The 56,240-nt window shown below is 56.2% G+C and carries 54 protein-coding genes, 1 tRNA gene and 2 pseudogenes (2 of these 57 only partly in view); 28 read left to right on the top strand and 29 right to left on the bottom strand.

All coding sequences use genetic code 11. The features are described 5' to 3' along the window. Together mfd and ACUTSW_RS05945 are read right to left on the bottom strand one after the other, a co-directional pair. Window positions 1-2,001: the 5' portion of a transcription-repair coupling factor gene (gene mfd, locus ACUTSW_RS05950; RefSeq protein ID WP_063197793.1), read on the bottom strand. 1,479 nt of this gene lie to the left of the window's left edge; only the first 2,001 of its 3,480 coding nucleotides appear in the window; its start codon is at window positions 1,999-2,001; its stop codon lies off the left edge, out of view. A gap of 238 nt (window positions 2,002-2,239) precedes the next feature. Beyond that, on the bottom strand, window positions 2,240-3,223 hold the full coding sequence (locus ACUTSW_RS05945; protein WP_445583931.1) for a threo-3-hydroxy-L-aspartate ammonia-lyase: 984 nt from the start codon (window positions 3,221-3,223) through the stop codon (window positions 2,240-2,242). Between the two features lie 86 nt (window positions 3,224-3,309). Between ACUTSW_RS05945 and ACUTSW_RS05940 the strand changes: the two genes are divergently transcribed. The 7 genes from ACUTSW_RS05940 to ACUTSW_RS05910 all read left to right on the top strand — a co-directional run bounded on the left by ACUTSW_RS05940 (window position 3,310) and on the right by ACUTSW_RS05910 (window position 10,083). Next, on the top strand, window positions 3,310-3,951 hold the full coding sequence (locus ACUTSW_RS05940) for a helix-turn-helix transcriptional regulator (RefSeq protein WP_434462899.1): 642 nt from the start codon (window positions 3,310-3,312) through the stop codon (window positions 3,949-3,951). Between the two features lie 246 nt (window positions 3,952-4,197). Then, a complete protein-coding gene (gene lolC, locus ACUTSW_RS05935) occupies window positions 4,198-5,400 on the top strand; it encodes a lipoprotein-releasing ABC transporter permease subunit LolC (RefSeq protein ID WP_004943249.1) in 1,203 nt (400 codons plus the stop codon). Beyond that, window positions 5,393-6,097 (top strand): lipoprotein-releasing ABC transporter ATP-binding protein LolD, encoded by a 705-nt coding sequence (gene lolD / locus ACUTSW_RS05930; protein ID WP_445583930.1) that lies wholly within the window; start codon window positions 5,393-5,395, stop codon window positions 6,095-6,097. Before lolC ends, lolD begins: the two co-directional genes overlap by 8 nt. Then, window positions 6,097-7,344, top strand: coding sequence for a lipoprotein-releasing ABC transporter permease subunit LolE (gene lolE / locus ACUTSW_RS05925; protein ID WP_004943254.1), 1,248 nt, complete (start codon window positions 6,097-6,099; stop codon window positions 7,342-7,344). The genes lolD and lolE overlap by 1 nt, the downstream gene beginning before the upstream one ends. Window positions 7,345-7,399: 55 nt before the next feature. Continuing rightward, window positions 7,400-8,314 (top strand): N-acetylglucosamine kinase, encoded by a 915-nt coding sequence (gene nagK / locus ACUTSW_RS05920; RefSeq protein ID WP_445583929.1) that lies wholly within the window; start codon window positions 7,400-7,402, stop codon window positions 8,312-8,314. 136 nt (window positions 8,315-8,450) lie between these two features. Next, complete coding sequence (cobB, locus tag ACUTSW_RS05915) at window positions 8,451-9,287, top strand: Sir2 family NAD+-dependent deacetylase (protein ID WP_062870548.1); 837 nt, start codon at window positions 8,451-8,453, stop codon at window positions 9,285-9,287. Between the two features lie 82 nt (window positions 9,288-9,369). After that, window positions 9,370-10,083, top strand: a complete 714-nt coding sequence (locus ACUTSW_RS05910) for a MurR/RpiR family transcriptional regulator (protein WP_445583928.1) — start codon at window positions 9,370-9,372, stop codon at window positions 10,081-10,083. Between the two features lie 18 nt (window positions 10,084-10,101). Here ACUTSW_RS05910 and ACUTSW_RS05905 read toward each other — a convergent pair whose 3' ends face one another. Together ACUTSW_RS05905 and ACUTSW_RS05900 are read right to left on the bottom strand one after the other, a co-directional pair. Continuing rightward, entirely contained in the window at window positions 10,102-11,487 is a 1,386-nt protein-coding gene (locus ACUTSW_RS05905; RefSeq protein ID WP_445583927.1) for a family 4 glycosyl hydrolase, read from the bottom strand. 24 nt (window positions 11,488-11,511) lie between these two features. Then, on the bottom strand, window positions 11,512-13,071 hold the full coding sequence (locus ACUTSW_RS05900) for a PTS transporter subunit EIIC (RefSeq protein ID WP_062870551.1): 1,560 nt from the start codon (window positions 13,069-13,071) through the stop codon (window positions 11,512-11,514). A 361-nt stretch (window positions 13,072-13,432) separates the two neighbouring features. Between ACUTSW_RS05900 and pepT the strand changes: the two genes are divergently transcribed. After that, entirely contained in the window at window positions 13,433-14,668 is a 1,236-nt protein-coding gene (gene pepT, locus ACUTSW_RS05895; RefSeq protein WP_445583926.1) for a peptidase T, read from the top strand. 82 nt (window positions 14,669-14,750) lie between these two features. After that, on the top strand, window positions 14,751-15,839 hold the full coding sequence (locus tag ACUTSW_RS05890; protein WP_445583925.1) for a malate/lactate/ureidoglycolate dehydrogenase: 1,089 nt from the start codon (window positions 14,751-14,753) through the stop codon (window positions 15,837-15,839). A 46-nt stretch (window positions 15,840-15,885) separates the two neighbouring features. On the opposite strand, the gene ACUTSW_RS05885 is transcribed toward ACUTSW_RS05890, so the two are convergent. Beyond that, on the bottom strand, window positions 15,886-16,731 hold the full coding sequence (locus tag ACUTSW_RS05885; protein ID WP_445583924.1) for an MBL fold metallo-hydrolase: 846 nt from the start codon (window positions 16,729-16,731) through the stop codon (window positions 15,886-15,888). Then, window positions 16,724-17,269: a sugar ABC transporter gene (locus tag ACUTSW_RS05880; protein WP_445583923.1), complete on the bottom strand. Its 546-nt coding sequence runs from the start codon at window positions 17,267-17,269 to the stop codon at window positions 16,724-16,726. The genes ACUTSW_RS05885 and ACUTSW_RS05880 overlap by 8 nt, the downstream gene beginning before the upstream one ends. A gap of 141 nt (window positions 17,270-17,410) precedes the next feature. Here ACUTSW_RS05880 and ACUTSW_RS05875 point away from each other — a divergent pair, with 141 nt between their 5' ends. Further along, window positions 17,411-18,313, top strand: a complete 903-nt coding sequence (locus ACUTSW_RS05875; protein WP_445583922.1) for a LysR substrate-binding domain-containing protein — start codon at window positions 17,411-17,413, stop codon at window positions 18,311-18,313. 134 nt (window positions 18,314-18,447) lie between these two features. On the opposite strand, the gene ACUTSW_RS05870 is transcribed toward ACUTSW_RS05875, so the two are convergent. The 3 genes from ACUTSW_RS05870 to phoP form a co-directional block, all read right to left on the bottom strand. Then, window positions 18,448-19,569, bottom strand: coding sequence for a ribosomal protein uL16 3-hydroxylase (locus ACUTSW_RS05870; RefSeq protein WP_197927475.1), 1,122 nt, complete (start codon window positions 19,567-19,569; stop codon window positions 18,448-18,450). An 84-nt stretch (window positions 19,570-19,653) separates the two neighbouring features. Beyond that, complete coding sequence (phoQ, locus tag ACUTSW_RS05865) at window positions 19,654-21,111, bottom strand: two-component system sensor histidine kinase PhoQ (RefSeq protein ID WP_445584450.1); 1,458 nt, start codon at window positions 21,109-21,111, stop codon at window positions 19,654-19,656. A 5-nt stretch (window positions 21,112-21,116) separates the two neighbouring features. Continuing rightward, window positions 21,117-21,788: a two-component system response regulator PhoP gene (gene phoP, locus ACUTSW_RS05860; RefSeq protein WP_004943295.1), complete on the bottom strand. Its 672-nt coding sequence runs from the start codon at window positions 21,786-21,788 to the stop codon at window positions 21,117-21,119. Between the two features lie 511 nt (window positions 21,789-22,299). Between phoP and pdxR the strand changes: the two genes are divergently transcribed. The 3 genes from pdxR to ACUTSW_RS05845 all read left to right on the top strand — a co-directional run bounded on the left by pdxR (window position 22,300) and on the right by ACUTSW_RS05845 (window position 25,118). Beyond that, the gene (gene pdxR, locus ACUTSW_RS05855; protein ID WP_445583921.1) at window positions 22,300-23,808 is read left to right on the top strand and encodes a MocR-like pyridoxine biosynthesis transcription factor PdxR; all 1,509 of its coding nucleotides are present in this window, start codon (window positions 22,300-22,302) and stop codon (window positions 23,806-23,808) included. Window positions 23,809-23,943: 135 nt separating this feature from the next. Beyond that, window positions 23,944-24,396, top strand: coding sequence for a GNAT family N-acetyltransferase (locus ACUTSW_RS05850; protein ID WP_197912789.1), 453 nt, complete (start codon window positions 23,944-23,946; stop codon window positions 24,394-24,396). A gap of 20 nt (window positions 24,397-24,416) precedes the next feature. After that, window positions 24,417-25,118 (top strand): GNAT family N-acetyltransferase, encoded by a 702-nt coding sequence (locus ACUTSW_RS05845; protein ID WP_445583920.1) that lies wholly within the window; start codon window positions 24,417-24,419, stop codon window positions 25,116-25,118. Between the two features lie 58 nt (window positions 25,119-25,176). On the opposite strand, the gene purB is transcribed toward ACUTSW_RS05845, so the two are convergent. From purB to rluE, 5 genes are all read right to left on the bottom strand, one after another. After that, window positions 25,177-26,547: an adenylosuccinate lyase gene (gene purB, locus ACUTSW_RS05840; protein ID WP_004943305.1), complete on the bottom strand. Its 1,371-nt coding sequence runs from the start codon at window positions 26,545-26,547 to the stop codon at window positions 25,177-25,179. A 22-nt stretch (window positions 26,548-26,569) separates the two neighbouring features. Further along, window positions 26,570-27,196, bottom strand: coding sequence for a high frequency lysogenization protein HflD (gene hflD, locus ACUTSW_RS05835; protein ID WP_004943308.1), 627 nt, complete (start codon window positions 27,194-27,196; stop codon window positions 26,570-26,572). Between the two features lie 2 nt (window positions 27,197-27,198). Next, window positions 27,199-28,302 (bottom strand): tRNA 2-thiouridine(34) synthase MnmA, encoded by a 1,104-nt coding sequence (mnmA, locus tag ACUTSW_RS05830; RefSeq protein WP_445583919.1) that lies wholly within the window; start codon window positions 28,300-28,302, stop codon window positions 27,199-27,201. Between the two features lie 94 nt (window positions 28,303-28,396). After that, window positions 28,397-28,843 carry an NUDIX hydrolase gene (locus ACUTSW_RS05825; RefSeq protein WP_006324831.1) on the bottom strand — a complete coding sequence of 149 codons (447 nt, stop codon included), beginning with the start codon at window positions 28,841-28,843 and terminating at the stop codon, window positions 28,397-28,399. A 73-nt stretch (window positions 28,844-28,916) separates the two neighbouring features. Further along, a complete protein-coding gene (gene rluE, locus ACUTSW_RS05820; protein WP_445583918.1) occupies window positions 28,917-29,543 on the bottom strand; it encodes a 23S rRNA pseudouridine(2457) synthase RluE in 627 nt (208 codons plus the stop codon). Between the two features lie 132 nt (window positions 29,544-29,675). Between rluE and icd the strand changes: the two genes are divergently transcribed. After that, a complete protein-coding gene (gene icd / locus ACUTSW_RS05815) occupies window positions 29,676-30,929 on the top strand; it encodes an NADP-dependent isocitrate dehydrogenase (RefSeq protein ID WP_004943319.1) in 1,254 nt (417 codons plus the stop codon). 329 nt (window positions 30,930-31,258) lie between these two features. Here the strand turns inward: icd and ACUTSW_RS05810 are convergent, their stop codons facing one another. Continuing rightward, a complete protein-coding gene (locus tag ACUTSW_RS05810; protein WP_434462908.1) occupies window positions 31,259-31,933 on the bottom strand; it encodes a glutathione S-transferase family protein in 675 nt (224 codons plus the stop codon). A gap of 79 nt (window positions 31,934-32,012) precedes the next feature. Next, complete coding sequence (locus ACUTSW_RS05805) at window positions 32,013-32,759, bottom strand: SDR family oxidoreductase (protein WP_445583917.1); 747 nt, start codon at window positions 32,757-32,759, stop codon at window positions 32,013-32,015. Window positions 32,760-32,896: 137 nt separating this feature from the next. Between ACUTSW_RS05805 and ACUTSW_RS05800 the strand changes: the two genes are divergently transcribed. Next, window positions 32,897-33,799, top strand: a complete 903-nt coding sequence (locus ACUTSW_RS05800) for a LysR family transcriptional regulator (RefSeq protein WP_434462910.1) — start codon at window positions 32,897-32,899, stop codon at window positions 33,797-33,799. 68 nt (window positions 33,800-33,867) lie between these two features. Here the strand turns inward: ACUTSW_RS05800 and ACUTSW_RS05795 are convergent. Then, a pseudogene (locus ACUTSW_RS05795) lies at window positions 33,868-33,960 on the bottom strand (IS5 family transposase); the annotation flags it as partial. A gap of 520 nt (window positions 33,961-34,480) precedes the next feature. On the opposite strand from ACUTSW_RS05795, the gene tolA reads away from it, so the two are divergent. Next, the gene (tolA, locus tag ACUTSW_RS05790; RefSeq protein WP_445583916.1) at window positions 34,481-34,921 is read left to right on the top strand and encodes a cell envelope integrity protein TolA; all 441 of its coding nucleotides are present in this window, start codon (window positions 34,481-34,483) and stop codon (window positions 34,919-34,921) included. Between the two features lie 101 nt (window positions 34,922-35,022). On the opposite strand, the gene ACUTSW_RS05785 is transcribed toward tolA, so the two are convergent. From ACUTSW_RS05785 to ACUTSW_RS05765, 5 genes are all read right to left on the bottom strand, one after another. Further along, window positions 35,023-35,202, bottom strand: a complete 180-nt coding sequence (locus ACUTSW_RS05785) for a hypothetical protein (RefSeq protein WP_445583915.1) — start codon at window positions 35,200-35,202, stop codon at window positions 35,023-35,025. A 137-nt stretch (window positions 35,203-35,339) separates the two neighbouring features. Further along, window positions 35,340-35,552: a hypothetical protein gene (locus ACUTSW_RS05780; protein WP_013812545.1), complete on the bottom strand. Its 213-nt coding sequence runs from the start codon at window positions 35,550-35,552 to the stop codon at window positions 35,340-35,342. 136 nt (window positions 35,553-35,688) lie between these two features. Beyond that, window positions 35,689-36,801, bottom strand: coding sequence for an AI-2E family transporter (locus ACUTSW_RS05775; protein WP_062870564.1), 1,113 nt, complete (start codon window positions 36,799-36,801; stop codon window positions 35,689-35,691). Between the two features lie 572 nt (window positions 36,802-37,373). Further along, window positions 37,374-37,841 (bottom strand): GNAT family N-acetyltransferase, encoded by a 468-nt coding sequence (locus tag ACUTSW_RS05770; protein WP_445583914.1) that lies wholly within the window; start codon window positions 37,839-37,841, stop codon window positions 37,374-37,376. Between the two features lie 262 nt (window positions 37,842-38,103). Then, window positions 38,104-39,306, bottom strand: a complete 1,203-nt coding sequence (locus ACUTSW_RS05765) for an MFS transporter (RefSeq protein WP_445583913.1) — start codon at window positions 39,304-39,306, stop codon at window positions 38,104-38,106. 223 nt (window positions 39,307-39,529) lie between these two features. On the opposite strand from ACUTSW_RS05765, the gene ACUTSW_RS05760 reads away from it, so the two are divergent. The 6 genes from ACUTSW_RS05760 (at window position 39,530) to ACUTSW_RS05735 (ending at window position 44,954) form a co-directional block, all read left to right on the top strand. Further along, on the top strand, window positions 39,530-40,567 hold the full coding sequence (locus ACUTSW_RS05760) for a LacI family DNA-binding transcriptional regulator (protein ID WP_445583912.1): 1,038 nt from the start codon (window positions 39,530-39,532) through the stop codon (window positions 40,565-40,567). Between the two features lie 201 nt (window positions 40,568-40,768). Then, window positions 40,769-41,692 (top strand): TIM barrel protein, encoded by a 924-nt coding sequence (locus tag ACUTSW_RS05755; RefSeq protein WP_445583911.1) that lies wholly within the window; start codon window positions 40,769-40,771, stop codon window positions 41,690-41,692. Between the two features lie 14 nt (window positions 41,693-41,706). Beyond that, window positions 41,707-42,879, top strand: a complete 1,173-nt coding sequence (locus tag ACUTSW_RS05750) for a Gfo/Idh/MocA family protein (protein WP_445583910.1) — start codon at window positions 41,707-41,709, stop codon at window positions 42,877-42,879. Between the two features lie 201 nt (window positions 42,880-43,080). Further along, window positions 43,081-43,290, top strand: a complete 210-nt coding sequence (locus ACUTSW_RS05745; protein ID WP_004943339.1) for a hypothetical protein — start codon at window positions 43,081-43,083, stop codon at window positions 43,288-43,290. Between the two features lie 148 nt (window positions 43,291-43,438). After that, window positions 43,439-44,182: a DUF3658 domain-containing protein gene (locus tag ACUTSW_RS05740; protein WP_445583909.1), complete on the top strand. Its 744-nt coding sequence runs from the start codon at window positions 43,439-43,441 to the stop codon at window positions 44,180-44,182. A gap of 127 nt (window positions 44,183-44,309) precedes the next feature. Further along, window positions 44,310-44,954 carry a Qnr family pentapeptide repeat protein gene (locus tag ACUTSW_RS05735; RefSeq protein WP_062870570.1) on the top strand — a complete coding sequence of 215 codons (645 nt, stop codon included), beginning with the start codon at window positions 44,310-44,312 and terminating at the stop codon, window positions 44,952-44,954. A gap of 38 nt (window positions 44,955-44,992) precedes the next feature. On the opposite strand, the gene ACUTSW_RS05730 is transcribed toward ACUTSW_RS05735, so the two are convergent. Both ACUTSW_RS05730 and ACUTSW_RS05725 read right to left on the bottom strand, forming a co-directional pair. Beyond that, complete coding sequence (locus ACUTSW_RS05730) at window positions 44,993-45,322, bottom strand: DHCW motif cupin fold protein (protein WP_445583908.1); 330 nt, start codon at window positions 45,320-45,322, stop codon at window positions 44,993-44,995. 47 nt (window positions 45,323-45,369) lie between these two features. Next, window positions 45,370-45,990: a LysE family translocator gene (locus ACUTSW_RS05725; RefSeq protein ID WP_445584449.1), complete on the bottom strand. Its 621-nt coding sequence runs from the start codon at window positions 45,988-45,990 to the stop codon at window positions 45,370-45,372. A gap of 388 nt (window positions 45,991-46,378) precedes the next feature. On the opposite strand from ACUTSW_RS05725, the gene cspE reads away from it, so the two are divergent. Together cspE and ACUTSW_RS05715 are read left to right on the top strand one after the other, a co-directional pair. Then, the gene (cspE, locus tag ACUTSW_RS05720; protein WP_004943356.1) at window positions 46,379-46,591 is read left to right on the top strand and encodes a transcription antiterminator/RNA stability regulator CspE; all 213 of its coding nucleotides are present in this window, start codon (window positions 46,379-46,381) and stop codon (window positions 46,589-46,591) included. 113 nt (window positions 46,592-46,704) lie between these two features. After that, a tRNA-OTHER gene (locus tag ACUTSW_RS05715) sits at window positions 46,705-46,783 on the top strand. Window positions 46,784-47,037: 254 nt separating this feature from the next. On the opposite strand, the pseudogene ACUTSW_RS05710 reads toward ACUTSW_RS05715, so the two are convergent. Next, window positions 47,038-47,207 (bottom strand): annotated as a pseudogene (locus tag ACUTSW_RS05710) (hydrolase); the annotation flags it as partial. A gap of 276 nt (window positions 47,208-47,483) precedes the next feature. Between ACUTSW_RS05710 and ACUTSW_RS05705 the strand changes: the two are divergent. Beyond that, window positions 47,484-48,239, top strand: coding sequence for an SDR family NAD(P)-dependent oxidoreductase (locus ACUTSW_RS05705; RefSeq protein ID WP_013812558.1), 756 nt, complete (start codon window positions 47,484-47,486; stop codon window positions 48,237-48,239). A 39-nt stretch (window positions 48,240-48,278) separates the two neighbouring features. Here ACUTSW_RS05705 and ACUTSW_RS05700 read toward each other — a convergent pair whose 3' ends face one another. Genes ACUTSW_RS05700 through puuD form a run of 4 tightly spaced genes read right to left on the bottom strand, consistent with a single transcriptional unit; the run spans window position 48,279 to window position 52,398 of the window. Continuing rightward, window positions 48,279-49,559, bottom strand: a complete 1,281-nt coding sequence (locus tag ACUTSW_RS05700) for an NAD(P)/FAD-dependent oxidoreductase (RefSeq protein WP_445583907.1) — start codon at window positions 49,557-49,559, stop codon at window positions 48,279-48,281. An 11-nt stretch (window positions 49,560-49,570) separates the two neighbouring features. Next, window positions 49,571-51,067 (bottom strand): aldehyde dehydrogenase PuuC, encoded by a 1,497-nt coding sequence (gene puuC / locus ACUTSW_RS05695; protein WP_445583906.1) that lies wholly within the window; start codon window positions 51,065-51,067, stop codon window positions 49,571-49,573. A 15-nt stretch (window positions 51,068-51,082) separates the two neighbouring features. Continuing rightward, window positions 51,083-51,640 carry an HTH-type transcriptional regulator PuuR gene (gene puuR / locus ACUTSW_RS05690; protein WP_063197723.1) on the bottom strand — a complete coding sequence of 186 codons (558 nt, stop codon included), beginning with the start codon at window positions 51,638-51,640 and terminating at the stop codon, window positions 51,083-51,085. Next, complete coding sequence (gene puuD / locus ACUTSW_RS05685) at window positions 51,637-52,398, bottom strand: gamma-glutamyl-gamma-aminobutyrate hydrolase (protein WP_241920875.1); 762 nt, start codon at window positions 52,396-52,398, stop codon at window positions 51,637-51,639. Before puuD ends, puuR begins: the two co-directional genes overlap by 4 nt. A gap of 239 nt (window positions 52,399-52,637) precedes the next feature. On the opposite strand from puuD, the gene ACUTSW_RS05680 reads away from it, so the two are divergent. From ACUTSW_RS05680 to yddG, 3 genes are all read left to right on the top strand, one after another. Then, window positions 52,638-54,056 carry a glutamine synthetase family protein gene (locus ACUTSW_RS05680; protein WP_445583905.1) on the top strand — a complete coding sequence of 473 codons (1,419 nt, stop codon included), beginning with the start codon at window positions 52,638-52,640 and terminating at the stop codon, window positions 54,054-54,056. A 302-nt stretch (window positions 54,057-54,358) separates the two neighbouring features. Continuing rightward, window positions 54,359-55,729, top strand: a complete 1,371-nt coding sequence (locus ACUTSW_RS05675; RefSeq protein WP_004943379.1) for an APC family permease — start codon at window positions 54,359-54,361, stop codon at window positions 55,727-55,729. A gap of 91 nt (window positions 55,730-55,820) precedes the next feature. After that, on the top strand, window positions 55,821-56,240 hold the start of the coding sequence (yddG, locus tag ACUTSW_RS05670) for an aromatic amino acid DMT transporter YddG (protein ID WP_062870576.1). 474 nt of this gene lie beyond the right edge of the window; the window shows 420 of its 894 coding nt (coding positions 1-420); the start codon lies at window positions 55,821-55,823; its stop codon lies beyond the right edge, outside the window.

Here is a 56,240-nt window from a genome sequence, read left to right as displayed (position 1 = left end):
GGGCACCAGCACTGCCACCTGCTTGCCGTTTTCCACCGCCAGGAAGGCCGCGCGCATCGCCACTTCGGTTTTGCCGAAGCCGACGTCGCCGCACACCAGCCTGTCCATCGCCAGCGGCTGGCACATGTCGCTCAGCACGGCGTTGATTGCCTGTTCCTGGTCTGGGGTGGTTTCAAACGGGAAGCTTTGACAGAACAACTGATACTGTTCGCGGTTGTGTTTGAAGGCGAAGCCGGATTTGGCGGCGCGCTGGGCGTAAATATCCAGCAGCTCGGCCGCCACGTCCCGCACCCGTTCCGCAGCTTTCTGCCGCGCGCGTGTCCAGGCGTCACCGCCCAGCTTGTGCAGCGGCGCGTTTTCATCTGCGCCACCGGCATAGCGGCTGATCAGGTGCAGCGAAGAGACCGGCACATAGAGTTTGTCTTCACCGGAGTAGGACAGGATCAGGTATTCGGCCTTGATGCCGCCGGCTTCCAGCGTCGTCAGGCCAACGTAACGCCCGACGCCGTGCTCCAGATGCACCACCGGTTGGCCGGGGTGCAGCTCCGCCAGGTTGCGGATCAGGGTATCGGTATTGATGGTGCGGCGATTGTCCTGTCGGCGGCGGCTGACGCGTTCGCCGAGCAGATCGCTTTCGCAGATCAGCGCCCGGTTGCGCATGCCGTCGAGGAAACCGCGTTCCGAGGCGCCGACCATCATATAGCGACCGGCCGGTTCGGCCTGATCGAGATGTTGAATTAATGATGTGCCGAGTTTGATGCGGCCGAGCAGGTCTTGCAGCGTTTCGCGGCGGCCCTCACTTTCGACCGAGAAAATCACGCTGCCGTCGAAGCTTTCTATAAAGCGGCGCAGCTGGTCCAGCGGCGCTTTATTTTGGGCTTGCACCGCCAGGTCCGGCAGCGCGCGATAGTCCAGATTGGTGTTGCCGGCTTTGGCAGGCAGCGCTTCGGTTTTGAGTGCCATGCGCGGCCAGGCTTTCAATTCGCCAAACAGCGCGTCAACCCGCAGCCACAGGCTGTCCGGCGCCAGCAGCGGGCGCATCGGATCGACGCGGCGGCTTTCGTAACGCTGGTTAACGTCCAGCCAGAAGCGCTCGGCGGCGCTCTCCAGGTTGCCGGTATTGACGATCAGCGTGTTGGCCGGCAGGTAGCTGAACAGCGACGGCAGCGGCTGGCTGAAAAACAGCGGTTGCCAGTATTCGATGCCGGCCGGCCAGGTGCCTTTGCTCACCTGCTGGTAAATATGTTCGGCGTCGCGGCGCACCTCAAACTGCTCGCGCCACTGGCTGCGGAACAGTTCGATGGCGGTTTTGTCGGTCGGGAATTCATGGGCCGGCAGCAGGTTGATGGCCTCGACTTCGCTCAGCGTGCGCTGGGTGTCGACGTCGAAGATGCGCAGGCTGTCGATTTCATCGTCGAAGAAATCGATGCGGTAAGGTTCTTCGCTGCCCATCGGGTACAGATCGAGCAGCGCGCCGCGGGTGGCGAACTCGCCGTGCTCCATCACCTGATCGACGCTGCGGTAACCGGCTTGCTCCAGCTGGGCGCGAAGTTTTTCGCGCGACAGGCGCTGGCCCTTTTTCATCACCAGCGCGTGGCCGTGCAGGAATTCGTGCGGACAGACGCGCTGCATCAGGGTATTGACCGGCAGAATGATGACGCCGCGCACCATGGTCGGCAGGTGGTACAGGCTCGACAGACGGGCGGAGATAATCTCCTGGTGCGGCGAGAAGCTGTCGTAGGGCAGGGTTTCCCAGTCGGGCAGTGTGGTCACCATTTGATCGGTAAACTGCTGGATTTCGTCGCGCAGCCGCAGTGCGTTCTGCATGTCCGGGGCGATCAGCATCACCGGCCCGTTATGACGTTCGACGATCTCGGCGCACTCCACGGCGCAGGCCGCGCCGGTTAGTTGCCCCAACTGGCGCAAATCGCCTGCGCGATCGGGCAGGGAATAACGGGAGGATGACGATGCAGAACGGTTACGGTTATCGGAGGTGCTCATTAAGGTATCTTTAATCAATGTGTTAAATTTCGCCCTGGCACAAATAACAAAGCGCCTTTACCCGGTAATACTAGCCCACTGGCCAGCAAACTGACATAGGTAAAAGCGCCATATCCGTCGTCTTTCAAGTTGCAGCGCCGCCGGCGGCATTTATGGCCAATGCGGGCGCAGCATGGCGTGCGCCCTCTCGGGTTTGGGCGAACGGGGTGCCTGGGGGAGCATTAACCCACCGAAGGTATTATTCTTGCGCGCCCATCGCGAGGTATTGCGCGATTTTATCCACATCGACATTGCCGCCGCTGACAATCACCCCGACTTTTTTACCGCGCAAATCCAGCAGCGAATTCATTGCCGCCGCTGCGGCCAGGCACCCTGTGGGTTCGACCACCATTTTCATCCGTTCCATAAAGAAGCGCATTTGCCGGCACAACTGCGCGTCGGTGACCGTCAGAATATCCTCTACGTACTGCTGGATGATCGGGAAGGTGAGTGTACCCACCTGCTGGGTTTGCGCGCCATCGGCGATGGTTTTCGGCACCGGAATGCGCACCGGTTGCCCGCTGCGAAAAGCCTGCTGCACGTCGTTGCCTGCCTGCGGCTCCACGCCGTACACCCGGCAGCCCGGCGACCAGTGGCGGGCCGCTATCGCACTGCCGGAAAGCAGGCCGCCGCCGCCGGTAGACACCAGCAACACGTCCAGCGGGCCGACTTCTTCTATCAGCTCTTTGGTGGCGGTGCCTTGGCCGGCCATCACCTGCGGGTAATCATAGGGAGGGACGATCGCCAGGCCATGCTCTGCGGCCAGGCGCTGGGTAATCTCTTCGCGGTTCTCGCTGTGGCGTTGGTAAATCACCACGTTGGCCCCGTAGCCGCGTGTTGCCGCCAGCTTGGTTTCCGGCGCGTCGTTCGGCATGACTATGGTGACGTTGACGCCCAGCTCCCGCGCCGCCAGCGCCATTGCCTGCGCGTGGTTACCGGAGGAAAAGGCAATCACTCCGGCCTTGCGCTGCGCCTCGCTCAGTTGCGCGATCGCGTTGTACGCCCCGCGGAACTTAAAGGCTCCGACGCGCTGGAAGTTCTCGCATTTGAAGAACAGTTGTGCGCCTGTGAGGTTGTCGGCCTGATGCGACGTCATGACCGGCGTGCGGAGGGCATGTCCGGCCAGAATTTCTGCGGCGGCAGAGATATCGGCGGCGGTGATACAGTGGGGCGTTGAACTCATGGCGACCTCGCATGGATGAAGGGGGGATTGATTGCCCGGGATTTTTAATTTACTCTTTGTAAAGTTTTTGTCAAACGGTTAAGTTAATGAGCGATCTCAGGCAGGAAAATGCGCTATTGCTGCGCGAAGCGGAAAAAATTGTCCAGGCGCTGGGCATGATGTTTGCCCCCAGTTGCGAAGTGGTATTGCACGATCTGACACAGCCGGAGCATGCTATCGTCGCCATCGCCAATAATCTGTCGAACCGCAGCATTGGTGACGCCGCCAGTGAAATGGGGCTGGAGCGTATTGCCTCGCCGGACTTTCCGGACGTGGTACAAAATTACGCCAATGCCTTCCCGGACGGGCGCCCGGCCAAGAGCACGTCGATCGGTCTGCGCAACAGTGAAGGCGTCTATGTGGCGGCCATCTGCCTCAATCTGGACGTCTCAATCTTCAACAGTGTCAACGCCATTCTGCAACAACTGACCGCGGTAGTGCAGAGTGCGCCGCAGCCGGTGGCGGAGGGGGCCCGTTCGCTGTCGGATATCGCCGCCGTGATCAACAACTTTGCGGCGTCGCACGCTACCCAGCCGCGCGCGCTCTCTTCAGAGCAACGTTATCAAGTGATCCAGTTATTGAAGCAGCAGGGCTATCTGCAACTGCGCGGGGCCGCCACCATGGCGGCGGAGGCGTTGGGCATTTCACGGGTGTCGGTTTATAACCTGTTAAAGCGGGATGCCGGTTAACGACCAGCCGTCTTTCAGGCTGCAGCGTTCAACGCTGTTCCTGACAGAACCCGTGGGGGAGCGAATACATTCGCCCCGGTTGAAACGGGTGCAGCCTGCAGCACCCTTACTCAAAGCTCTGGGGCAGATGCTGCGGTGCAATGCGCAATAGGCGGAATAAAAGGCGTCTGGGTGGTTCCCTAAACGAGGTATAGCCTTTATTATCCTTGATCACTTTGCTTAAGCTACGGCAACAAAACGGATTTCATGTATCAACCTGTCGCGTTATTCATTGGCCTGCGCTACATGCGCGGGCGAGCCTCAGACCGCTTCGGGCGGTTTGTCTCCTGGCTGTCCACCATCGGCATTACGCTGGGGGTCATGGCGTTGGTCACCGTTTTGTCGGTGATGAACGGTTTTGAAAAAGATCTGGAAAACAACATCCTTGGCCTGATGCCGCAGGCGTTGATCACCAGCCCGCAGGGGTCGATCAATCCCCAGCAGATCCCGGCCTCGATGGCGCAGGGATTGCAGGGCGTCAGCCGCGTTGCGCCGCTGACTACCGGCGACGTGGTGCTGCAAAGCGCCCGCAGCGTGGCGGTCGGCGTGATGCTCGGGGTGAACCCGGACGAAGCCGATCCGCTGACGCAGTATCTGGTGAACGTCAAACAGCAGCAGCTGCAGCCGGGCCAGTACAATATCATCATCGGCGAACAACTTGCCGGGCAACTGGGCGTCAAACGCGGCGACCAGCTGCGGGTGATGGTGCCGAGCGCCAGCCAGTTCACGCCGATGGGCCGTATTCCCAGCCAGCGCCTGTTTACTATTATCGGCACCTTCCACGCCAACAGTGAAGTGGACGGCACCCAGATGCTGGTCAATCAGCAAGACGCTTCGCGCCTGATGCGCTACCCGGCCGGCAATATCACCGGCTGGCGTCTGTTCCTGCAACAGCCGCTGACGGTCGATACCCTCAGCCAGCAGAAACTGCCGCAAGGGGCGCAATGGAAAGACTGGCGTGAACGCAAGGGCGAGTTGTTCCAGGCGGTACGCATGGAGAAAAACATGATGGGGCTGCTGCTCAGCCTGATCGTGGCGGTGGCGGCGTTTAACATCATTACTTCGCTCGGCCTGCTGGTGATGGAGAAGCAGGGCGAAGTCGCCATTCTGCAAACCCAGGGCCTGACCCGCCGGCAGATCATGTCGGTGTTTATGGTGCAGGGCGCCAGCGCCGGCATTATCGGTTCGCTGCTCGGCACGCTGCTGGGCGTGCTGCTGGCCACCAACCTGAATAACCTGATGCCGATCCTCGGCGCGTTGATTGACGGCGCGTCGCTGCCGGTGGCGGTCGATCCGCTGCAGGTGACGATTATCGCCGTAGCGGCGATGGCGGTATCCCTGTTGTCCACGCTTTACCCTTCATGGCGCGCTGCCGCCGTACAACCCGCTGAGGCTTTACGTTATGAGTAACCATCTTTTGCTGCAGTGCGAAAACCTGTGCAAGACCTATCAGGAAGGCAATCTGCATACCGACGTATTGCGTAATGTCAGTTTTGCCATGCAGCCGGGTGAGATGATGGCGATTGTCGGTAGCTCGGGTTCCGGTAAAAGCACCCTGTTGCACCTGCTGGGCGGTCTGGATTCGCCAACCTCCGGCGAAGTGATCTACAAAGGCCAGTCGCTGAATACCCTGTCGTCGGCGGCCAAGGCTGAACTGCGCAACCGTCAGTTGGGCTTTATCTATCAGTTCCATCACCTGTTGCCGGACTTCACCGCGTCGGAAAACGCCGCCATGCCGCTGTTGATCGGCGGCATGAAACCGGCTCAGGCGCAGGACAAGGCGCTGGAAATGCTGACGGCGGTCGGGCTGGAAAAACGCAGCAAACACCGGCCTTCGGAGCTGTCCGGCGGCGAGCGTCAACGCGTGGCGATCGCCCGTGCGTTGGTGAATAACCCGTCGCTGGTACTGGCGGACGAACCGACCGGTAATCTCGACAAGCGCACCGCCGACAGCATCTTTGATCTGCTCGGTGAGCTGAACGTGCGTCAGGGCACCGCCTTCCTGGTGGTGACCCATGACTTGCAACTGGCCAAGCGCCTCAGCCGCCAGCTGGAAATGGCCGACGGCCACCTGCAGGCTCAACTGACCCTGATGGGAGCCGAGTAATGGCGGGTGCGTCACTTTCCTTTTTGACGGCGCTGCGCTTTAGCCGGGGCCGCAAGCGCGGCGGCATGGTGTCGCTGATTTCGGTGATCTCCACCATCGGCATTGCGCTGGGCGTGGCGGTGTTGATCGTCGGGCTGAGTGCGATGAACGGCTTCGAACGCGAGCTGAAAAACCGTATTTTGGCGGTAGTGCCTCACGGCGAGATTGAACCGGTGAAACAGCCGTTCAAAGACTGGTCGTCAATCTTGCAGCGGGTGGAAAAGGTGCCGGGTATCCTGGCTGCCGCCCCCTATATCAACTTTACCGGCCTGATGGAAAACGGTGCGCAGCTGCGGGCGGTGGGCGTTAAAGGGGTCGATCCGCAGCAGGAAAGCCAGCTCAGCGCACTGCCTAAATACGTGCAGGGCGATGCCTGGGCCAACTTCAAAAGCGGTGAGCAGCAGGTGATCCTCGGCAAGGGCGTGGCCGATGCATTGGGCGTGAAGCAAGGCTCTTACGTCACGGTAATGATCCCCAACAGCGATCCGCAAATGAAGCTGTTGCAGCCCAAACGCATCCGTCTGCATGTGACCGGCATTCTGCAACTGAGCGGCCAACTGGACCACAGCCTGGCGATGGTGCCGCTGGCCGATGCCCAGCAGTATCTGGATATGGGCGACAGCGTGACCGGTATCGCGATTAAAGTTAATGACGTGTTTGCCGCCAACAAACTGGTGCGCGACGCGGGCGAAGTCACCAATTCCTACGTCTACATCAAGAGCTGGATCGGCACCTACGGCTACATGTACCGCGATATCCAGATGATCCGCGCCATTATGTATCTGGCGATGGTGCTGGTGATTGGCGTTGCCTGTTTCAACATTGTCTCCACGCTGGTGATGGCAGTGAAGGACAAGAGCGGCGATATCGCCGTGCTGCGCACTTTGGGCGCCAAAGACGGTTTTATCCGCGCGATATTTATCTGGTACGGCCTGTTGGCCGGGCTGGTGGGCAGCGTCAGCGGCGTGGTGGTCGGGGTGATCGCTTCGCTGCAGTTGACCAACATCATCAAAGGATTGGAAAAACTGATGGGGCATTCGTTCCTGTCGGGAGATATCTACTTCATCGACTTCCTGCCTTCCGAGCTGCACTGGCTGGACGTGGTGATTGTATTGGCGACCGCATTGGTGCTCAGCCTGTTGGCCAGTTGGTATCCGGCCAGGCGCGCCAGCCGTATCGATCCGGCGCGCGTGTTGAGCGGACAATAACGAAAATCAGGGGTAGCGGAAACGCCACCCCCTTTTTTTAGCCTGAGGGTGGGTTATGTACTACGGTTTCGATATGGGCGGCACCAAAATTGAGCTGGGCGTGTTTGATGCGGATCTGAATCGCATCTGGCAAAAACGGGTGCCGACGCCGCGTGACGATTACCGGCAATTGCTGACCACGCTGCGTGACCTGACCCTTGAGGCGGATGAGTTCTGCGGCCAGCGGGGCAAAGTGGGTATCGGCATTCCGGGGTTGCCCAATGATGACGGGACGTTGTTCACCTCCAACGTCCCGGCGGCGATGGGGCAGCCGCTGCCGCGCGATTTGGCGGCGCTGATTGGTCGCGACGTGCGCGTCGACAACGACGCCAACTGTTTTGCGTTGTCGGAAGCCTGGGACGAAGAGTTCCGCAATTATCCGACCGTGCTGGGCATTATTCTGGGCACCGGGGTGGGTGGCGGGCTGATCGTGGAGGGCAAAGTGGTGTCCGGGCGCAATTACATCGCCGGTGAATTTGGCCACTTCCGCCTGCCGGTCGATGCGCTCGAGGTACTGGGGCGTGATATACCTCGCGTTGCCTGCGGTTGCGGTCATCAGGGTTGCATCGAAAATTACATATCGGGCCGCGGTTTTGAGTGGATGTACGCTCACTTTTATCAGCAGCACTTGCCTGCGCAGCAGATCATTGCGCATTATCAGGCAGGCGAGCCGCAGGCGGTGGCTCACGTTGAGCGTTTTATGGACGTCCTGGCAATATGCCTGGGGAATTTGCTGACCATTATCGATCCGCATCTGGTGGTGATCGGCGGCGGGTTATCGAATTTTGAAGCGATCTACCAGGCGTTGCCACAACTATTGCCGGTGCACTTGCTGCGCGTGGCCAAGCTGCCGCGGATCGAGAAAGCACGCTACGGCGATGCCGGCGGCGTGCGCGGGGCGGCGTTCCTCAATTTGGTACGCCCAAAGTAATTGGCGTTGCGGCTAGGCGGCAAATGCGTGAGTCCCCGGGAGCTTACTCCGGTAAGTGACCGGGGTGATGCATGCAGCCAACAACGCTGCAACGTCAAGTAAGAAGGGCAAACAGGGAAAGGTAAGGAGAGAGTTAATGCACACTCGCCATCGGTTGTGTCAGTTTCGTAAGAGCAAGCATGTGCTGCATCAGCGCTTTCGTTCTCGTATTTTCCATCGCGACACCATGGCGGCGGCCGAGCTGAAAAAGCCGTTTGTGGTGGTGTTGACCGGGGCCGGTATTTCGGCGGAATCGGGTATCCGCACCTTCCGCGCTGCGGATGGGCTGTGGGAAGAACACCAGGTGGAGGATGTCGCTACGCCGGAAGGCTATCAGCGCGATCCACAACTGGTGCAGGCGTTTTACAATGCGCGCCGCCAGCAACTGCAAATGCCGGAAATCGCGCCTAACGCCGCGCATCGCGCGCTGGCGGATTTGGAAGCCTGGCTGGGGGATAACTTCCTGCTGGTGACGCAGAATATCGATAACCTGCATGAACGCGCTGGCAGCAAACGGGTGCTGCATATGCACGGCGAATTGCTGAAAGTGCGTTGCACCAGTTCCGGGCAAGTATTTGATTGGCCGGAAGATCTCAGCGTGGACGATCGCTGCCATTGCTGCCAGTTCCCGGCACCGCTGCGCCCGCACGTGGTGTGGTTCGGCGAAATGCCGCTGGGCATGGACGAAATCTATCAGGCGCTGGCCAAGGCTGACTTTTTTGTCGCTATCGGCACTTCGGGCCATGTTTATCCGGCGGCCGGTTTTGTCCACGAGGCCCGGTTGGGCGGGGCACATACCATGGAACTGAATCTGGAACCCAGCCAGGTGGAAAGTCAGTTCGATGAAAAACACTATGGCCAGGCCAGTGAAGTGGTGCCGCGCTTTGTGCACAAATTCCTGGTAGGGAAAGTCGAACGGGCCGATCGGCCCTAATCTGCAGTTCAGAGCGCACCCGCTGCGCTCTGGTCTTGCCTGCCGAGCGGCCGCTATTTTTACTTAATGGGCAGGGGGCGCGGTGAATTTCAAACAGGTATTCAGCCAGGCGGATCTGAGCAAAACGGATCTCACCATCCTCAACGCTATTTTCGACAACCCGGATGCTTGCATCGATGACGGCATCCGGGCGGTTTCCGTCCGCTGCCACAGCTCGCCTTCAACGCTGGTGCGGCTGGCAAAGAAACTCGGTTTTCGCGGTTATCTGGAACTGGTGTATTTCATCAAGTTCAACCTGGTGATGGCGCCGGCGTTGCAGGGGGAACCGCAACAGGTCGTCCCGGCCGATGAAAAGCAGCAGGCGCAGTTTCTCGATATGCTCGACAGCGGCAAGATCCTGATCCACGGCAGCGGCTTCTCGCAACTGGTGGCGCAGTATATGTACAACAAATTTATGACGTTGGGCATCGATAGCTATCTGTCGCTGTGGCCGGATTTCGAGATCCTCGATCAGAAGATGCGTTTCCGCTTTGATATGGTGATTGTGATTTCAAAGTCAGGCAACAGCAATTCGGCACTGAGCTGGAGTGAGGCGGTGAAGCGCAACAACATCCGGCTGGCGGCGTTTTGCGGCGACGGCGACAGCCCGCTGGCGCGGCAGGCAGACATGACCTTTCTTTATGAAGACCGGCAGAAATACGACCACGATATTTACTACCCCAATCCGTTTTTCGGCCATTGTCTGCTGGGGTTTGAGAACCTGGTCAAGGCCTGGTTTGAACGGCGCATCCCCTGAAGGCATGCGCCGCGTCGCTTAACGCCAGTGCTCGGCATACTGGTGATGGGCCTGAAGATATTCCTCGACCAGGGTTTTCGCCAGCGAATAAGAATTCACCAGCGGGTGCACCATCAGCGCCTTGATGGCCTTCTGGCGATTGCCCTCCAGGATGGCCGCGACCGCCAGGCGTTCATACTCTTTGACCTGCGCGATCAGGTTCTTCTGGGTATCGGGGATATCGCGCATTTTCACCGGGTGAATGCCCGCGTTGCTCAGTTCGCAGCTGATTTCGATCACGTCCTCCGGGTGCAGGAAATCGAGCGTGTCATTGTTTTGCATCGACACCACCACGCGTTTTTGCTGACCGTTATTCACCGCTTCCAGAATGTCTATCGCCACCCCGGCGTAACCGCCGCTGTCTGGCTGTTCGATAAACTGTTGCAGCGTCAGCATCTCCCGCTCTTTCACTTTGCCCTTGCTTGATTCGCGCTGCATATAAGAGTTTTCACGCGTCAGATAGTGGCTGAAATACAGGCTGAAGGCCTGATCCAATTGGTGGGGGATGTCCAGTTCGGCAAGATCCGCCAGCATTTGCCGGTTAATCTGCGCAATCTGTTCGCCACGGGTTTCGCCGGCACCGACGATGGCGGCGATCGCCTGCTCGCGGTAGTAGTAGTAATACAGGTACTCGTTGAGCATCAGGTTGTCCGACAGCGCCACCAGCTCCGGCGAGAAGTATTTCATGCAGGTATCGCGGTAAAGACGCGGATCGGCCAGCAGTTGCCCGGTGACCTCCTGGCCGTTGACCCGTACGTTGCGAAACCACGACAGGTGGTTCAGCCCAAAACAGTCGACGCTCAACTCGGCCTCGCGGCAACCCAGCAGCTCCGCCAGTTCACGGATGAATTCGCTGGGCGCGTCGCAAATGCCGTACACCTTGCATTTGAAGCCGGATTTGATGATCGCTTCGGTCACCATGCCGGAAGGGTTGGTGAAGTTGAACAGTACCGCGTCCGGCGATGCCACTTGTTCGATCAGGCGGCAGTAATCGATGATGGCCGGAATGGAACGCATCGCCATGGCGAAACCGCCCGCGCCGGTGGTTTCCTGCCCCAACACCTGATGGTTGAGCGCGATGCGCTCGTCATGAATGCGGCCTTCTTCGCCGCCGATGCGCAACGTGGTGATGATGTAATCGGCGCCGCTCAGTGCCTGGCGGGCATCGCTGCTCAGGCTGAAGGCGATGTCGTTGCGGATGCGTTCGAACACTCCCTGTGCGATAGCGCCGTAAACGGCGAGTTTTTGCCGGTCGGTATCCATAAACACCACTTCGGTCACGCCGATGCGGTGCGCATTATAGGCGATGGATTTGGCCAGGAACGGCGAACGTACGCCGCCGCCGCCCAGAACGGTTAATTTCATGACAAGTCTCCCTAGGAATAAACGTTATAATGCCGCTAAATATTTTTCGACCTGATTCTTTACCTTGCCGACGGTGACGCCATAGATCACCTGGACTTCATTGCGATTTTTCACCACGCCTTTGGCGCCGGTGCTTTTTAATGTGGGTTCGTCAATAAGCTGCATATCCTTTAACTCTACCCGTAACCGAGTAAAACAGTTATCGACGGAAATAATATTGCTCTTGCCGCCGAGGGCGCGAATAATAATGCCGCTTAATTCGTTCGGCTGGTTTTTGCTATTTTGGTAGTCCTGTTTTGAATAGAGTTTGACCTCATCGTCATCCTCACGCCCCGGGGTTTTTAAGTTGAGTTTCAACACCAGGGTTTTGAACACCAGGTAATACACGGCGAACTGCACCAGACCAATCACCACATACAGTGGCCAGCGCGTGAGAGCGACCGGCAGCGGCAGGTTATACACCAAAAACTCGATCAGGCCGCTGGCGCCCCAGGGGCGTACTTCGAACAGATTGCACGCCACCTGCGACAGCGCGGTCAGCACCGCGTGGATCACCCACAGCAGCGGTGAAATGAACAGGAAGGTGAACTCTATCGGTTCGGTAATGCCCACCAGAATCGAGGTGGTGATGGCCGGGATCAGTATGGCTTTGGCCAGCATTTTCTTCTCGGGCCGGGCTGTGCGGTAGAAGGCCAGCGCCGCGCCGGACAGGCCGAAGATGGTCACCATGCCCTGTTGCGAAAAGCGCAGCGCTTCGTTCATCAGCGGAGAGATGCCGGGGTCGCGCATATAGGCGAGGAAAATCGCCTGTGAACCGGACACCGTGTGGCCGTCCTGAACTATCGACCCCCCGATGCTGGTGAGTTGAAACGGCGACCAGATAAAATGATGCAGCCCGGTGGGGATCAGGAATTTTTCGAAGAAACCGTAGACGAACACGCCGAGCGAACCGGAGCTTTTCATAAAGCCGGTCAGGGCGATCAGGCCGTGCGAAATGGCCGGCCACAGGTAGCTGAAGCCGACGGCGTAGAGCATAATCACCGGCGTCATGGCGATCAGCACCAGTTTGGAACCGCCGTAGACCGAGAACACACCGTTTAGCTCCACGTTGCACAGTTTGTTGTGCACCCAGGCGATGGTGATGCCGAGGATCAGGCCGAGGAAAATGCCCATATCCACCACGGTAAAGCCCAGCAGCTCGGTTTGCCCGGTGCCGTAATATTCCCCGTTAATTTTCTGCGCGACGTGGCCGCTCAACTGCAAATAGGAGGAGTTGGCACCGAGGAACATAATAAAGCACATCACGGCAACCAGCGCCGCTTCGCTTTTTTTATCCTTTGCCAGCCCGTAAGTGATGCCAATACAAAAAATGAGCCCGAGGTTGCCAAACAACGGCCAAAAGGTATCCCCGATCATTTTGCCGATATGAAATACGCCGGAGTTTTCATTCACCAGCGTGGCGTTGGTAAGAATAGAACTTAATGCCAGAATCAAGCCAATCACCGGCAGAAAAAATATCGGCCCCATCATGGCTTTTGAGAAAGTCTGCAGCTTGCTTAAGATATTATCAATAATACCTTTCATAGCAGTTCCTTTTTTATTTTTTAGTGGATAACGACGTTGCTGATAAAGCTCCCCGGTGTGGCGAAAATAAAAGCATAAGAACGCGGTAATCTTTGCCTTGAATTAGTTATAGGTGGAATGATTTGGCGTTGCAATCGGTTGCCCGAAAAAGGTACCTGTGGTCAGCGGCTGACAACAGGTACCAGGCGTGAAGGGGATCACATCAGTGCGCCCGCGGCCTCCGGGCTGGAGAGCGCCGGTGAGATTGCACGCATCTCAGGAATTAATGATTTCCGTTAATTCTGGTTAAAAATGACCTGTCTCAATATTTGATCCGGATCGGTTCCGCATAATGAAATGCGATATTCTGAGGACGGATACCATGAATAAACTACTTGATCGCTTTTTTAACTACGTCTCTTTCGACACGCAATCTAAAGCGAACGTCAAACATGTGCCGAGTACCGACGGGCAACTGAAGCTGGCGCGTGCGTTGCAACAGGAAATGATTGAACTGGGGTTTGAACGGGTGTCGCTCAGCGAGCACGGCTGCGTGATGGGGACTTTGCCAGGCAACGTTGCCTGGCCGGTGCCGGCCATTGGATTTATTTCTCATCTGGATACTTCACCGGACTTTACCGGCAAGCACGTTAATCCGCAGGTTGTCGAAAATTACCGCGGCGGCGATATCGCCCTGGGCATCGGCGATGAAGTGCTGTCGCCGGTGATGTTCCCGATCCTGCACCAAATGCTGGGGCAGACGCTGATCACCGCGGAGGGCAAAACGCTGCTCGGCGCCGATGACAAAGCGGGCATTGCCGAAATCCTGACCGCCATGGTGCGTTTGCAACAGGGCAACATACCGCACGGCGATATTCGCGTGGCCTTTACCCCGGACGAAGAAGTGGGCAAAGGGGCGCAGCTGTTCGACGTAGAAGAGTTCAACGCCGAGTGGGCTTATACCGTCGACGGTGGCGGCGTCGGTGAGCTGGAATGCGAAAATTTCAATGCGGCCTCGGTGACCATTAAAATTGTCGGCAACAACGTTCATCCCGGCAGCGCCAAAGGCGTGATGGTTAACGCGTTGTCGCTGGCGACCCGCATTCAGCAGGTGTTACCGGCGGATGAAACCCCGGAAACCACCGCCGGCTATCAGGGGTTCTACCACCTCAGCAGCATCAAGGGGAGCGTTGAACGTGCCGAAATGCACTATATCCTGCGTGATTTCGAGCGCGAAGGTTTTGAAGCGCGCAAACGCCGGATGATTGAAGTGGCGCGCCAGGTGGGCAAAGGCCTGCCGCGTGATTGCTACATCGAAGTGACAATCGAAGACAGTTATTACAACATGCGCGAGCACGTGGCTGAGCATCCGCATGTGATCGCGCTGGCGCAGCAGGCGATGCGTGATTGCGATATCGAACCGGTAATGAAGCCGATTCGCGGCGGCACCGACGGGGCGCAACTGTCGTTTCGCGGCCTGCCATGCCCGAATCTGTTTACCGGCGGCTATAACTTTCACGGCAAGCACGAGTTCATCTCGTTGGAGGGCATGGAGCAGGCGGTAGCGGTCATCATGCGTATCGCGGCGCTGACGGCCGAGCGCGCCAGAGAGCGTTGATTGCCGTTGTCATAATAGCTTGCCGCAACAACGATTTGCTCCTAGTGTTTGTGAACATCTTTTCAGCGCAAGGACTTGCATTATGAGCACCGAACACCGTATCGATAGCCAAAGCCTTGAACAATTTGTACAGGCCATTTGGCGCCACGCCGGCAGCACGGCTCGGGAGGCCGCGCTGGTGGCGGAGCATTTGGTGCAGGCCAATCTGGCCGGGCATGATTCGCATGGCGTCGGCATGATCCCAAGCTATATGGCGTCGTTGGCGGAAGGGCAGTTGCAGCTTAACCTTCATGCCCAGGTGGTGCGTGATGCCGGCGCGGTGCTGACGATTGACGGCGGCCAGGGATTCGGCCAGGTGGTGGCCAGTGAAGCGATGGACAAGGGGATCGAACGCGCCCGGCAGTTGGGGTTGGCGGCGGTGGCTTTGCATAACTCTCACCATATCGGCCGCATCGGCCACTGGGCCGAGCAGTGCGCGCGCGCCGGTTTTATCTCCATTCATTTCGTCAATGTGGTGGGTGATCCTATGGTGGCACCGTTCGGTGGCAGCGATCGCCGCTTTGGCACCAACCCGTTTTGCGTGATTTTCCCGCGTGAGGGTAAAAAACCGCTACTGCTGGACTTCGCCACCAGCGGCATCGCCTACGGCAAAACGCGCGTAGCCTACAACAAAGGCCTGAGCGTGGCGCCGGGCTACCTGATTGATCAACAAGGCCAGCCGACCACGGAACCCAGCGTGATGCACGAACAGCCGTTTGGTTCGCTGCTGCCGTTCGGTGCTCACAAGGGCTATGCGTTGGCTACCCTGTGCGAAATTCTCGGTGGCGCGCTCTCCGGTGGCCGCACTACCCATAACGCCACGTTGAAAACCGACAGCAGCGCCATTTTCAACTGTATGACTACCATCATCCTCAACCCGGAAGCCTTTGAAGCGCCCGAGATGCAGACCGAGGCCGAGGCCTTTATCGACTGGGTCAAGGCTTCGCCGCCAAGCGACGGCAAGCCGATTGAGGTACCGGGCGAATGGGAAGACGCTAACCGTGAGACGAGGTTGCAGCGGGGGATCCCGATAGACGACAACACCTGGCGGCAGATTTGCGCGGCAGCGAAACAGGTCGGCATGCCGGAAAACGAGCTGGACGGCTACCGGGCGCGGGCGTTGCCGGTATAAAAATGGCCCGCGCCCGTTCGCGTGCGGGCAGAGGAAGGGATGAGGCTCAAGATTCGTAAGCTATTTTGTAGCTCTTGCCTGCTCGCTCGATACGTGCAAAACCGAGTTCCCCCAGGTGCATGCCGGCGATAAGCGTTTTGTCCGAGCTGACGATATCCAACAGCTTTGATCGTGTCTCGGCGGAAACAAGCGGATCCTGGTCAAACGCAATGGATACGTCGGGGCGAGCAATCTGGATATGGGGGAAATGAACGATATCCCCCCAAATCAACAGACTGCCACTATCGGATTCGAGGCGATAACCGGAATGCCCGGCGGTATGCCCCGGAAGGGGGAGCGCACTGATGCCAGGGAGAACTTCATTATCCGTAAACGTGCGGATCCTCTGCCGATACTTATCGAACACCTTGCGCGCAAACAGAAAATTTCCGCGAGCGCGCTCACTCGCCCGGCTGAGATTGCCGTCGTCCTCCCAGAAAGAAACCTCATGCTGGTGGACCACTAACTCTGCAACGGGAAAGGCGGCTTCCCCTGACGGATCCACCAGCCCCCCGACATGATCGGGATGCGCATGAGTCAGAAGGATCGTATCAATGTCGCAGGGGCATACGCCGGCCAGTGCAAGATTCGCTTTCAGCTTGCCGCCCCATTGCTTAAATCCCCCAGCCCCAGCCCCAGCGTCAATCAAGATCGTGTGGCCACGGCCCCGAACCAAGTAACAATTGACATGAATAGAAGAGGGATCCTTCACCCCCGCGTTTTGCTGCAACGTTGAGGCATCCATGGGATCGATATTGGAGAGCGAATCGAGACCCGTGGAAAGGTATCCGTCACTGATGGCCGTGATCGAAAATGCCCCCATCTGCCGGCTTGGAAATGTCATGTCATTCATCACCGTATTCCTCACTGATACTGTTTTTTGTCAGTTGACCTGCCATTGGCACATAGAGGTGCGTGCCCTTCGGAAGCGGTTCCAGGCTCAGGTCAATGGCGCAGCCCAGCTTTGCCAGCCACCGAACTTCAGGGGATTTCTCCAGGGCGACAGCCTGCATCCGATAAGGCGTGAGACCCATTTCGATGAGCGGTTCCGGGCCGACTGCACTCGTCACCAGATGTTCGTGTTCACCGATGGCCGGGGCACGATCAAGGCCAGCATAAAGATTGCGGTGCCAGTCGGTGATGTGCTGCTGCCAGCGCGCGAAATTGCCACCGCCTTTCTGACGATACTCATCTCCCTGGAGCACATCGAGACTGTCGATCGAATGAAGGGCAAGGTAGACAGGGCAACCGGCGCTCAACGCCTTGAAACGCTGCGAGGTATGGAAACCGCTCACCGATATGAGCGCGGGCAGTTTTTCCTGACTATAAAAATCATTCCACTCTGCTTCACTGGCGGGATCGGCAAAGTTACATTCGACTGTATAGATCATTAGATCACTCTCGACGGGATGTCTTGTTGACGTTAAGTCATGGTAGAGCGCTAAAGGCAGCGAACAAATCGATTTTTCGGTATGCTTCAGTGATAAAAAATCAAGGTGGGCCAGCCGCCGGGGCCCCAATCAGGAACGCTTATGCGCCGGAAGATCCCTAGCAACACTTCATTGATGGCATTCGAGGCTGCTGCTCGTCATGGCAGCTTCGCGCGCGCGGCGAACGAACTGTCTCTAACCGAAGGCGCTATCAGCCGTCAGATTAGTCGCCTGGAAACCTTCCTTGGCGTCACGCTGTTCGAGCGAATCGGCAATCGCGTCCGGCTCCTGCCGAACGGGGCACGCTATGCGACCCAAATCCGTGAGCTGCTTGACCGCCTGGATCGGGACAGCCAGTACCTGACAGGACAGCCGAGCGATGGCGCAAGCCTGGACATTGCTGTCATCCCGACTTTCGCGATGCGATGGCTCATTCCTCGCCTGTCACACTTTCGGCAGCAGCATCCGAACATCACTGTGCATCTCTCCGAACGCATGGAACCCTTTGTCCTGACCGGGAGCGGGTTCGATGCTGCAATCCATTTCGAGCACCCGGCCTGGACGGGAATGCGGACTTACCCCCTGTTGGATGAGGTGCTGGTGCCGGTTTGTCATCCTGACATTCTGACGGGAAGCGAAGGGACAAGCGTACTGGATAACCTGCCGCGCCTGCACCGCCGGCAGAACCCTGAGGCCTGGCAACGCTACTCTCAGGAGACGGGGATCCCTCTGACTCATCCTGCGATGGGGGCACGCTACGATCTTCATGCCATGTTGATCGAAGCGGCATTGGCCGGTCTCGGTGTTGCGTTGGTGCCGCGCCTTTACGTTGATACCGAACTTGCATGCGGAAGGCTGGTCGCGCCGTGGCCTGAGGGGAAAACGATCGCCAAAACCTTCAGTCTCATTCTCCCAGAGCCGATCGGATTAAGCAGTGAGCCGATACAAGCGTTTGCTCAATGGATACTGGACGAAGCCAAGAAAGACACGAGGGTTGAGTCGTAGGAAATGCCGTTCCTGAGTTTGATGACAAAGTTGTCTTTGAACCCGAGACACCTGGGCCTAGGTTCGGTGCCGGGGGCGTGATGAAAAAAAAGCCACCTGCCGAAACGGGTGGCTCTATCCGACAATTATCGGGTTTAGTCGTTGAAGTACCAGTAACCGCTGTTGATCAGCGCGGTGAGTGTGGCCAGGAACGACGGATCGTCGATGGCTTCGCCCAGCATGGCGGCGTTAACGCTGAAATGCTGGCACAGCGCGTCGGCGGCTTGCAGATGTTCGGTATCAATCAGCTCACCATTCACAAAGCACTGGTCGCCAACGCGCAGCACGCGCAGGCCGCCCAGACGTTGCAAGGGTTCACCCTGTTGCAGCAGCTCGTAGATTTCTCCGGCCTGATACGGCGGCTCCGGCGGTGCTGCGTCCAGCTCGTGGCGGGTCTGGGAAATAAACTCACCGAACCAGTGCTGGAAGTGTTCCGGTTGTTGAACCAGATCCAACATCATCTGGCGCAGGGCGTCGACTTCCTGCGGCAAGATCTGCGCCGGTTGGTCGCGCAACTGAATGTCCGGATCGCTGTAACGTTGGCTGCCCAGCTCGCGTGCCAGCACGTAATCGGCAAAGCCGCTGATCAACTCGCGGCCGTTCGGTGCGCGGAAACCCACCGAGTAATTCAGCGCATTTTCCAGCGCGTAGCCTTCATGCGGGAAGCCCGGCGGGATATACAGAATGTCGCCCGGCTCCATTTCTTCGTCGATAATGGCGTCGAAAGGCTCAACCTGCAGCAGATCCGGATGCGGGCAGTGCTGCTTCATCGGCACCTTCTCGCCTACGCGCCAGCGGCGACGGCCGGTGCCCTGAATAATAAAGACGTCGTACTGATCGAGGTGCGGGCCAACGCCGCCGCCCGGGACCGAGAACGAAATCATCAGGTCGTCCATCCGCCAGTCCGGCAGTTGGCGGAACGGGCGCATCAGCGCGCTGGAAGGCTCATGCCAGTGGTCCACCGCCTGTACCAGCAGCGACCAGTTGTTCTCGCTCAGGTGGTCAAAGCTCTCGAAGGGACCGTGCGCAACCTGCCAGCGGCCGTCCTGGTGGCTGACCAGGCGGCTATCCACTTCGTTTTCCATCGCCAGCCCGGCCAGCTCATCCGGGGAGATTGGATCGATAAAGTTTTTGAAGCCGCGCTTCAGAATTACCGGACGCTTTTGCCAGTAACGTTGCAAAAAGTCGTTCCAGTCGAGATCTAATTGATAATCCATGTTCTATTCCAGCAGAAAGGAGTGAGCCTGAGTGCGATTATAACGGAAGTTTGGCCCCGTGGATCGGGGCCGGAACGACAGAATTTATTCGTGATGATGGGAATCGTGTTGACGGGCGAAGGTGACCTGCATGCGCGCACCACCAAGCGGGCTGTCGCTGATGGTGATGGCGCCGTCATACTGCTCGATAATCTCCGCCGCAACGGATAACCCCAACCCCTGGCCGGGGCGCAGGGTGTCTACGCGCTGACCACGTTGGAAGATCAACTCGCGTTTGCTTTCCGGAATGCCCGGCCCGTCGTCGTCGATCACGATGGTGAGGTTTTTATCGGAGTGGAGTGAGGTGATTTCAACGAACTCAAGGCAGTATTTGCAGGCGTTTTCCAACACGTTGCCCATCACTTCCATAAAGTCGTTCTTTTCGCCCATAAAGGTCACTTCCGGCGAAATATCCAGCGTGATCACCACGCCTTTACGCTGATACACCTTGTTGAGCGCCACGGTGAGGCTGTCCAACAGCGCGGGCACGGAGTGGATCTCACGGGTCAGTACCGTTTGCCCCGAACTGATGCTGGCGCGATGCAGGTAGTAACCAATTTGCTGCGAGATGCGGCTGATTTGGTCCAGCATGATCGGTTCGACCTCTTCGATGGTGGTCTGCTTGCCGGTGCGCAGCGAACGCAACGTGGTTTGCAGCACCGCCAGCGGCGTTTTCAGGCTGTGGGTCAGGTCGGACAGCGTGGTGCGGTATTTGGTGTAACGCTGGCGCTCATTGCGCAGCAAAATATTCAGATTGCGCACCAGCCCGCGCAGTTCGCTGGGGGGATTTTCGTCGAGCTGCTCGCGTTCACCGTTCTCCAGCTCGCCCACCTGATTCACCAGCGCCTTGATCGGGCGCAGGCTCCAGTAAGCCGCCAACCACAACAGCGGCACCACCAGCAGCAGGTTGGCCAGCAGCACATAGCTGAACCATTCCCAGACCACGTCCGAACGCTGCAGCTCCTGCGGAATGGTGTCGACCACCACTATGGTCAGCGCGGGCAGCCGCGAGGTTGCCGCGTAGGTGTTGACCGCCACTGAGTGGGTCAGTGCGTTTTGGTCGTTGTCGTCATAGTTTTTCAACTGATCCTGGGCTTTGGGGTTGTTGCCCAGCACTTCGCTACTGATGCGGGTATCGGTATCGATTTCGTAGAAGTCGGATTTTTCCAGCCACTCTTTGTTGATGCGCTTTTCCAGCTCCGGCAACTGGCGCTGGCTCCACAGCAGATTGCCCTTGTCGTCGTAAATAAACACCAGGGTAGGAAAGTTGAGATCGAGGTCGGGTGGAATGGCGATAGTGAGCTTGTTGTCTTTCCATTGCGCCAGGCTGAAGAACAGGTTGCTTTCACCCCGCAGCAGGCGGAAGGCGGTCTTGTCGAAGCTGACGATATAACCGACTACCGCGACCATGCCGTAGGACAGCGACAGCGCCAGGATCACCCCGGCGGTCGCCATCAAAAAGCGTGCACGGAGTGAAAAAGGTTTTTTATTTTTGTTGAACATCATGTTCACTTCGCATCAAAACGATAGCCCTGGCCACGAACCGTGGTGATCACTTCCTGTGGATATTCAGCCTGCAGTTTTTTGCGCAGGCGGCCCATCAGCACATCGATGGTGTGGCTCTCGCGCAGTTCCGCATCCGGATAGAGTTGCAGCATCAGCGAATCTTTACTGACGACTTTGCCGGCGTTGCGGATCAAGGTTTCGATGATGGTGTATTCAAACGCGGTCAGTTTGATTTGCTGTTCCCCGACGCTCAGCTCGCGGCGCGACAGATCGATCTGGAACGGTGGCAAGACGATCACTTGGGAAGCCAGGCCGCTGTTGCGGCGCATCAATGCCTGCATGCGGGCAATCACTTCTTCCAGGTGAAACGGCTTGGTGACATAGTCGTCGGCGCCGGCTTCCAGCACAGCCACTTTGTCTTGCCAGCTTTCGCGCGCGGTCAGCACCAAAATGGGCAGCTTCATCTGGTGAGCGCGCCAGCGGCGGATCAGGCTCAGGCCATCTTCGCCCGGCAGACCCAGATCGACAATTGCGATGTCCGGCGCATGTTCTTGCAGGAAATAGTCGGCTTCCTTGGCATCTTCTGCAGCATCGACCTGATGACCCATTTCACGCATCTGCACGGAAAGGTGGTGGCGCAGCAAACCGTTATCTTCAACAACCAATACTCGCATGGCGGACTCCTGTGACTATGCGGGTGAACATCCTGTCACCCCGCTATAAAAGTAACACGCTCTTCAGCGCGTGAGGGATAGCGCGGCTACTTACCCATCTGATCGTTAATCTTGACGCTATGGTAGGTAGAACCCGCTGTTACCGCAAGAGACGCAGAGCGTTGGCGGGAAATAAGCGCTATCAATTTTATGTTCGCCGTCATTATCGGCAACGGCTAATAAACGCCGGATAAACAATGGCGGAGCAAAGTTAAACCAAACTTAAACCGTCGGGTGTTGAAGGATTGGGCTAAAGCCCGGAACCCACTGGCGTTTTGCGTAAGTCAATGCATGAGATACCGAGCTGAAGGAGGGGCAGTGCAGGGGGAAAGGATTGGGGAAGAAAAAAGTCGTTTAAAAACGCCGTATTCGCAATCTGGCGGGTTCAGGTCAATGTCCTGGCATGACCGCGAAGGGACTGAAATAAGGTAAAGTAGGGCGTAAACGGCCCCCGCCCTCTGACCGGAGCACCATGAAACACAGCAGCCCACCCACTTCCCCGGACGCCCTACAGGCAAGCTTTGCCCGGCATTTGCAACAGGGCATGACGCGCAAAGCGGCGCTGCATCTGGCCATCAAACAGCAGGTGACGGCGGGGGAGCTGCCATATTTGGCGAAACTTCCGCCCAGCCGGGTGTTGGCTGCCCGGCTGGGCGTTTCTCGCGATACCGTCGAGGTGACCTACGCCCAACTGGAAGCCGAAGGCTACATTGCCCGCGCGGTGGGGCGCGGCAGTTTTGTCAGTTATCAGCGAAGCACCCTGATTGGCCGCGAGTTGTTGGCGGCCGATGACGCCGAAAGCGCACTGCTGACGGAGCGGGAACTGAGCGCGCATGGTCGCTCGTTGCTGGTGGCCGCCCATGCGCCGCATACCAGCCGCGCCAGTTCGCTCACGCCGTCACTGCCTGACCTGCGGCTGTTCCCGATAGATAGCTGGTTGCAATTGGAAAGGCTGGCGGTTCGGCAGTACGGCGAACGTCTGTTGGGCTATGCCGATCCCCAGGGAGTGGTGGAGCTGAGGGGCGAAATCATTGAGTATCTACGGCGCGAAAGGGGCGTTAAGGCCAGTGTGGAGCAGGTGATCGTGGTGACCAGCTCCCAACAGGCGCTGTCGCTGTGTACCCAGGTGTTGTTCAATCCTGGCGACAGGGTCTTTGTCGAAGAGCCGGGTTATCAGGGGGCGAAAAAGCTGGTGCAGTCTGCGGGGATCATCGCCCAGCCTGTCGCGGTCGATCATGACGGAATGGATATTGATGCATTAATTGATGCGCGCCATCGTGGGCGTGGCGTGTATGTCACGCCATCTCATCATTATCCGCTGGGGCATTCGCTCAGCATCGACAGAAGATTGAAACTGCTGGAATGGGCGCAGCAGCACAAGGCCTGGATTATTGAAGATGATTACGATTCCGAATTCAATTATGACGGGCTGACCAGGGCTTCGCTTCAGGGGCTGGATAAATACCAACGCACGCTGTATATCGGCACCTTCAGCAAAACCCTGTTCCCGGGGCTGCGCATCGGTTTTATCATCGTTCCGCCACAGTTAATCAAGCCTATGGTGGCTGCCAAACAATTCCAGGATGGTTATACCTCCGCGTTGCCGCAAATGACCCTATTCCGCTTTTTAAATGGCGATTTTTATGCCGAACACTTAAGGAGTATGCGCAAGCTGTATAAGGCCAGGCTCGATATTTTGCATGCGGCGGTCCATCAGTATCTTGCTGCCTGGACCCGGCCGCCGCTGCCGCAGGGTGGGTTGCAATTGGTGTGCCCGTTGGCGGATGCGGCTACCGAGCGGCGTTTGATTCAGGCCGCCGCCGCGCAGGGAATGAAGGTCTATGGGCTGGCGGATTTTTACACCGGCCAGCCTCGGGAAGGGGCGCTGGTATTTGGCTTCTCGGCCTACACGCCGGATGAAATCGTAAAATTCATCAAAAAATTATCCGCTATTTTCAGCGCGCTGCCGCAGGCCGATTAATGGCGTTTATGTCGTCAAAATTGGTCTGCTCACTGTTGTGAATTGGTCTGTATTCAGCCTGCGATCGCCGGTGTACCCTGTTGGCATTAGGTTATTTCTCCTGTGGAAATAATATCTTAAAACCAGAGAGGCATTATGCACCCAGTAAACAATGGCGTTGTGGTACGCAAAATACAAAACGGCGATAAATCGCAGTGGTTGGATCTGTGGCAGGGATATCTTCATTTTTATCGTGCGGACATTGCCGCGCAGGTCACCGAACACACGTTTGAACGCTTATGCTCGGATCAGCAGGTTTATGGGCTGGTGGCGGAAGACGCAAACGGCAATCTTCTGGGGTTGATGAACCTGATTTTCCACCCTTCAACCTGGAGCTCCGCCGGTTATTGCTATATTGAAGATCTCTATGTTTCCCCGGTGGCGCGCGGCAAGAAGGTGTCCGAGAAGTTATTTGAGCAGGCTTATCAGCTTGCCAATGAAAGGGGCAGCGATCGGGTTTACTGGATGACGCAGGAATACAACGCCCCGGCGCGTTCGCTGTACGACAAAATAGGCAGAAGAAGCTCGTTCATCATCTATACCCGTTAATTACAGGTTGCGAGGGGCTTATGGCGTTCAATCAATTCGGGCAGCCGGTGGGCGAGCCATTAACCGATTGGCGGGCACCGCAACGGCCTGCCGGAGAGCCGCTTGACGGGCGATTTTGCTTCATGAAGTCGCTTGATCCGCAGCGGGATCACGCAGCCCTGTTCCGCGCATTCCAACTGGCCCCGGATGGCCGGGACTGGACCTATTTATCCGCCGAACGGCCGGACAGCCCGGCGGCGATGTTGCAGCACCTGACCCAGCTTCAGGCCAACCCCGCATTGGTGAACCTGACGGTGTTCGATAGCGCAAGCCACGCACCGGTCGGCACCGTAGCTTATATGCGCATCGATGAAGGCAACGGTGTGCTGGAGATTGGCCACGTCAGTTGGTCGCCGGCGATGAAGCAACGCTCCAGCGCAACGGAGGCCGTCTATCTTATGCTGCGTCACCTGTTCGATGACTTGGGTTATCGCCGCTGTGAATGGAAGTGCGACAGCCACAACGCGCCATCCAGACTGGCGGCGGCAAGGTTCGGTTTCAATTACGAGGGCCGGTTCAGGTATGCGGTGATCACCAAGGGCCGCAGCCGCGATACCGACTGGTTCGCCATCACCTCGGATCGCTGGCCGGCCATTAAAGCCGCCTTCGAGCAGTGGTTAAGCCCAGGCAACTTCAACGCGCAGGGGCAGCAGAAACAGCGCCTGCAGGCATTTATGCGCTGAGGTTCTAAAATACGAAAGGCGGCCATTTGGCCGCCTTTTTGCTTTCTGACCAGACCGATTATTTCAGCTCGTCAACCATAGTGGCGGCGCGGCCAATGTAGTTAGCCGGGGTCATGGCTTTCAGGCGGGTTTTCTCTTCTTCCGGCAGCGCCAGACCGTCGATGAACGCCTGCATGCCGGCGGCATCCACGCGCTTGCCACGGGTCAGCTCTTTCAGCTTCTCGTACGGCTTTTCGATGCCGTAACGGCGCATTACGGTCTGGATCGGCTCGGCCAGCACTTCCCAGTTATGATCCAGCTCGTCCAGCAGGTGCGCCTGGTTCACTTCCAGCTTGCTGATGCCTTTCATGGTCGCCTGATAGGCGATCAGCGCATAGCCCAGGCCCACGCCCAGATTACGCAGCACGGTGGAGTCGGTCAGGTCGCGCTGCCAGCGGGAAACCGGCAGTTTGCTGGCCAGATGGCTCAGCACCGCGTTGGACAGGCCCAGGTTGCCTTCGGAGTTTTCGAAGTCGATTGGGTTGACCTTGTGCGGCATGGTGGAAGAACCGATTTCACCGGCGATGGTCTTCTGCTTGAAGTGATTCAGGGCGATGTAACCCCAGATATCGCGGTCGAAGTCGATCAGGATGGTGTTGAAGCGCGCCACGCAGTCGAACAGCTCGGCGATGTAGTCGTGCGGCTCGATCTGAGTGGTGTACGGGTTCCAGGTGATGCCCAGCGAGGTGACGAAGGTTTCGCTGAACTGGTGCCAGTCCACTTCCGGGTAAGCGACGATGTGGGCGTTGTAGTTGCCGACCGCACCGTTGATTTTACCCATGATCTCAACGCGTTCCAGCTGACGGAACTGGCGTTCCATCCGGTAGGCCACGTTGGCGAATTCTTTACCTACGGTCGACGGGGTCGCCGGCTGGCCGTGGGTGCGGGACAGCAAAGGAATATCGCGATATTCCAGCGCCAGGCCCTTGATCGAATCGATGATTTTGCGCCAGTACGGCAGCACCACGTCCTGACGTGCGGTTTGCAGCATCAGCGCGTGGGACAGGTTGTTGATATCTTCTGAGGTGCAGGCAAAGTGGATAAACTCGGAGACCGCCTGCAGGGCAGGGACGGCTTCCACTTTTTCCTTCAGGAAATACTCAACCGCTTTCACGTCGTGGTTGGTGGTGCGTTCGATAGTCTTGATGCGCTGCGCGTCTTCTTCGCTGAATTCTGCGACGATCTTGTCGAGGAAAGCGTTTGCGTCGGCGTCAAAAGCGGGAACTTCCTTGATTTCTGCGCAGGCGGCCAGTTTTTGCAGCCAACGTACTTCAACCTGCACGCGGAATTTCAGCAGACCGTATTCGCTGAAAATGGTGCGCAGTGCGCTGACTTTATCACCGTAGCGTCCATCAACGGGTGAAACGGCGGTCAGTGAGGATAATTCCATCGGTAGCAACTCCTGGGATCGATTAACAATGAGCAACGATATTTTGCGCCTGTTTAAACAGACGATTACGAGAAAACATTAATTGCAGGCGGCTGCCGCCAACCTGTTGCCACAGCACGGCGGCACGGATGCCGGCCAGCAGTGTGGCGCGAACCTTGGCCTGCACCTGCGTGTTCTGCAGGATTGCCGGCGAACCTATCACCTGGATGCGCGGCCCGAGCGGGCTGACCACGTCGACATAAATGCCGGCCAGCGCGCTGATAATGGTGTCTGATTCCAAATCATAATGCGCCAACTGGCGCTCCAACTGGCCGAGGCGTTCGCCAAGCTGGTTCATCGCCTGCTTATTGGCGTTGAGCTTGCGCTCCAGCACCATCAGGCTGATGGTGTAGCGGGTCAGTTCGGCGCCCGGCCCCTTGTTATTGGCATTGAGCACACCCATCAGCGTCTCTAGACCCATTTTCAGGTTGCGCTCTTCGCCGCCGAACACCGCCAGCGTGGAAGGCGGGTCCATTTGCAGCAGGCTGCTCAACGAGACATGCAAGGCTTCTTTATCGCATATCCCCTCGTGGGCCAGTTGCTGGACCAGACGCGCTGACTGGCTGATTCCAGCCATCGCCAGCGTAATGTCATAATAATTCTTCGCCACGGTTACTCCTGTAAACGCTGTTCGATAATGCCGCCACCGAGGCAGATTTCGTCCTGATAAAACACGGCTGACTGGCCTGGGGTGACGGCGGCGACCGGCTCGTCGAAACGCACTTCGATACGCTGGTCATCCAGTGGCGTAACGGTGCACGGGATATCCTGCTGGCGATAACGGGTTTTCACCGTACAGCGCAATGGCCCGCTCAGCGGCAGGCGATCGACCCAATGCAATTGTTGCGCGATCAGGCCGGTAGACATCAGGCGCGGATGATCATGCCCCTGAGCGACCACCAGCACGTTGTTGGCGACGTCTTTGTCTACCACGTACCACGGATCTTCGCTGCTGTCTTTCATGCCGCCGATGCCCAGCCCTTTGCGCTGGCCGAGGGTGTGATACATCAGCCCCTGGTGCTCGCCGACGATCTGGCCATCGACGTTGACGATAGGGCCTGGCTGCGCCGGCAGGTAGCGACCGAGGAAATCACGGAACTTGCGCTCGCCGATAAAGCAGATGCCGGTAGAGTCTTTTTTCTTGGCGGTAACCAGTTCCAACTGCTCGGCGATGCGTCGCACCTCCGGTTTTTCCAGTTCACCGACCGGGAACAGGCTTTGCGCGACCTGCTCGTGGCTCAGGGTATACAGGAAGTAGCTCTGGTCTTTGTTGCCGTCGACGCCGCGCAGCAGGCGGCTTTTGCCGTCCACGTCCTGGCGGCGCACGTAGTGCCCGGTGGCGATAAAGTCAGCCCCCAGATCTTCTGCGGCGAATTCCAGGAAGGCTTTGAATTTGATTTCTTTATTGCACAGGATGTCCGGGTTCGGCGTGCGACCGGCCTTGTACTCTTCGAGGAACAGCTCAAAAACGTTGTCCCAGTACTCTGCCGCGAAGTTCACCGTATGCAGCTCGATACCGAGTTTGTCGCACACGGCCTGCGCATCGGCCAAATCGGTCGCTGCGGAACAATATTCTTCGTCATCGTCCTCTTCCCAGTTCTTCATAAACAGCCCAGCGACCTGATAGCCCTGTTGCTGTAACAGATAGGCAGTAACGGAAGAGTCGACGCCGCCGGACATACCGACGATTACTTTTTTCTGGCTGTTGTCTGACATGGGAGTCTCACGAACTTGAACACGAACCGTGCGATAAAAAACAAGCGCAGGATTTTACCACGTTGGCCGCGCCGGCGCACGGCACTTATTCATCTCAGAACGGCCAATCATAGCTGCCGACCAAGGATAGCGGGTAGCGCTCCGGCTGCTGGTAACAACGGAGGCTTTCCGCGACCAGCCCGGAACGCAGGTTGGGCGCCTGCAAAATCTCTTCGGCGCTCAGCCACAGGCAGCGGTCGATATCGCTGTCTTGCGGCTCGGTGGGCAGGGGGTGCTCCAGCTCAATGACAAAACAAAAGCGCAAAAACGGCGTGTTGTCCGGGGCGATCCACTGGTGCAGCTTGAGGAACGACTGCGGCGTGGCGCGGATGCCGGTTTCTTCCCACAGTTCGCGTTCGGCGGCTTGCACCAGGGTTTCATCGGCTTCCAGGTGGCCGGCCGGCTGATTCCATAACGCTTTGTTGTTGATGGTTTCTTCGACGATCAGAAATTTCCCGGCGGCGTGAACCACGCAGGCAACGGTGACGTGCGGTTTAAACATAACGGCCCCTTACAGCGGCTGGTTGAAGTGCTGGCATACCCTTGGTTTTTCACTCGGCCGCTTTGTTGGCCGGCTACAGCGAATCAAGGGTTTTCCATTCGCCAGGTTGTAATGCACCCAGGGAAAGCTCGCCCATACTGTAGCGAATCAGGCGCAGGGTAGGGAACCCGATATGTGCCGTCATGCGACGCACCTGGCGATTTCGGCCCTCGAACAGGGTGATTTTCAGCCAGGCGGTGGGGATCGCCTTGCGTTCGCGGATCGGTGGGTTGCGCGGCCACAGCCATTCCGGCTCGCTCACCAACTCCACGCCGGCCGGCAGAGTGGGGCCGTCTTTGAGCGTAACGCCGCTGCGCAGCGGCGCCAGATCGGCTTCCTGCGGCGCGCCTTCCACCTGGGCGTAATACACTTTGCCGGTGCGTTTGCCCGGCTGGGTAAGCTGCGCTTGCAGCTTGCCGTCATTGGTCAACACCAATAACCCTTCGCTGTCGCGATCCAGCCGCCCGGCGGCGTATACATCGGGAAAAGGAATGTATTCTTTCAGCGTGGTGCGGCCTGCTTCATCGGTAAATTGGGGGAGCACATCGAAGGGTTTATTGAATAACACCACGCGGCGCGGACCCTGTGCTACAGCGGGTTTGGCGGCGTTCGGCTTGCTGAATCGTTTAACGTTGTGATTTTTAACAGGGAATTTTTTCATAACAGTTGAGATTACGGATGATAGGCGCATTATAACCGAATCCGTTTCGGATTGGCGCGGACTGAATATTCGAGTAGTATCTACACGCATCTTACAAAGCATTAACAAAAATTGCGCTTGAAGGAGAGGTTGATGGAAAGCAAAGTAGTTGTTCCGGCAGAAGGTAAACAGATTACGGTCGATGCCCAGGGTAAACTGGTTGTTCCGAATAACCCGATCATCCCGTTCATCGAAGGCGACGGCATTGGCGTTGACGTTACCCCTGCTATGATTCACGTGGTTGATGCGGCTGTGAAAAAGGCCTACCACGGTGAACGTAAAATCTCCTGGATGGAAATCTACACCGGTGAAAAATCCACTCACGTTTACGGGAAAGACGTGTGGCTGCCGGAAGAAACCCTGGATCTGATCCGTGACTATCGCGTTGCCATCAAAGGCCCGCTGACTACCCCGGTCGGTGGCGGTATTCGCTCCCTGAACGTGGCTCTGCGCCAGCAACTGGACCTGTACGTGTGTCTGCGTCCGGTGCGTTACTACCAGGGCACCCCTAGCCCGGTTAAACAGCCAGAGCTGACCGACATGGTGATCTTCCGCGAAAACGCCGAAGACATCTATGCGGGTATCGAATGGAAAGCCGGTTCTGCCGAAGCGGACAAAGTGATCAAGTTCCTGCGCGACGAAATGGGCGTGAAGAAAATCCGCTTCCCGGAACAATGCGGTATCGGCGTCAAGCCATGTTCCGAAGAAGGGACCAAACGTCTGGTACGTGCGGCGATCGAATACGCCATCACCAACGACCGTGACTCTGTGACCCTGGTTCACAAAGGCAACATCATGAAGTTCACCGAAGGTGCCTTCAAGGATTGGGGCTACGAACTGGCGCGCGAAGAGTTCGGCGGCGAACTGATCGACGGCGGCCCGTGGCTGAAAATCAAGAACCCGAACACCGGTAAAGAGATCGTGGTTAAAGACGTGATCGCCGACGCCTTCCTGCAGCAAATCCTGCTGCGCCCGGCGGAATACGACGTGATCGCCTGTATGAACCTGAACGGTGACTACATCTCCGACGCCCTGGCCGCACAGGTTGGCGGTATCGGTATCGCACCGGGCGCCAACATCGGTTCCGATTGCGCGCTGTTCGAAGCGACCCACGGCACCGCACCTAAGTATGCCGGCCAGGACAAAGTGAACCCAGGTTCCATCATCCTGTCCGCAGAAATGATGCTGCGTCACATGGGCTGGTTCGAAGCGGCTGACCTGATCGTTAAAGGCATGGAAGGCGCAATCGCTGCCAAGACCGTGACCTATGACTTCGAACGCCTGATGGAAGGCGCTAAGTTGCTGAAATGTTCAGAGTTTGGCGACGCTATCGTTAAACACATGTAAGTGTGTTTTAGCGTTAAATGATAACGGGAACCTGATGGTTCCCGTTTTTTATTATTCAAATTGCAACGGTTATCAAAACTCGGCCATTTTGGCATTTTTGAGTGTATCAATTTAAAGAGTGAATTCAGCCCAAGCCATAGGAATGGATTAGTCCCGTTCGCAAATCACTTGTTTGCTTTAAACAAGACCAGTAACTGCACAAGTCAAGTTTGAAGGGTAGTTTTGAGCGAAGAGCGGAAGTTCAAAATTGTTCTCTCCGTTGGTGGAGGAATTACTAACATTGCAGTGTTTTAATCAACGGGGGCAGGTCAGTTTCCCAGTTAATATCTTCAAGCAGCGAGAATTGCAGAATGCTGACGAAGATGATTTTGGAAAAGTTCTGCATAATCTGATGATACAGCGACTTTTACGCTTTCCCTTTTCGCAAGTGCAGCTTTCCATGCGGAAGCACGTGGAAGTCCCTCAAAAATAGCCTCAGATACTGATGCATCGATGATAGAGAAGTAACGGAAAACAGGAGCGTAGACCGCATCAACCATACTGAATTTAGCACCAGAGAAATAAGGCCCTAAGCTCAATTCAGATTCAATACGTTCAAGCTGCTCACGGAACACCGCGCGTTTGCTGTCTGCAATGGCCTGATCAGTCGCATTTAAAAATTGCCATGCATTTCCAAGCATTGATGTAGAGAACTCGATCCATGCGCGCTGTCTGGCTCTTACTAATGCATCGTCAGCATACATCGAATCACCGTCTTGCGTTTCATTAAGGTACTCGCAGATCACCATGCTCTCGAAAATAATGGCATCTTCACCCTTTGCCTGACGCACTTTAAGTAGCGGCACTTTGCCAGTGGGTGACAGAGCAAGAAACCAATCAGGCTTCGCCGATAAGTCTACATTTACGCGTTCAAATGGCACATTTTTCTCGAGAAGAACGATCGCTGAACGCTGCACAAAGGGACAGAGTGGGTGGCTAATAAGTGTCAGGTCATGGGTAGGCATCTCAAACTCCAGATAAAATGATAGCCCGCCGCTATAAAAGGTGGCGGGCTTGATGAATTGTAAATCTTATTTTGGTGGCTTAGATTGAAACGCCGCCGTCGACGATGATTTCTGAACCCACCGTCCAGGCTGACTCATCAGATGCGAAGTAGAGTACCGCTTGCGCTACTTCCTGAGGCTTACCAAAACGACCTGCTGGGATGGTTGCAACGATATCTTTCATCACTTGATCATGATATTCCACTGGAATCCCCGCCTTATCGTAAAGTGGTGTATCAACAGGGCCGGGGCTCACTGCGTTGATACGGATCCCACGAGAAAGTAACTCGTTAGAAAGTGTTTTCGACATGTTCAGTAATGCTGCTTTGGTTGAGCCATAAACTGAAGAGTTCACTGGTCCTGTGTGAGCATTTACAGATGTATTAAAGACCACTGATGCAGAGCTTGCGAACACTGGCAGCAGCGCCTGCATTAAGAAGTAAGGACCTTTAACGTTGATATCATAAATGCGGTCGAACTTCTCTTCTGTCCATACCTCAATTGGCATATACATTGATATACCAGCATTCAGGAAAGCGATATCCAGTTGTCCAAAGTGTTCCTTAACCGTTTGAGCCAGAGCTTTCTGTGCGTTCACATCAGCGGAATCAGCGCTCACGACCAACACATCATTACCAAGTTCTACTTTCGCCTTTGCGATAGAATCAGGGTTAACACCAGTAACAATGACGCGTGCCCCTTCTGCAACAAACAGCTTCGCTGTTGCAAGACCAATACCACTTGTTCCACCCGTAATCAGTGCGCGTTTACCTTGTAATCTAGACATGTAAAAATCTCCTGTTAGTTTTAACAACAGATCGGCGAGTGACCGATTTGATAGCCACTGTATACTCATGCCCATATAGTGATAAGATTGTATTTCTAAATATGTTTCATGCATTAAAAGCATAAATGGGCTTTAGGATGGATAGATTACTTTTGATGACATGCTTTGTCCGTACCGCTGAAACAGGCAGCTTTTCCGCAGCCGGTAGGGATTTAGGTTTAGGGCAACCGAACGTGAGTCGTCATGTTGCAACCCTCGAAGAGCATTTGCAGACCAGATTACTTCACAGATCAACCCGCAAGCTTTCCCTGACTCCTGAAGGAGAACGTTATTATTTGGAAGCAAGGCGTATTCTGGAAGCTGTCGAAGAGTCAGAGTCTTCTTTCAGAGAAAATGTTACACCCACAGGGCTATTACGCGTTGCCTGCCCCACAGCATTGGCTCACACATTCTTAGTCCCGCACATCCCAGATTTTTTAGAACGCTACCCTGAGCTGACACTCGATCTACAGATTAATGACCGCTATATCAATCTCGTTGATGAAGGGGCTGAGCTGGCAATCCGCATTGGACACCTGGAGGACAGTGCTATGCGTGCCCGCAGACTTGGCATGTTTGAGCGAGTCTGTGTTGCCAGTAACAAGTATTTAGCCAAACACGGAACCCCTAATACCCCAGAGGATTTAAAAAAACATGATTGTTTGATCTATACCTTGCTAACAACAGGAGCTACCTGGAGATTTCAGGATATCAATGTTCCTGTTTCTGGTCGGCTCAGGGTCAATTCACCAGAAGCAGTACAGAAATTTGTCAATGCAGGGGTTGGGATCGCACAGGGCCCAGAATGGCTGTTCGAGGAGGGACTGGAAAATGGCAACTTACAATTATTACTGACTGATTACACCGCATCGCCCGTTCCCATTCAGGCCGTTTATGTTGCTAATCGACTATTACCAAAACGGGCGATTGTGTTCATGGATTTTGTCGCTGAAATTTTTGAAAAAAATCCCGCCTTCAAAGTTTACAACTCAATGAAATGAGCCTGAGATAACGAACATATCTGAATCATTAGTAAAATTTAGTCAATCTTAGGCTGTGTCCCTTAACCTCACAGTCGCCTGAGAAATAACCTGATTGCACCCGGTTTTAACATGCTCAGGTAGTTTCTTGCCGTTTTTTCCGAGCGTGTGGCTATCGACCTTAATGGGTGTCTTGAAGGGACGGAGCGCGATTCGTCTTTATTCCTTTAACCGCGTCTGTGGCTGCCGACACGTGCTATAGCGCGAAGAACTGCTCCGGTAAAGTGTTAAGCCATCGAGATGCACATAACTGCAAGGTCAAGGATAAGGGTAAGTCTTGGCGCAGTGATATCACAAATAAAAGTACCAACCTGTAATCCATCCAGTAATGCCACACAGCGGCATTCACCATTGAAAAATCGATTACAAATTGCGTAATCACAGGGCCGCACTCCGGTGTGGCCTTTTTGCATTTCAGCCTCAACGAACATCCGCAGCATACCTGGCGCGCCGACCCGCTATGGCCGATGGCTAAATCCCTTGGCACTGCAAATGTACGGCTCCCATATCCCTGTGTGCTCGTAGGGTTGAAGCGAAACTCAATAACATGTGGGTTTGCGATACCTTGATCTAAGGCCGTTTAAATTTGCCTGTGTTGGTTTATTATTCTTTCCTGTGGATATTCTATTAAAGAAGGGAATCATGAAGAGAGTTCATTTGGGGTTTGAGATTTGCGCGCCGGCATTATCGCTCGTTATCGCCGCGCTGTTGTTGACGGGGTGTGCGAAGACGAGTTCTGCGATTAAACCTGTGCCGTCTGATGAGGGTGTCGATGCGATGTTTGCCGCCTTCGAAGGTAAAACAGCGCCTCAACCTGGGGCGGAGGTTAGCCAGTATGCCGCGCAGATACAATCCGCTATTCAAAGCCATTTTCAAGACGCCGGCTCATATGCCGGTAAACGATGCGCTTTAAGACTTATGCTGGCGCCGGATGGCCTGCTTATAAATGCGCGAGCCGAAGAGGGTGACCCTGATCTTTGTCGTGCAGCGATAAACGCGGCCAAAAATGCCCGTTTTCCCAAACCGCCTTCACCAGCCGTTTATGATGCCTTGAAAAATCCTATATTGGAATTCCGCCCCTGAGCACCTGAATGAGAGGGGAAAACGTGTCAACGCTATTTAGGCCGGGTCAATTTGAATAAAAACGGGAGCCTCTGGGCTCCCATTTTTTATGATCAACGACCTTATTTCATTTCTTTCAGTTTGGTGCGTGCAGCCCAAGCAATGGCGATCATGCTGATAGCGCCGACAAATTTGGGCCACTGGGCACAGGCGAAGAATTGTTCACTTATTTCTTTGCTGAGGGCAATGCAGGTGTAAACGGTGGCGAAGGTAAACCACGCTTTGATCCAGGCGGCGCTCATGGGACATCCTTTTCGAGAGATAAGGATGAAAATATCCCCCCTTTTGCATTAACAATCAAGCCGCTCTCCGGGGCTGCTGCGCGATGATGTTAACCTTATCCCCTAAACGGCGTTTCTACTCTGATGCTGACGGCCGGCTAATAAAGTTTTATGTCCACTTCCTGCTGTTTAAGGTAAGTACTGACGTAACCATAGGCGCAGTAAAAGGCCAGCAACGACAAGATGAGCACCGCGAAGGAGGCCTTGAATTTGACGTCACCGTCTTTCGACATTTGGTAGGCGCAATAGATGAAAGACAGCAGAAACAGCAGAGTAAAGATTATGGCTAATGTGGCATATAAGATAAGCATGGCTCAACACGGTCTTCCCTGTGAGTGTTACAAAGCAGGCTCAAGGATAGCATAAGGGGGCCGGCGTAACGCGATGGCAAACGTCGGGGGCCTGTGCAGGCCCCCGGCATTAACACAATCTCTGCTTCAATGCTGCTTAACCGGCATCAGGGTGATTCCTGCCTTCTTCGATAAAGGCTTCATCAATCTCGTCGGTGGTTTCCTCGCTGTCGCGGCCGGAAAGGATATTCCAGCAAGCGATGAACAACGCGGCGATCAACGGGCCGATAACGAAGCCATTGATGCCGTAAATCTCCATGCCGCCCAAGGTGGAAATCAGGATGAGGTAATCCGGCATCTTGGTGTCTTTGCCGACCAGCAGCGGGCGCAGAATGTTGTCAACCAGCCCGATAATCACCACGAAGAACCCGACCAGGAATGCCCCTTGCCACAGCATGCCGGTGGCGAAGAAATAGATGGCTGCCGGCACCCAGATAATGGCGGAACCGACGGCGGGGATGATGGAGAGGAAGGCCATCAGCGCGCCCCACAGCAAACTGCCATCGATGCCGGTGATGTAAAATGCCAGGCCGCCGAGGGCGCCTTGCACAATCGCCACCACCACGGTGCCTTTCACCGTAGCGCGGGACACGGCGGCGAACTTCACGAACAGGTGGTGTTTAACGTGCTCGGACAGCGGCAGCGCTTCAAGCGCCAGGGTCACCAGATAGGGGCCGTCTTTCAGCAGGAAAAACAGCAGATAGAGCATGATGCCAAAGCCGACGGCAAAGTTGAATGTGCCTTTACCGATCAGGAACACGCTGCCCGCCAGGAATTGCCCGCCCTTGAGCGCCACTTCGGAAAGCTGCTTTTGTATTTCCGCGGCGCTGTCGAGGTTATGCTCCGCCAGAAAATGCCGTGCCCAGCCGGGTAAATGCTGCATCACTTCGGCCAGCATCGCAGGCAACTGGGTATTGTTGTTCTGCAGTTTTTCGTAGAGAACGTTGAATTCGAGCGCCAGCGACGAAGCGATGATCGCCAACGGGGTGAACACAATCAGGCAGATCACCAGCAACGTTAACAATGAGACCAGGCCGTTGCGGTCACCAAGGTATTGCTTAAGCTTGTTTTTCAACGGGTGGAAAATCACGGCCAATATGATGGCCCAGAGCACCGACGAGTAATAGGGACCCAATACGTCCAGAAAAGCGGCGGTGACGATGAAAAGGATCAGAATAAAGAATCCCTTTGAAATACCTTTAGACATCATATCAGTCCCTCTGATGATAGATTTTATCGGTGAATCTTGGTGCTCACCGACATTGACGCGCGGTGACAAACAAACCATAGCATCACAATGATTTAACAGTTAGCGGATTGTTGGCGAGCGGAGGTTCTCTAGCCTGTAAGCCGGATTGCTCACGGGTTTTTGTGTAAATTATCAATAAATCTTATTGATTGTGTTTCATTTTGTGAGTTTGCCTTGATGTGAAGGAGCGGGTTATCTACGTTTTAGGTGAACGTATTTTCACCTGAAACGCAGAGGTAGGTAAATGACTGAGCATAAACGACTTAGATTCATTGAAATGATGGTTGCAATCGCTTTTGGCGGTTTGGTGATTTACCTGATGGCCACGGGCGCTTTGTCCTTGTCAGGGTTGGAGCACCATTGGCCATATCCATCAAGATAACTGTAGTGATTTGCCAGGGTATGCCGAACACGGCGGATAAAAAATAAAATTACGCTATTCGGACGTTGCGTTCGGGCGAGGAAAGTACGGTGGAGATCCATAAGCTTAAACGCTGGCCGCGGAGTCTCCCGCTCAGATCGGATGTCTTTCATTACGCCTGACCCATCAGGCGCTTCATCATATAAATGCTCAGCGGGTCAGGCGAGTAATTGCCAAAGCGCGTTGTCTGTCGGTAGCCGACTTTTCGGTACAGGCTAATCGCTTCGGGTTGGTTAACGCCGGTTTCCAAATACAGTTCGCCATATCCCAGCGATTGCGCTTTCTGCTCGATAACCTCGATCAACCGATGGGCGATACCTTGCCCGCGAAAGCGCGGATCAACGTACATGCGTTTGATCTCCGCAATTTTACCCTCTGAAATGTACAGGCAGCCGCAGCCCGCGTAGTCGCCCGCGCTTTTTGCGACAAAAGCGCAGGTTTCTGACGACGTCATTTCCTCAACCGACACCGAGTAGCATGACGCGGCGGGGTAACGCGGTTGTTGGTAGGCGTCCAACGCCGTCACCAGCGTAGCAAAACCGGTATCGGTTACCGCGGTTTCTTCAATAGATACGGCCATTTTCGCTCCCATATAACTGTGGTCATCCTGATAACCATAGTATTACAGCGATTATAGCGTTCCTTTCTGGATAAAGGCCCACACAAACTGAAAGTGAGCAATGACTGCAATGTTCTGTCTATGGGGATGAGAAAAATCCTCGATATCATCGCCGATGGAACAGATTAGGAATACCTTGCGGAAAATGGCTTCTGGGGCCAATACCGAATGTGGCGAGTGAAATAATCATTATGGGAATACAAGGCCGCAAAAGCGGCCTCTTTTACTGTCGGGTTGACAGTCGCGATGCCAACGCCACCCCCAACGCGGCGGCGGCCAGTACCATTGCGGCGGGGGCGGACCAGCCGGCATTGGCGACGATGCCGCTTATCGCTATAGGGGCGATCACCTGGCCCAGATAATTGCCTTGCATCACCAACCCCAGGCACAGTGGGATGAGGGTCGGTTCTGGTGACGACATCGGCGTGGCGGCGAGGACGGTGGACGGCAGCATGCCGCTGATGGCTGAAAATAAAAAACACAGCGGTATCAGCATATTCATCGGCGTTACCGAGAAGAAGATACCGCTGCCGGCCAGCCCCATGGCGATAAAGGTCCCGGTGAGCAGCGTTTTGGCGCTAATCCCACGCGACAACAGTAAACCGGCGGAGAGATTACCAATCATATTGACGGCTACGATCGCGGCACTGATGCTGCCCGTGCTGGCGAGCGATAGCCCGACATGCTGCATCAAAAATAGAGGTAAAAAAGCCATTACCGCAAAGAACAGCAGGTTGTAGCTGGTAAATATCAGCGCCAGCAGCCCAGGCTGTCGTGCGCGCCACAGGCGGGACAACGCCTGGCGCAGGTCGATGTGTGAAGCCGCCGCGGAGCCGGTAGCCTCTCGGCGGGTCGTCAGCGGCAGCAACAACGCGGCTAACAGCGTCAGAGCGGCGCTCGCCATCCAGCTTTGTTGCCAGCCGCCGAGCAATGGGCCGAAAAACATCGAGAGGGCGATACCCGCCGGCATAAAGGTGCTCCAGATGCCAAACACCAGATTACGTTTTTGCGGCTGAACCACGCGATTAAGAATCGCTGGGGCGGCGACCACGACGATGACGAAACCCAGGCCCTCAATAAACCGCGTGGCGATCAGTCCGTTGAAGTTATGCAGGCCGGCGCCGACAAAGCTGGCGGCACTGATAATCACCAGTCCAAGGTACAGCAAGCGGCGATCGCCCCAGCGACGGACCAAAATGCCGACAAGGATGCCGCTGAACACGCCAACGAAAGGGAAGGCCGAGATTACCCAGCTTAATGACTCCAGCGAGCGGCCGAACTCGCGTTGCAACTCCGGTAATGCAATCGTCGCTTTGCCAACCTGCAGGGCTGCCGCAATACCGGCGAACACTATGTTCAGGATCGCCGGCCACTGGGTGGCATTGGGCGCCGCATACTCGATGGCGTCGGATTTTGTCGATATCATGATTCGCTCCGGGGGATAAAATCAGACTATGCGTCATGGCGAAAATAGCAGCAGTTCAATTGTTGCTTCACCTGCCCAAAAAAACGTTCATTTCGAGCTTTTTACCGCTCCCCACAACGACTCAAATCGCTATTAACGCGCCCGATCACACAAAACCCCTGGCCGGGTTTCCTCCGTCATCGACACCATGATAGTTTTTATCAAAATCATGATGAGGAAGAGTATGGCAGGCAAGAAAACGACCCTGGCGGCTATTGCCAGAGAGGCGCATGTCGGTATCGCCACGGTTGATCGGGTAATAAACCAACGTGCTGCGGTGCGGCCGGACACTGAGCGCAAAGTTATCGCTGCGGCGAAAAAGCTGGGTTTTGCCCTCGAAAAGTCCCACCGGTTGTTTGAGGCGGCCGGGCAGTCGCCTGTGCGGCTCAAAATGGGCTTTATCCTGCTGCGCCGCGAACATTCTTTCTATGCGCAGTTAGCGGAAAGCCTGCTGGAACAGGCCGCGCCGTACTGCGATCCGGCTCATCCGCCGCAGTTCATTTTTCATGACATCAGCGCGGTAGGCGATACCGCCGCGGCCATTACGCAACTGAGCCAGAGCGTGGATGTGATGGGGGTGGTGGCGCTGGATAACCCGATGATCCGTTATGCGGTCGAAGAAGCCAGCCGCCAGGGCGTTAAGGTATTTACGCTGTTGTCGGATCTGTCGGTGCACAGCAGGGCCGGTTATGTTGGCCTGGATAATCAGCAGGCCGGTCGCACCGCTGCCTGGGCGGTAGAGCGTATGTGTCGAAAGCAGGGGGAAATCGGGGTTATCATCGGCGATAATCGCTTCCTGTGCCAGGAAACCTGCGAAATCAGCTTTCGCTCTTACCTGCGTGAACACCTGAGTGGCCACCGGGTGCTGGAGCCGCTACGCAGCTATGAACGGGCCGAGAGCGCCAGACAGGTCACCTTGAGCATATTGGCGCAGCACCCTGAATTGGTAGCGTTGTACGCGCCCTGCGGCGGCGTGGAGGGGATTATCGCCGCGTTGCGAGAGAGCGGCAGGCAGCACGACGTGATGCTGGTTTGTCATGGCCCGGTGGAAAACGCGGAGATGGCGTTGATTGACGGCACGCTGGATCTGATGTTGACGCATCGCATTCATGAATTCGCCGCGTCGGTCATCAACACCTTTGTCGCCGCCGCCGGCGGCGAACACCCGGGTTTTATGCAGATCATTAATCGTTTTGATCTGATCACCAAAGAAAATATCTGATCGCCGGCCCCCTGTGGGCCGTTTCCCCCTGAGTTGCCGTCGATGTCTTGCAGGTTACGGCTCGCCTGGATTTGATGAAAAACTATCATTTAATCTATCAGATTTAACGCGATCTTCATCAAAAAATGAAAATTTCATCATTGATGGTGTCGAAATATTTGTTTGATACTGGCGCCACACCCCCTCGAAACGGAATGAAAAATGACCTTGCCTGTCGCCAATGCCCCCTGCAGTTGGGGAGTGGATGATCCCAAAAATCCTTATCTTCCTCCTTACGCCCAAGTGCTACAGGAGGCGAACGCCGCAGGCTATCACAGCATTGAGTTGGGGCCGTGGGGCTACCTGCCAATCGAGGCCGCGACCCTGACCGCAGAGTTGCACCACCACCAGTTGTCGCTGGTGGCCGGCACCATTTTTGACGATCTGGTCAGCGAGCAGAACTTCGCGCACATCCTGACGCTGACCCATAACATTTGTCGCAATTTGTCGCAGGCGCCCAAGGCACATCCTATTTGCGAAGGCCATTTCTCGCCGCCGTACCTGGTGATAATCGACTTCGGCAATCCACAGCGGGCCAGGTTCGCCGGGCAGTCATCACAGGCACCGCGGCTGGCGCCAGACGACTGGAACCGGATGATCGGCCACATCAAAACGGTCAGCGAGATTGCCTGGCAGGAATATGGCGTCAGGCCGGTGATCCATCCGCATGCCGGCGGCTGTATCGAGTTCGCCGATGAAATCGAGCTGTTGGTCAGCCAAATTCCGCACCAAACCGCCGGATTATGCCTGGACACCGGGCACCTGTATTACTCCGGCATGGATCCGGTCATCTGGCTCGAACGCTATTTCTCCCGGATTGATTACCTGCATTTCAAGGATGTTAACCCGCAGGTGTTCAATGAGGTGCTGAAACGCGGGCTGGATTTCTTTACCGCTTGCGCACAAGGGGTGATGTGCCCACTGGGGCAGGGTGCAATTGATTATCCAGCCGTGCGCGAATTATTGGCGGCGCGCGGTTATCAGGGCTGGATCACCATTGAGCAGGAACGGGATCCGCGTCAGGTGCAGGGTAGCCTGCGCGACGTGACGGAAAGCCTCAATTATTTGCGAACAGTCGGTTTTTAATCGGGAGAAACGTGATGATCAACGGCATTAAACCTCTGGAACGATCCCTGCGCTGGGGTATGGTCGGCGGCGGCGGCACCAGCCAAATCGGTTATATCCACCGTTCTGCGGCACTGCGCGACGGCACTTTCGCTCTGTTGGCCGGCGCGTTCGATATCGACGTGTCGCGCGGGCGCAGTTTTGGGCAAAGCCTGGGAGTGGCAGCGGACCGCTGTTACCCGGATTACGCCACGCTGTTTCGGGAAGAAGCCGCCAGAGCGGAGGGGATCGAGGCGGTTTCCATTGCCACGCCAAACAACACCCACTTTGCTATTTGCCAAGCTGCGCTGGAAGCGGGTCTGCACGTGGTGTGCGAAAAACCGCTGTGCTTTACCGCCGAAGAGGCGCAAATACTGGTCGAATTGAGTCAAAGGCAGCATAAAATTATCGGTGTCACCTACGGCTATTCCGGCCACCAGTTGATTTTGCAGGCCCGCCAGATGATCGCCGACGGCCTGCTGGGCGAGATCCGTATCATCAACATGCAATTCTCCCACGGGTTCCACGCCGCGCCGGTAGAGCAAGAGAACCCCAGCACGCGCTGGCGGGTGGATCCGCGTTTTGTCGGCCCCAGCTATGTCTTGGGCGATTTGGCTACCCATCCGCTGTTCCTGGCGGAAACCATGGTGCCGCAATTAAAGATCAAACGCCTGATGTGCAGCCGACAGAGCTTTGTCAAAACCCGTGCGCCGCTGGAAGACAATGCCTACGTGTTGATGGAGTACGACAACGGCGCGGTAGGTTCGATGTGGTGTTCGGCGGTCAACAGCGGCTCGATGCACGGCCAGAAGGTGCGCATCGTCGGCGAGAAGGCCAGCCTGGAATGGTGGGACGAACAGCCTAACCAATTGCGTTTTGAAGTGCAGGGCGAACCGGTGCGTATCTTGGAGCGTGGCATGCCTTACCTGGATCACGCCGCGTTGGCGGACGACAGGATTGGCGGCGGTCATCCCGAGGGGCTGTTTGAAGCCTGGTCAAATCTGTACCGACGTTTTGCGCTGGCGATGGACGCCACCGACCGGCGGGACGAGGCTTTCCTGGCAGATTTCTGGTACCCCGACGTGCATGCCGGGGCGATGGGCGTGCGTTGGGTCGAAAACTGCGTACGTTCCGCCAATGCCGGCGCCAACTGGGTCGAGTTTCGCTAAAGCCCCAAAAGCGAGGCGGGGCCCGGCGACATCATTATTGGAATTGCGGATAGACTACCTGTTGAAAACGTCGGTTCGGCCCATTTTAGTTCGCTTTTTCGCCATCCAGGTGCCAGAGGGGCGATACAGTGATCTGCCTCATTAGAGAAAGGGGGGAAAGGCTGATAGGGTAGGGGTTGGCCCAATCACAAGGAGAGAATGATGTTAGAGCAATACTACCCGGCGACGATGAGCTCCAAACCCGTCACGGACGAACAGCATAAAAGGCTAGTGGCCGTGCAGGCGGCGCTGGAGCTGATCAAGGCCACTTTGTCCGATACCAACGACGGTAACGGCGTGGATTTTCAACTGAAAGCCGCCGAAAAGCACATTGGCCCCATGGCCGACGCCATACAGGAAGCCTTGAAGTAAGCGCCTGCCGCCGATCATCAACCGCCCCCTCTGGGCGGTTTTTTGCTTTTTGTCCGGCAGATTCGGATTGTTTGTCATAGAGCAAAACGGGAAAAGTTGTAAAATCGACCTCAGGATTATCTTAAGAAAGAGCGTGAGGAGAACGTTGATGAAGAATGTGCATATTGCATTGTCGGGCAGTTGTGTGCGGTTGGCTTACCCAGGGGAAGACGTACTGGATTTTCCCGACCGGCTGTCATTCGGGCCGCTGTATGCGCTCGACGACGATGTCGCGTTGCAGGCCAGAACCCGCTGGTTTCGCGATCTGTACCAATCCGTTCACGCACCTGAGTGGGACACCTCCGAAGAGAGTCAGGCGGGGATGGCGACGTTAAAAGCGCAACTTGCCGCCGTTACCGGGCAAGTAACCCTGTGGGTCAGCGATAACGCCGATGAACAACTGATGCTGCGTGCACTGCTGCCGCTGCTTGGCGAACGCCCGATCTTTGTCGTTAGCGTAACCGAACACACCGGGCGACCGAGCACCGGCTGGTGTGCGACGGAGATGCTGGAACCGCTGTGGATCAGGCGGCGTGAGCTGACGACGGCAGACAAAACGGCGCTTATCGCCGATTGGCAACGCCTGCTGGCGGAGAATGCCCCGGTGCGAATCTTTGCGGAAAACGCGGTTCGCGGCCAGGCTCAGGATTTTCACGATCCTTTGCTGCTTGCCGCTTGCCCGGAAGATTACACCCAGGGTTCGCGGGTGGTGGGCGAGGCGATGGTGAATTCACCTTATCCGGTGGGGGACACCTTTTTGAATTTCCGTCTGTACGCCTTGATTGCACAGGGTGCATTACAAGCTCAAACCGCCGGCATGAACATGAACCGCATCAAGGTCAAACAGGTATAAATTCCCTCATGCCGCATGCGGTTTTTTTGTGCCTTCCGACGGAGAAAATAGGCTAAAGCGGTTTTCCCGGTCGTGCGGATCGGCTTATAATGCGTCATTGACTGTATAAATAAACAGGTTGGTTGCAATGACGTTGGCTTTGGATGGTGAAAAAATTGGCCGTAACCGGTTTACCGGCGAGAAGATTGAAAACGGCACCTTCCGCAACTGTGATTTCTCGGGTGCGGATCTGACCGGCACCGAGTTCATCGGCTGTCAGTTTTATGATCGCGAGAGCCAGCAAGGCGGCAATTTCAGCCGCGCGCTGCTGAAAGACGCCAGCTTTAAAAACTGCGATTTATCGATGGCGGATTTCAGAAATGCCAATGCGCTGGGCATTGAAATTCTCGAGTGTCGTGCACAGGGCGCCGATTTTCGCGGTGCCAGTTTTATGAACATGATCACCACGCGTATCGGGTTCTGCAGCGCTTACATCACCAAAACCAACCTCAGCTACGCCAATTTTTCGAAAGTGGTATTGGAGAAGTGCGAGCTGTGGGAAAACCGCTGGAATGGGGCGCAGATCCTCGGCGCGACCTTTAGCGGCTCCGATCTCTCAGGCGGCGAATTTTCTTCATTCGACTGGCGTGCCGCCAACTTTACCCATTGCGACCTGACCAATTCTGAATTGGGTGAGTTGGACGTGCGCGGCGTCGATTTGCAGGGGGTAAAACTGGACAGTTATCAGGCGTTCCAGATCATGGAACGGTTGGGCATCGCGATTATCGGTTAAGGCCTAAGGCTGGCAACGCCGGCAATCTGGCGCAGGCATTAATCGACGATAAACAACTGCGCACCACCTTGCGTTGACGAGCGGTGCGGTTCGGCGTCGTCCGCCACCTGATAGCTCATGCCCGGCAGCAGAACAAAGCGTCGGCCATCGGCCAACTCGGTATGCAATTCACCGCTCAGGCACAGAAGAATATGGCCTTTGGTACACCAGTGGTCCGCGAGGTAGTCGGCCGTGTACTCAACCATTCTGACGCGCAGGTCGCCGAACCGGCGAGTTCGCCAATAGGCCATGCCGGTAATGCCTGGGTGCTCCGTTGCGGCGATGTCTTGCCAGTCCGTGATACCGAAGGGAAGGTTGGTTATTTTCATGGTTTTTCCTGGTAAACAGCCTGATAAATTGGGTATATCGTCCATCGTCAACGCAGTAACTGCCGTATTCCCAGCCCGACGATCAACGCGCCGCAAATCCTGTCGATATGGGCTTTGCTGCGGTGATAGGCGCTGGCAATCGGGGCGTGCGACAGCACCAGGACGACCAGCCCGTACCAACAACCGGCAATCACCGCCACTTCCGCCAGCATGGCGACGAAGGTCGCCACTGAGACATGCGCCGGTGCCGCTGAAGAGAATACCGCCGCGTAGAAGGCGACAGATTTAGGATTGGCAATATTGGTTGCGATACCCTGCACAAAAGCGACACGTGATCCGCTTTTTTCACGGGCGCTGGCGCTTATCAAACCCGAGACAGGTTTTGCCTTGGCGAACAGGCGGCAGCCAAACCAAATAAGATAGCCGGCACCGGCGATTTTGACCACCATCGCCAGCCAGGGGAACAGGGCAAAAACCAGGCCGATGCCGAGGATCGCGCCGCTGGCCCAGAACAGATTGACCAGCACGATACCGGCTACCAGAGCGAAGGCTTCCTCCCGGCGCGCAGATACGGCTTTATGCGCTACGGCGACAAAGTTGGGGCCAGGCACCACTACGCCGACCACATACAGGGTGAAAACGGCGATTACTGCGGACATATCGATCATCATGCTGTAGCCGATCAGAAAGGAACATGTCAGCCGTTTTATAATGAATCGCGGCCATAATCCATCCTGATATCCGTGCGGAGCGGAAAATTTTTCCTCCGTCTTTATGCTGCCTTTCTCAGCGGCGAGTTGAACGTAATAAATTCATAGGGTGTATAAATATAATTATAAATATTCCTTGCTTAAATAATCTGGCTGTGTGTAAATAGCGTCATCGGTTTGTAGTACAGACCTTATGAAAGCAGTTTTAGTAAAGCAGTTCTCAGTATTAGTGATATCCCATAGATACCTCTTCTCCCGCGAATTACCTTCTCTAGTGCCCAATAAGTTTCCAACAAAAACAGACCTCTATCGCCGTATGGCGTCTCAAAATATAAAGGAAATATCTATGTCTACTAAAATGACTGGTTTGGTAAAATGGTTTGATGCAGGTAAAGGTTTTGGTTTCATCTCTCCGGCAGACGGCAGCAAAGACGTGTTCGTGCACTTCTCTGCCATTCAGAGCAATGATTTCAAAACTCTTGATGAAGGCCAGCGCGTTGAGTTCACCATCGAAAGTGGTGCAAAAGGCCCTTCAGCAGGCAACGTAGTGGTTTTATAATTTTTAGGTAATGCTTTATTTCTTGCGATAGCGATGATGGCTTAAGCCGGAGCGGATGAGAAATAAAAGCGTTGCCCGAATAAACTCCGGGCTCGCCCGGAGTATTAATGAATACGTCATTAGCTCAGCAGGAAGAGCGGCGGTGAATTTATTTACTGGCGGACTGGGGTTCGATTCCTCGATGACGTTCCAATAATTTATTATTGGCAACAGCAAAACAGATTGGCGCATAAATAATAAAGCGGCGTCTCAGTCTTTTTTTCTGTTGTGAAAAGGTTGTGCTTAGGCTGCGTAACGTTGGAGTGTTCGATGGACGCTTACGCCATAACATGACGGTCGGGAAAGTAACCGGCAAACCTTGATGACCCTGGCTAAACGCCGGGGTTTTTTTATGCCTGTCGGCCTGCTCGGGCAGGCCCGAAATGACGCCCGGACTGGCGTGGTTGCTATCTGCGCTGCGCATCCTGCACCTTGCTATTTTTCACCACGTCTTGCGCTTTAACGTATCTTTCAATCAAGAGTTGATACGCCGGGAATATCCTGGTGTAAAAACCTCAGCCCATTGCTGTGCGACCTCAGAGTTCCAACGACCCTGAAGTTCAGAGACCACGTCGGCGATGGCCGGTAAGGGCGGCTGAAGTTGTTTGGCTACACGCAAATGAATCGATGGCGGGCAATTAAAATAATAACGGTTGTAAATTTTATTATATTCATCAATTGGTTGGCCTAATTCCGATAACGCGGTCGTCAGCTTGTTGAAATGATAGTGAATACCTCTTTTTGGTTAATAAACCGCACGTTTTGACTGGCCCTTGCCCTTCATGAGTTTTATCCTCGGATCTCAGCAGTATTTGTATGATTTATAGAAATACATTCACATGGAGGAGGTTTCATGCGTTTCGACAATAAAGTGGTAGTGATCACCGGCGCAGGCAATGGGATGGGGGAAGCGGCAGCACGCCGATTTTCTGCCGAGGGCGCTGTGGTGGTGCTGGCGGACTGGGCGAAGGACGCGGTAGATACCGTTGCTGCCTCGCTGCCGAAAGGCAGGGCGCTGGCGGTACACATCGACGTTTCCGACCCGGTTGCGGTTGAAAAAATGATGAACGAGGTAGCGGCAAAACTGGGCCGCATCGACGTGTTGCTGAACAATGCCGGCGTGCACGTGGCGGGTACAGTGCTGGAAACCAGCGTGGCCGACTGGCGGCGCATCGCTGGGGTGGATATCGACGGCGTAGTGTTCTGTTCCAAATTCGCCATGCCTTATCTACTGAAAACCAAGGGCTGTATCGTTAACACCGCCTCGGTCTCCGGCCTGGGTGGCGACTGGGGCGCGGCATATTACTGCGCGGCGAAAGGGGCGGTGGTCAACCTGACGCGTGCCATGGCGCTGGATCATGGCGGTGACGGTGTGCGCGTGAACTCGGTGTGCCCGAGCCTGGTGAAAACCAATATGACCAATGGTTGGCCGCAGGAGATCCGCGACAAGTTCAACGAGCGCATTGCGTTGGGGCGTGCGGCAGAGCCGGAAGAAGTGGCGGCGGTGATGGCGTTTCTGGCCAGCGACGACGCCAGCTTTATCAACGGTGCCAACATCCCGGTTGACGGCGGCGCGACCGCATCAGACGGTCAACCGAAGATTGTATAACCATGAGTACGGAGGCCCGGCATGCCGGGCCTCTTGGCATCACACCCCCATCCGATCCCGCAGCGTATAGTAAGCGGCGCCAATCGCGGTGAACGGAATTTGCAGGTTGCGGCCACCGAAGAACGGCAGGTGCGGCAGCTTGGCAAAGGCATCGAAACGCTCCGCATCGCCGCGCATCAGCTCGGCAATCAGCTTGCCCGCCAGATGGGTACAGGTCACGCCGTGACCGCTGTAGCCCTGCATGTAATACACATTATTCTCCAGCCGGCCGAATTGCGGCATGCGCGACAGCGTGAGCAGGAAGTTGCCGGTCCAGCGGTAGTCGATGCGAACGCCTTTCAACTGCGGGAAGGTTTTCAACAGTTTTGGCCGGATCAGATTATCGATATCGTCCGGATCGCGTGCGCCATACACCACGCCGCCGCCGTACAGCAGGCGGTTATCGCCGGTAATGCGGTAATAATCCAGCAGGTAGTTGCAATCTTCCACGCAGTAATTTTGCGGTATGAGCGACTGCGCCACTTCCGGCGCCAGCGGTTCGGTGGCTACCACCTGCGTGCCGCACGGCATGCTGCGTTTCGCCAACCGGGGTTCCAGCTTGTCGCCCAGATAAGCATTACCGGCCACAATCACATAGCGAGCCTTCACCTGGCCGCCGGCGGTGCTGACCAGCGCCGGTTCGCCGTGGCGAATATGGGTCACCGCCGACTGCTCGAAGATGCGCCCGCCCTGCAGGCGAATCGCCTCGGCTTCGCCGAGCGCCAGATTCAGCGGATGAATATGGCCGCCGCTGTGATCCAGCAGCGCGCCGACGTAGCGTTCGCTGTTCACTTCTTCACGGATCCGCTCTGCGTCCAGCAACTCCAGTTGGGTATTGCCGTAGCGCTCCCAATTTTGTTTCTGCTCGATCAGCGCATGATATTGCCGGTTGTTCAGCGCGGCGAAGATGCCGCCGGGGCGATAGTCGCATTCGATGGCGTATCGCTTGATACGGCTGCGAATGATCTCTGCGCCTTCGAACATCATGCTGCCGAGCATCCGGGCGCTTTCTGCGCCATAGCGTTCTTCGATGACGTCAATGTCGCGGCTGTAGGAATTCACCAACTGGCCGCCGTTACGGCCGCTGGCGCCGAAGCCGATGCGGGCGGATTCCAGCACCACCACGTTGTAGCCCGCCTCTACCAGGAACAGCGCAGAAGACAGACCTGTGTAGCCACCGCCGACGATACAAACGTCGCATTCAATAGATTCATTCAGTTGCGGGTAGGGCTGATGGTTGTTGGCCGAAGCCGCATAATAGCTTTTTACGTGTTCAGTCATGATGGGGGCCCTTATTCCAGCGAAATCCAGGTGGTTTTCAGTTCGGTGAATTTATCCAGCGCGTGCAGCGATTTGTCGCGGCCATTGCCGCTTTGCTTGTAGCCGCCGAACGGCACGGTCATGTCTCCGTCGTTGTAGTTATTGACGAAAACCGAACCGGCTTTTAACTGGCGAGCCATGCGGTGGGCGCGGGACAGGTCACGCGTCCAGACGGCGGCGCCCAGGCCGTATTCGCTGTCGTTGGCTAATTGCAATGCCTGCTGTTCGCCGTTAAAGGACGTCACCGCCAGTACCGGGCCGAAAATCTCATCGCGCGCCACGCTCATGGCGTTATCCACCTGGGTGAGAATGGTTGGGCCGAGATAACCGGCATGGCCGCTGCGCGGGTGCTCGCGACCGTCAAGGAACAGCGCTGCGCCCTGGTTCAACCCTTGTTCGATATAACCCGCCACTTTTTCACAGTGGGCCTGATCGATCAGCGTGCCCATCACCGTGGTCGGATCGAGCGGATCGCCCGGCACAAAGGCTGCCGCATGCTTGCGCAAGGCTTGCAAGAATTCCTGCTGAATGTTCTCTTCCACCAGCAGGCGGGTGCCGGCGATACACACTTGCCCCTGGTTGTAGAAGATACCCGCCGCCGCGCCCTGTGCCGCTTTATCCAGATCCGGACAGTCGGCAAAAATGATATTGGCGCTTTTGCCGCCGGCTTCCAGCCATACCCGTTTCATATTGGATTGCCCGGCGTAGATCATCAGCTGTTTGGCGACCTGGGTTGAACCGGTGAAGGTGAGCGCGTCGACGTCGTTATGCAGTGCCAGCGCCTTGCCCGCATCCTGGCCGTAGCCGGGGATGATGTTCAGCACGCCGTCCGGCAGCCCGGCCTGTTTCGCCAGCTTGCCCAGATAGATCGCGCTCAGCGGGGATTTCTCCGAAGGTTTGAGGATCACGCTGTTGCCGGTGGCCAGCGCCGGGCCGAGCTTCCAACAGGCCAGCAGCAGCGGGAAGTTCCAGGGTACGATAGCGCCAACCACGCCGATCGGCTCGCGTTCGATCAGCGCCAACGCGTCGCCGCCGGTGGGGGCGATTTCACCGTAGACCTTATCGACAGCTTCGGCGTACCAGCGCAGACAGCGGATAGCGCCAGGTACGTCGTCGCGCAGGCTGTGGAGGATCGGCTTGCCGGTATCCAGCGTTTCCAGCAGCGCCAGCTCCTCGTGGTGCTGCTCCATCAATGCCGCCAGTTGCAGCAAGGTCGCCTTGCGTTGCGCCGGTGCGGCCCGTGACCAGTCGCCGCGCTCAAACACCTCGCGTGCCGCACTGACCGCCAGATCGATATCGACGCTGCTCCCCCGCGCCACCTGCGTCAATTCGCGCTGCGCGGCAGGATCCTCCAGGGTAAAGGTTTCGCCTTCAGCGGCCTGTTGATAACGGCCATTAATAAACAGTCGGTTCTCAATGTTCAGGGCTTGCGCCCGGTGTTGCCAATACTGCAGGTGATGGAAGTCCATGCCTTGCTCCGTTGATCAGAATGTCGTCGGGGTATGGGCGCTGATAATCCGGCAAATCCGCGCCGACGTGTTGCTGAAACTGTGGGGAATGCCGGTGTTGATGGCGTAGCTCTGGCCGGCCAACAGGTGATAGTTCTGCCCGTTGACCTGCAACAGCACTTCGCCTTCCAGCAGGGTGCCTATCTCTTCCCCCTGATGTTTGATGCGTTCGCCGGTAGTGGTGCCCGGCTCGTAGGTTTCGATCATCATCGCCAGCGTGCGGTTGGGGTCGCCGTTGTGGATCAGCTTCATCGACACCCCCTGACTGCCAATCTCGATCAGGTCTTCATGATCGATGACAATCCGCGGCTCATCCGGTTTTTCCGGCTCGGCGAAAAACGCCGATAGCGACAATCCATACACCGTCAGCAGTTTTTGCAGCGTGCTGATGGCCGGGCTGACTTTGTCCTGTTCGATAGTGCTGATGGCGCTGTGGGTTAATCCAGACAGTTCGGCGGCGCGGCGCTGTGACAACCCTAATTGTTGGCGGATCTGCGACAGACGTTTCCCCGGTGCCAAGCTGACATCGCTCATAGGCGTTTTTCCTTTTGGTAGTGCCGGCACGCGGTAATGAAGCCTTCAAACAACAGGCGCGACAGGGCGTACTCCTCACTGTTCCATTCCGGGTGCCATTGCACGCCCAGCGCGAAGGGCTGGTCACGCAGGCTGATCGCCTCCACCAGCCCATCGGCGGCGTGGGCCTCGATGCGAACGTTGGGGCCGAGGGTTTTTGACCCTTGCCCATGCAGTGAGTTGACCCAGAATCTGTTGCAATCCGGTATCAGTTGAGAGAGCAGCCCGCCATCCTGAACGATGACTTCGTGGGCGGGGGCGTATTGTTGATCCAGCGGCAGTTCGTGATCTTCACGGTGTTCGAGCAGTTCGGGCAGCTCAAACAAACGACGATGCAACGTGCCTTGGGTGGCAACCACCATTTCCTGCATGCCGCGGCAAATGGCGAAAAGGGGAATGTGCCTGTCGAGCGCATGGCGGATCAGCGCCAGGCTCAATTCATCTCGCCCGGGATCGGCGTCAGGCTCATCGCCGTTTTCACCATAAAGGTGCGGCTGCACGTTACTGGGGCTGCCGGGCAGCAAAATGCCATCGAGGTGCGGCAGCAATTCCTCCAGCAGTGTGGGCTCCGCCAGCGCGTGCGGCAGGGCGATCGGCAATCCTCCGGCGGTGATGACTGCATTCAGGTACTTTTCTTGCAAGGTCTGAGTGAGATGCTCGTTTAACCTATACCTGCACATCACTACGCCGACCATTGGTCTGTTAAATATATTGCCCATGCTATCCCCTTGGGTTGTTCGAAATTATGAACGATAAACTTCGTTAGTGCCGTTTTCGTTCAATATTTTATAAATCTAGCAGTCAAATGGGCAATATTCAAACTCAAATTAACACTTGCAAAACAATTTTGTTGCAACTATGTTTCATTGGTGGGCATTATATTGAACGCGATGGTCAAAAAACATCGACGGCAATAAGTGTGAGAACCACTGACAAAAACATAAATGGCGGGTGAATCATGCAGACCAACATAGTAGAAGTGGAAAACTTTGTTCAGCACAACGAAGAAAGGCGAAGTAGCGCGTTCCAGCGTGAAGTGAAGAAGTACCTGGAACGTTATCCATTGACTCAGCACGTTGACGTTCTGCTGACCGATCTCAACGGCAGCTTCCGCGGCAAACGCATACCTGTCGGTGGCCTGAGCAAGCTGGAGAAGGGATGTTACTTCCCGGCGTCGGTGTTCGCGATGGATATTCTCGGTAACGTAGTAGAAGAAGCCGGGCTGGGGCAGGAACTGGGTGAGCCGGATCATATCTGTGTCCCGGTGCCGGGCACGCTGACGCCGTCGGCGGCGGATCCGCAATATATCGGCCAGGTACTGCTCACCATGCTGGATGAAGATGGTACTCCCTTTGACGTTGAACCGCGTAATGTGCTGAACCGAGTGTGGCAGCGTTTGCGTCAGCGCGGGCTTTCCCCCGTAGTAGCGGTAGAGTTGGAGTTCTATCTCATCGATCGCCAGCGCGACTCAGAAGGCTATCTTCAGCCGCCCTGTGCGCCGGGCACTCAAGAGCGCAATACCCAGAGCCAGGTGTATTCCGTCGACAACCTTAATCACTTCGCCGACGTGCTGAGCGACATCGACGAGCTGGCGCGTTTGCAAGGCATCCCGGCGGACGGCGCGGTGGCGGAAGCCTCACCCGGCCAGTTTGAGGTAAACCTGCATCATACCGACAACGTTCTGCAGGCCTGCGACCATGCGCTGGCTTTAAAGCGCCTGATCCGCATGGTGGCGGAAAACCACAACATGCACGCCACCTTTATGGCCAAGCCGTATGAAGAACACGCCGGCAGCGGCATGCATGTGCATATCAGCATGCTCGACAAGCAGGGCAACAACGTATTAGCCGATGACGACGGCGAAGATTCCGCGCTGCTGAAGCAGGCGCTGGCGGGGATGATCACCCTGATGCCTTCTTCTATTGCGCTGCTGGCACCCAACGTTAACGCCTATCGCCGCTTCCAGCCGGGCATGTACGTACCGACCCAGGCTTCCTGGGGCCATAACAACCGCACCGTGGCGCTGCGCATCCCCTGCGGCGATCGCGACAATCACCGTGTGGAGTACCGCGTGGCCGGCGCCGATGCCAACCCTTATCTGGTGATGGCGACCATTCTGGCGGGGATTGTTTACGGGCTGGAAACGCCGTTGCCGCTGCAAGAGCCGGTGACCGGCAACGGATTGGAGCAGGAAGGACTGGCGTTCCCCATCCGCCAGAGCGATGCGCTGTACGAATTCGAGCATCAGCCGGTGCTGAATGCGCTGCTCGGCGAAAGGTTCAGCCATGTTTATCTGGCCTGTAAAACGGATGAGATGGTGCAGTTCGAGCGCCTGATCACCGAAACCGAAATCGAGTGGATGCTGAAAAACGCCTGACCCCGCTCCCGAACTTACCGCGCGCGTCTGGCGCATTCCGCCGGCTATCCTGTGGCCTGCGAAGCTGCGCGCAGCGGTACAGCATTTCTTCCATCTGGGCGTACAGGACGCCGGCGAGGAAATAATCATGACAGCCATTACCCTTCCGTCAGTCAGCGCGGACGCGTGTCCGTGCCGCAGTGAATACGGGCCATCCGCAGGCCTTAACTATCGATTTTCCCACCGCCCGAGCAGCAGTTTCCCCGCGGCCTCTCTGAATGACGTTAAACGGTTACCGGCAGAGGACAACGAGGGGAAGCGCTATGACGATTAATGCCACTGACTGTAACCCGGCGGCCAAGCCGCAGCTGCGCAAGACCCTTAAACTGTGGCAAGTGGTGATGATGGGCCTGGCGTATCTGACGCCGATGACGGTGTTCGATACCTTCGGCATCGTGTCCGGCGTCACCGACGGCCATGTGCCTTCCGCCTACCTGTTTGCGCTGGCCGGGGTGCTGTTTACCGCCATCAGCTACGGTAAGCTGGTTCGCCAGTTTCCGACCGCCGGCTCTGCTTACACCTACGCGCAGAAAGCGATCAACCCGCACGTCGGTTTTTTGGTCGGCTGGTCCTCGCTGTTGGATTACCTGTTCCTGCCGATGATCAACACGCTGTTGGCGAAGATTTACCTGACCGCGCTGTTCCCCGAAGTCCCTCCCTGGATTTGGGTAGTGGGATTTGTGATTATCATGACGGCCATTAACCTGAAAAGCGTCAATCTGGTGGCCAACTTCAATACGTTGTTCGTACTGGCCCAGGTGGCGATTATTCTGGTGTTTATCTACCTGGTGGTACACGGCCTGCGCAACGGCGAAGGGGTAGGAAAGGTATGGAGTTTGCAGCCGTTTATCAGCGAGAATGCGCATCTGTTGCCGATTATCACCGGTGCCACCATTCTGTGCTTCTCGTTCCTCGGTTTTGATGCGGTCACCACCCTGTGTGAAGAAACGCCCAATGCCGCCAAGGTGATCCCGCGTGCAATTTTCCTGACCGCGCTTTACGGCGGGGTGATCTTTATCAGCGTGTCGTTCTTTATCCAGCTGTTTTTCCCTTCCATTCAGCGTTTTCATCAACCGGATGCGGCGCTGCCGGAAATCGCGCTGTACGTGGGCGGCAAGCTGTTCCAGGCTATCTTCCTGTGCACCACCTTCATCAACACGCTGGCCTCCGGCCTGGCCTCGCACGCCAGCGTTTCGCGGCTGCTGTACGTGATGGGGCGCGATAACGTGTTCCCGGAAAAATTCTTCGGCTATATCCACCCGAAATGGCGCACGCCGGCATTGAACGTGCTGATGGTCGGGCTGGTGGCACTGTCCGCGCTGTCTTTTGATCTGGTCACCGCCACGGCGCTGATCAACTTCGGCGCGTTGGTGGCCTTCACCTTCGTTAATCTGTCGGTTATCAGCCATTTCTTTATTCGCGAGGGGCGCAACAAAAGCTGGAAGGACCGTTTCAACTACCTGATCCTGCCGCTGATTGGCGCGTTGACGGTGGCGGTGCTGTGGTTGAACCTGGAAAAAAGTTCGCTGACCATGGGGCTGATCTGGGCGGCGCTGGGCTTTGCGTATCTGGTGTACCTCACCCGGCGTTTTCGCCAGCCACCGCCGCAGTTTGAGCGGCAGCCGCAGCAATAACGAAATCAGGCGGGTTTTCCCGCCTTTCTTTTTCTGCCGCCCGGCAGTAGAGTGAAAATCCCGATAAAAAATAACCTATTGGATCGTCTTCATGTTTTCTTTATCCGCCCAGCATAAAGCCACGTTGTTCGGTTTATTGGCGATCCTGCTGTGGAGCAGCGTCGTTGGTCTGATCCGCAGCGTCAGCGAAGGGCTGGGGCCGATTGGCGGTGCGGCGATGATCTACAGCGTCAGCGCAGCGTTTTTGCTGCTGGTGCTGCGTTTGCCGAATTTGCGCCATTTTCCCCGTCTTTATCTGATCCTCGGCAGCCTGCTGTTTGTCAGCTATGAGATCTGCCTGTCGCTATCGCTGGGGTATGCCAATACCCGGTTGCAGGCGATAGAAGTGGGGATGATCAACTATCTCTGGCCCTGTTTTACCGTGCTGATGGCGCTGGTGTTTAACGGGCAAAAAGCCAAATGGTGGCTGTTGCCCGGCTTGCTGTTGTCGCTGTTCGGCATTGGCTGGATC

This window comes from Serratia sp. TSA_198.1, from assembly GCF_052686505.1.
The sequence above is the reverse complement of the archived record's forward strand: the minus strand, read 5'-3'. Positions and strand labels throughout refer to the sequence as shown.

Bases quoted from the DNA above. Each gene is read 5' to 3' on its own strand.
- ACUTSW_RS05760 (WP_445583912.1), top strand. From the start codon at position 39,530: ATGGCAGGCAAGAAAACGACCCTGGCGGCTATTGCCAGAGAGGCGCAT.
- cobB (WP_062870548.1), top strand. From the start codon at position 8,451: ATGCACACTCGCCATCGGTTGTGTCAGTTTCGTAAGAGCAAGCATGTG.
- purB (WP_004943305.1), bottom strand. From the start codon at position 26,547: ATGGAATTATCCTCACTGACCGCCGTTTCACCCGTTGATGGACGCTAC.
- ACUTSW_RS05850 (WP_197912789.1), top strand. From the start codon at position 23,944: ATGCACCCAGTAAACAATGGCGTTGTGGTACGCAAAATACAAAACGGC.
- ACUTSW_RS05800 (WP_434462910.1), top strand. From the start codon at position 32,897: ATGGATAGATTACTTTTGATGACATGCTTTGTCCGTACCGCTGAAACA.
- lolC (WP_004943249.1), top strand. From the start codon at position 4,198: ATGTATCAACCTGTCGCGTTATTCATTGGCCTGCGCTACATGCGCGGG.
- rluE (WP_445583918.1), bottom strand. From the start codon at position 29,543: ATGAAAAAATTCCCTGTTAAAAATCACAACGTTAAACGATTCAGCAAG.
- ACUTSW_RS05880 (WP_445583923.1), bottom strand. From the start codon at position 17,269: ATGATCTATACAGTCGAATGTAACTTTGCCGATCCCGCCAGTGAAGCA.
- mnmA (WP_445583919.1), bottom strand. From the start codon at position 28,302: ATGTCAGACAACAGCCAGAAAAAAGTAATCGTCGGTATGTCCGGCGGC.
- pepT (WP_445583926.1), top strand. From the start codon at position 13,433: ATGAATAAACTACTTGATCGCTTTTTTAACTACGTCTCTTTCGACACG.
- lolD (WP_445583930.1), top strand. From the start codon at position 5,393: ATGAGTAACCATCTTTTGCTGCAGTGCGAAAACCTGTGCAAGACCTAT.
- ACUTSW_RS05940 (WP_434462899.1), top strand. From the start codon at position 3,310: ATGAGCGATCTCAGGCAGGAAAATGCGCTATTGCTGCGCGAAGCGGAA.
- ACUTSW_RS05785 (WP_445583915.1), bottom strand. From the start codon at position 35,202: ATGAGCGCCGCCTGGATCAAAGCGTGGTTTACCTTCGCCACCGTTTAC.
- ACUTSW_RS05730 (WP_445583908.1), bottom strand. From the start codon at position 45,322: ATGAAAATAACCAACCTTCCCTTCGGTATCACGGACTGGCAAGACATC.
- ACUTSW_RS05745 (WP_004943339.1), top strand. From the start codon at position 43,081: ATGTTAGAGCAATACTACCCGGCGACGATGAGCTCCAAACCCGTCACG.
- ACUTSW_RS05755 (WP_445583911.1), top strand. From the start codon at position 40,769: ATGACCTTGCCTGTCGCCAATGCCCCCTGCAGTTGGGGAGTGGATGAT.
- ACUTSW_RS05705 (WP_013812558.1), top strand. From the start codon at position 47,484: ATGCGTTTCGACAATAAAGTGGTAGTGATCACCGGCGCAGGCAATGGG.
- ACUTSW_RS05775 (WP_062870564.1), bottom strand. From the start codon at position 36,801: ATGATGTCTAAAGGTATTTCAAAGGGATTCTTTATTCTGATCCTTTTC.
- pdxR (WP_445583921.1), top strand. From the start codon at position 22,300: ATGAAACACAGCAGCCCACCCACTTCCCCGGACGCCCTACAGGCAAGC.
- ACUTSW_RS05900 (WP_062870551.1), bottom strand. From the start codon at position 13,071: ATGAAAGGTATTATTGATAATATCTTAAGCAAGCTGCAGACTTTCTCA.
- puuC (WP_445583906.1), bottom strand. From the start codon at position 51,067: ATGGACTTCCATCACCTGCAGTATTGGCAACACCGGGCGCAAGCCCTG.
- icd (WP_004943319.1), top strand. From the start codon at position 29,676: ATGGAAAGCAAAGTAGTTGTTCCGGCAGAAGGTAAACAGATTACGGTC.
- ACUTSW_RS05675 (WP_004943379.1), top strand. From the start codon at position 54,359: ATGACGATTAATGCCACTGACTGTAACCCGGCGGCCAAGCCGCAGCTG.
- lolE (WP_004943254.1), top strand. From the start codon at position 6,097: ATGGCGGGTGCGTCACTTTCCTTTTTGACGGCGCTGCGCTTTAGCCGG.
- ACUTSW_RS05885 (WP_445583924.1), bottom strand. From the start codon at position 16,731: ATGAATGACATGACATTTCCAAGCCGGCAGATGGGGGCATTTTCGATC.
- tolA (WP_445583916.1), top strand. From the start codon at position 34,481: ATGAAGAGAGTTCATTTGGGGTTTGAGATTTGCGCGCCGGCATTATCG.
- puuR (WP_063197723.1), bottom strand. From the start codon at position 51,640: ATGAGCGATGTCAGCTTGGCACCGGGGAAACGTCTGTCGCAGATCCGC.
- ACUTSW_RS05825 (WP_006324831.1), bottom strand. From the start codon at position 28,843: ATGTTTAAACCGCACGTCACCGTTGCCTGCGTGGTTCACGCCGCCGGG.
- ACUTSW_RS05890 (WP_445583925.1), top strand. From the start codon at position 14,751: ATGAGCACCGAACACCGTATCGATAGCCAAAGCCTTGAACAATTTGTA.
- ACUTSW_RS05905 (WP_445583927.1), bottom strand. From the start codon at position 11,487: ATGAAATTAACCGTTCTGGGCGGCGGCGGCGTACGTTCGCCGTTCCTG.
- ACUTSW_RS05945 (WP_445583931.1), bottom strand. From the start codon at position 3,223: ATGAGTTCAACGCCCCACTGTATCACCGCCGCCGATATCTCTGCCGCC.
- nagK (WP_445583929.1), top strand. From the start codon at position 7,400: ATGTACTACGGTTTCGATATGGGCGGCACCAAAATTGAGCTGGGCGTG.
- ACUTSW_RS05810 (WP_434462908.1), bottom strand. From the start codon at position 31,933: ATGCCTACCCATGACCTGACACTTATTAGCCACCCACTCTGTCCCTTT.
- phoP (WP_004943295.1), bottom strand. From the start codon at position 21,788: ATGCGAGTATTGGTTGTTGAAGATAACGGTTTGCTGCGCCACCACCTT.
- puuD (WP_241920875.1), bottom strand. From the start codon at position 52,398: ATGGGCAATATATTTAACAGACCAATGGTCGGCGTAGTGATGTGCAGG.
- ACUTSW_RS05750 (WP_445583910.1), top strand. From the start codon at position 41,707: ATGATCAACGGCATTAAACCTCTGGAACGATCCCTGCGCTGGGGTATG.
- ACUTSW_RS05770 (WP_445583914.1), bottom strand. From the start codon at position 37,841: ATGGCCGTATCTATTGAAGAAACCGCGGTAACCGATACCGGTTTTGCT.
- ACUTSW_RS05680 (WP_445583905.1), top strand. From the start codon at position 52,638: ATGCAGACCAACATAGTAGAAGTGGAAAACTTTGTTCAGCACAACGAA.
- ACUTSW_RS05740 (WP_445583909.1), top strand. From the start codon at position 43,439: ATGAAGAATGTGCATATTGCATTGTCGGGCAGTTGTGTGCGGTTGGCT.
- ACUTSW_RS05735 (WP_062870570.1), top strand. From the start codon at position 44,310: ATGACGTTGGCTTTGGATGGTGAAAAAATTGGCCGTAACCGGTTTACC.
- cspE (WP_004943356.1), top strand. From the start codon at position 46,379: ATGTCTACTAAAATGACTGGTTTGGTAAAATGGTTTGATGCAGGTAAA.
- ACUTSW_RS05875 (WP_445583922.1), top strand. From the start codon at position 17,411: ATGCGCCGGAAGATCCCTAGCAACACTTCATTGATGGCATTCGAGGCT.
- ACUTSW_RS05805 (WP_445583917.1), bottom strand. From the start codon at position 32,759: ATGTCTAGATTACAAGGTAAACGCGCACTGATTACGGGTGGAACAAGT.
- ACUTSW_RS05725 (WP_445584449.1), bottom strand. From the start codon at position 45,990: ATGATCGATATGTCCGCAGTAATCGCCGTTTTCACCCTGTATGTGGTC.
- ACUTSW_RS05780 (WP_013812545.1), bottom strand. From the start codon at position 35,552: ATGCTTATCTTATATGCCACATTAGCCATAATCTTTACTCTGCTGTTT.
- phoQ (WP_445584450.1), bottom strand. From the start codon at position 21,111: ATGTTCAACAAAAATAAAAAACCTTTTTCACTCCGTGCACGCTTTTTG.
- ACUTSW_RS05870 (WP_197927475.1), bottom strand. From the start codon at position 19,569: ATGGATTATCAATTAGATCTCGACTGGAACGACTTTTTGCAACGTTAC.
- ACUTSW_RS05845 (WP_445583920.1), top strand. From the start codon at position 24,417: ATGGCGTTCAATCAATTCGGGCAGCCGGTGGGCGAGCCATTAACCGAT.
- ACUTSW_RS05765 (WP_445583913.1), bottom strand. From the start codon at position 39,306: ATGATATCGACAAAATCCGACGCCATCGAGTATGCGGCGCCCAATGCC.
- ACUTSW_RS05700 (WP_445583907.1), bottom strand. From the start codon at position 49,559: ATGACTGAACACGTAAAAAGCTATTATGCGGCTTCGGCCAACAACCAT.